General features: G+C 53.4%; 61 protein-coding genes and 1 pseudogene (1 of these 62 running past the window's edge). 45 read left to right on the forward strand and 17 right to left on the reverse strand.

Annotated elements, in window-relative coordinates; all coding sequences use genetic code 11:
* Positions 1-188: 188 nt before the first annotated feature.
* From QOX26_RS11465 to QOX26_RS11490, 6 genes and pseudogenes are all read right to left on the reverse strand, one after another.
* Positions 189-1,036 (reverse strand): annotated as a pseudogene (locus QOX26_RS11465) (IS3 family transposase).
* 93 nt (positions 1,037-1,129) lie between these two features.
* Positions 1,130-2,188: a sensor domain-containing diguanylate cyclase gene (locus QOX26_RS11470; protein ID WP_283675118.1), complete on the reverse strand. Its 1,059-nt coding sequence runs from the start codon at positions 2,186-2,188 to the stop codon at positions 1,130-1,132.
* 84 nt (positions 2,189-2,272) lie between these two features.
* Entirely contained in the window at positions 2,273-5,101 is a 2,829-nt protein-coding gene (locus QOX26_RS11475) for a response regulator (protein WP_283675119.1), read from the reverse strand.
* A gap of 64 nt (positions 5,102-5,165) precedes the next feature.
* The gene (locus QOX26_RS11480; protein ID WP_331488484.1) at positions 5,166-5,507 is read right to left on the reverse strand and encodes a hybrid sensor histidine kinase/response regulator; all 342 of its coding nucleotides are present in this window, start codon (positions 5,505-5,507) and stop codon (positions 5,166-5,168) included.
* A gap of 51 nt (positions 5,508-5,558) precedes the next feature.
* A complete protein-coding gene (locus tag QOX26_RS11485) occupies positions 5,559-5,681 on the reverse strand; it encodes a hypothetical protein (protein WP_283675120.1) in 123 nt (40 codons plus the stop codon).
* 129 nt (positions 5,682-5,810) lie between these two features.
* Complete coding sequence (locus QOX26_RS11490) at positions 5,811-6,629, reverse strand: hypothetical protein (RefSeq protein ID WP_283675121.1); 819 nt, start codon at positions 6,627-6,629, stop codon at positions 5,811-5,813.
* A gap of 42 nt (positions 6,630-6,671) precedes the next feature.
* On the opposite strand from QOX26_RS11490, the gene QOX26_RS11495 reads away from it, so the two are divergent.
* Complete coding sequence (locus QOX26_RS11495) at positions 6,672-6,863, forward strand: hypothetical protein (protein ID WP_283675122.1); 192 nt, start codon at positions 6,672-6,674, stop codon at positions 6,861-6,863.
* A 73-nt stretch (positions 6,864-6,936) separates the two neighbouring features.
* On the opposite strand, the gene QOX26_RS11500 is transcribed toward QOX26_RS11495, so the two are convergent.
* From QOX26_RS11500 to QOX26_RS11510, 3 genes are all read right to left on the reverse strand, one after another.
* Positions 6,937-7,296, reverse strand: a complete 360-nt coding sequence (locus QOX26_RS11500; RefSeq protein ID WP_283675123.1) for a hypothetical protein — start codon at positions 7,294-7,296, stop codon at positions 6,937-6,939.
* Positions 7,297-7,421: 125 nt separating this feature from the next.
* The gene (locus QOX26_RS11505; protein WP_283675124.1) at positions 7,422-7,712 is read right to left on the reverse strand and encodes a hypothetical protein; all 291 of its coding nucleotides are present in this window, start codon (positions 7,710-7,712) and stop codon (positions 7,422-7,424) included.
* A gap of 405 nt (positions 7,713-8,117) precedes the next feature.
* On the reverse strand, positions 8,118-11,510 hold the full coding sequence (locus QOX26_RS11510; protein WP_283675125.1) for an EAL domain-containing protein: 3,393 nt from the start codon (positions 11,508-11,510) through the stop codon (positions 8,118-8,120).
* Between the two features lie 305 nt (positions 11,511-11,815).
* On the opposite strand from QOX26_RS11510, the gene QOX26_RS11515 reads away from it, so the two are divergent.
* Complete coding sequence (locus tag QOX26_RS11515; RefSeq protein ID WP_283675126.1) at positions 11,816-12,166, forward strand: Hpt domain-containing protein; 351 nt, start codon at positions 11,816-11,818, stop codon at positions 12,164-12,166.
* Positions 12,167-12,233: 67 nt separating this feature from the next.
* Here QOX26_RS11515 and QOX26_RS11520 read toward each other — a convergent pair whose 3' ends face one another.
* Genes QOX26_RS11520 through QOX26_RS11530 form a run of 3 tightly spaced genes read right to left on the reverse strand, consistent with a single transcriptional unit; the run spans position 12,234 to position 13,844 of the window.
* Positions 12,234-12,926, reverse strand: coding sequence for an LrgB family protein (locus tag QOX26_RS11520; RefSeq protein ID WP_283675127.1), 693 nt, complete (start codon positions 12,924-12,926; stop codon positions 12,234-12,236).
* Positions 12,919-13,296: a CidA/LrgA family protein gene (locus QOX26_RS11525; RefSeq protein WP_283675128.1), complete on the reverse strand. Its 378-nt coding sequence runs from the start codon at positions 13,294-13,296 to the stop codon at positions 12,919-12,921. The genes QOX26_RS11520 and QOX26_RS11525 overlap by 8 nt, the downstream gene beginning before the upstream one ends.
* Positions 13,293-13,844 carry a DUF4364 family protein gene (locus QOX26_RS11530; protein WP_283675129.1) on the reverse strand — a complete coding sequence of 184 codons (552 nt, stop codon included), beginning with the start codon at positions 13,842-13,844 and terminating at the stop codon, positions 13,293-13,295. The genes QOX26_RS11525 and QOX26_RS11530 overlap by 4 nt, the downstream gene beginning before the upstream one ends.
* Before the next feature lie 173 nt (positions 13,845-14,017).
* Between QOX26_RS11530 and QOX26_RS11535 the strand changes: the two genes are divergently transcribed.
* The 24 genes from QOX26_RS11535 (at position 14,018) to QOX26_RS11650 (ending at position 37,395) form a co-directional block, all read left to right on the forward strand.
* Positions 14,018-14,617, forward strand: coding sequence for a GNAT family N-acetyltransferase (locus tag QOX26_RS11535; protein WP_283675130.1), 600 nt, complete (start codon positions 14,018-14,020; stop codon positions 14,615-14,617).
* Positions 14,618-14,637: 20 nt separating this feature from the next.
* A complete protein-coding gene (locus QOX26_RS11540) occupies positions 14,638-15,348 on the forward strand; it encodes a JAB domain-containing protein (RefSeq protein ID WP_283675131.1) in 711 nt (236 codons plus the stop codon).
* Complete coding sequence (gene uvrB, locus QOX26_RS11545; protein WP_283675132.1) at positions 15,349-17,295, forward strand: excinuclease ABC subunit UvrB; 1,947 nt, start codon at positions 15,349-15,351, stop codon at positions 17,293-17,295. It abuts the gene before it with no gap.
* A gap of 41 nt (positions 17,296-17,336) precedes the next feature.
* Positions 17,337-20,183 (forward strand): excinuclease ABC subunit UvrA, encoded by a 2,847-nt coding sequence (uvrA, locus tag QOX26_RS11550; protein ID WP_283675133.1) that lies wholly within the window; start codon positions 17,337-17,339, stop codon positions 20,181-20,183.
* A 133-nt stretch (positions 20,184-20,316) separates the two neighbouring features.
* The gene (gene recJ, locus QOX26_RS11555) at positions 20,317-22,389 is read left to right on the forward strand and encodes a single-stranded-DNA-specific exonuclease RecJ (protein ID WP_283675134.1); all 2,073 of its coding nucleotides are present in this window, start codon (positions 20,317-20,319) and stop codon (positions 22,387-22,389) included.
* A gap of 21 nt (positions 22,390-22,410) precedes the next feature.
* On the forward strand, positions 22,411-24,585 hold the full coding sequence (locus tag QOX26_RS11560) for a RelA/SpoT family protein (protein WP_283675135.1): 2,175 nt from the start codon (positions 22,411-22,413) through the stop codon (positions 24,583-24,585).
* A 12-nt stretch (positions 24,586-24,597) separates the two neighbouring features.
* Complete coding sequence (dtd, locus tag QOX26_RS11565) at positions 24,598-25,053, forward strand: D-aminoacyl-tRNA deacylase (protein ID WP_283675136.1); 456 nt, start codon at positions 24,598-24,600, stop codon at positions 25,051-25,053.
* A gap of 10 nt (positions 25,054-25,063) precedes the next feature.
* The gene (locus tag QOX26_RS11570) at positions 25,064-25,696 is read left to right on the forward strand and encodes an MBL fold metallo-hydrolase (RefSeq protein WP_283675137.1); all 633 of its coding nucleotides are present in this window, start codon (positions 25,064-25,066) and stop codon (positions 25,694-25,696) included.
* Positions 25,693-27,150, forward strand: coding sequence for a coproporphyrinogen dehydrogenase HemZ (hemZ, locus tag QOX26_RS11575; protein WP_283675138.1), 1,458 nt, complete (start codon positions 25,693-25,695; stop codon positions 27,148-27,150). The genes QOX26_RS11570 and hemZ overlap by 4 nt, the downstream gene beginning before the upstream one ends.
* Before the next feature lie 16 nt (positions 27,151-27,166).
* Entirely contained in the window at positions 27,167-28,090 is a 924-nt protein-coding gene (locus QOX26_RS11580; protein WP_283675139.1) for a uridine kinase family protein, read from the forward strand.
* Between the two features lie 63 nt (positions 28,091-28,153).
* Positions 28,154-28,582, forward strand: a complete 429-nt coding sequence (locus QOX26_RS11585; protein ID WP_283675140.1) for a hypothetical protein — start codon at positions 28,154-28,156, stop codon at positions 28,580-28,582.
* A gap of 66 nt (positions 28,583-28,648) precedes the next feature.
* Positions 28,649-30,268 (forward strand): putative polysaccharide biosynthesis protein, encoded by a 1,620-nt coding sequence (locus tag QOX26_RS11590; RefSeq protein ID WP_283675141.1) that lies wholly within the window; start codon positions 28,649-28,651, stop codon positions 30,266-30,268.
* A gap of 17 nt (positions 30,269-30,285) precedes the next feature.
* Positions 30,286-31,074, forward strand: coding sequence for a nucleoside triphosphate pyrophosphohydrolase (gene mazG / locus QOX26_RS11595; RefSeq protein ID WP_283675142.1), 789 nt, complete (start codon positions 30,286-30,288; stop codon positions 31,072-31,074).
* Between the two features lie 14 nt (positions 31,075-31,088).
* On the forward strand, positions 31,089-31,367 hold the full coding sequence (locus QOX26_RS11600; RefSeq protein WP_283675143.1) for an HU family DNA-binding protein: 279 nt from the start codon (positions 31,089-31,091) through the stop codon (positions 31,365-31,367).
* The gene (locus tag QOX26_RS11605; protein WP_283675144.1) at positions 31,364-31,606 is read left to right on the forward strand and encodes an RNA-binding S4 domain-containing protein; all 243 of its coding nucleotides are present in this window, start codon (positions 31,364-31,366) and stop codon (positions 31,604-31,606) included. Before QOX26_RS11600 ends, QOX26_RS11605 begins: the two co-directional genes overlap by 4 nt.
* A gap of 73 nt (positions 31,607-31,679) precedes the next feature.
* Positions 31,680-31,964 carry a sporulation protein YabP gene (yabP, locus tag QOX26_RS11610; RefSeq protein WP_283675145.1) on the forward strand — a complete coding sequence of 95 codons (285 nt, stop codon included), beginning with the start codon at positions 31,680-31,682 and terminating at the stop codon, positions 31,962-31,964.
* 4 nt (positions 31,965-31,968) lie between these two features.
* Positions 31,969-32,424 (forward strand): spore cortex biosynthesis protein YabQ, encoded by a 456-nt coding sequence (gene yabQ / locus QOX26_RS11615; protein ID WP_283675146.1) that lies wholly within the window; start codon positions 31,969-31,971, stop codon positions 32,422-32,424.
* Between the two features lie 45 nt (positions 32,425-32,469).
* Positions 32,470-32,751 carry an FtsB family cell division protein gene (locus QOX26_RS11620; protein WP_283675147.1) on the forward strand — a complete coding sequence of 94 codons (282 nt, stop codon included), beginning with the start codon at positions 32,470-32,472 and terminating at the stop codon, positions 32,749-32,751.
* A gap of 35 nt (positions 32,752-32,786) precedes the next feature.
* A complete protein-coding gene (locus QOX26_RS11625) occupies positions 32,787-33,236 on the forward strand; it encodes a S1 RNA-binding domain-containing protein (protein WP_283675148.1) in 450 nt (149 codons plus the stop codon).
* A 203-nt stretch (positions 33,237-33,439) separates the two neighbouring features.
* Positions 33,440-34,621 carry an amidohydrolase gene (locus QOX26_RS11630; protein ID WP_331488481.1) on the forward strand — a complete coding sequence of 394 codons (1,182 nt, stop codon included), beginning with the start codon at positions 33,440-33,442 and terminating at the stop codon, positions 34,619-34,621.
* The gene (locus tag QOX26_RS11635; protein ID WP_283675149.1) at positions 34,618-35,460 is read left to right on the forward strand and encodes a fumarate hydratase; all 843 of its coding nucleotides are present in this window, start codon (positions 34,618-34,620) and stop codon (positions 35,458-35,460) included. The genes QOX26_RS11630 and QOX26_RS11635 overlap by 4 nt, the downstream gene beginning before the upstream one ends.
* Before the next feature lie 135 nt (positions 35,461-35,595).
* Positions 35,596-36,123, forward strand: coding sequence for a ribosome hibernation-promoting factor, HPF/YfiA family (gene hpf / locus QOX26_RS11640; protein WP_283675150.1), 528 nt, complete (start codon positions 35,596-35,598; stop codon positions 36,121-36,123).
* Positions 36,124-36,195: 72 nt separating this feature from the next.
* Entirely contained in the window at positions 36,196-37,065 is an 870-nt protein-coding gene (gene rsmA / locus QOX26_RS11645) for a 16S rRNA (adenine(1518)-N(6)/adenine(1519)-N(6))-dimethyltransferase RsmA (protein WP_283675151.1), read from the forward strand.
* Positions 37,066-37,068: 3 nt separating this feature from the next.
* Positions 37,069-37,395, forward strand: coding sequence for a TfoX/Sxy family protein (locus QOX26_RS11650; protein WP_283675152.1), 327 nt, complete (start codon positions 37,069-37,071; stop codon positions 37,393-37,395).
* A 7-nt stretch (positions 37,396-37,402) separates the two neighbouring features.
* Here the strand turns inward: QOX26_RS11650 and QOX26_RS11655 are convergent, their stop codons facing one another.
* The 3 genes from QOX26_RS11655 to QOX26_RS11665 are packed head-to-tail and all read right to left on the reverse strand — an operon-like array spanning position 37,403 to position 38,425.
* Complete coding sequence (locus QOX26_RS11655; RefSeq protein WP_283675153.1) at positions 37,403-37,729, reverse strand: hypothetical protein; 327 nt, start codon at positions 37,727-37,729, stop codon at positions 37,403-37,405.
* Between the two features lie 18 nt (positions 37,730-37,747).
* On the reverse strand, positions 37,748-38,140 hold the full coding sequence (locus tag QOX26_RS11660) for a hypothetical protein (RefSeq protein ID WP_283675154.1): 393 nt from the start codon (positions 38,138-38,140) through the stop codon (positions 37,748-37,750).
* Positions 38,141-38,152: 12 nt separating this feature from the next.
* Positions 38,153-38,425 (reverse strand): hypothetical protein, encoded by a 273-nt coding sequence (locus tag QOX26_RS11665; protein WP_283675155.1) that lies wholly within the window; start codon positions 38,423-38,425, stop codon positions 38,153-38,155.
* Positions 38,426-38,555: 130 nt separating this feature from the next.
* Between QOX26_RS11665 and QOX26_RS11670 the strand changes: the two genes are divergently transcribed.
* Both QOX26_RS11670 and QOX26_RS11675 read left to right on the forward strand, forming a co-directional pair.
* A complete protein-coding gene (locus QOX26_RS11670; protein ID WP_283675156.1) occupies positions 38,556-39,062 on the forward strand; it encodes a metallophosphoesterase in 507 nt (168 codons plus the stop codon).
* A gap of 29 nt (positions 39,063-39,091) precedes the next feature.
* Positions 39,092-39,919, forward strand: coding sequence for a type III pantothenate kinase (locus QOX26_RS11675; protein WP_283675157.1), 828 nt, complete (start codon positions 39,092-39,094; stop codon positions 39,917-39,919).
* Positions 39,920-39,966: 47 nt separating this feature from the next.
* Here the strand turns inward: QOX26_RS11675 and nth are convergent, their stop codons facing one another.
* Positions 39,967-40,605 (reverse strand): endonuclease III, encoded by a 639-nt coding sequence (gene nth, locus QOX26_RS11680; protein ID WP_283675158.1) that lies wholly within the window; start codon positions 40,603-40,605, stop codon positions 39,967-39,969.
* Positions 40,606-40,803: 198 nt separating this feature from the next.
* Between nth and glyA the strand changes: the two genes are divergently transcribed.
* The 17 genes from glyA (at position 40,804) to QOX26_RS11765 (ending at position 57,614) form a co-directional block, all read left to right on the forward strand.
* Complete coding sequence (glyA, locus tag QOX26_RS11685; protein ID WP_283675159.1) at positions 40,804-42,045, forward strand: serine hydroxymethyltransferase; 1,242 nt, start codon at positions 40,804-40,806, stop codon at positions 42,043-42,045.
* 147 nt (positions 42,046-42,192) lie between these two features.
* Positions 42,193-43,524 carry a glucose-6-phosphate isomerase gene (locus QOX26_RS11690; protein WP_283675160.1) on the forward strand — a complete coding sequence of 444 codons (1,332 nt, stop codon included), beginning with the start codon at positions 42,193-42,195 and terminating at the stop codon, positions 43,522-43,524.
* An 80-nt stretch (positions 43,525-43,604) separates the two neighbouring features.
* Entirely contained in the window at positions 43,605-44,057 is a 453-nt protein-coding gene (locus QOX26_RS11695) for a nucleoside 2-deoxyribosyltransferase (RefSeq protein WP_283675161.1), read from the forward strand.
* 38 nt (positions 44,058-44,095) lie between these two features.
* Positions 44,096-44,464 (forward strand): putative ABC transporter permease, encoded by a 369-nt coding sequence (locus QOX26_RS11700; protein ID WP_283675162.1) that lies wholly within the window; start codon positions 44,096-44,098, stop codon positions 44,462-44,464.
* 37 nt (positions 44,465-44,501) lie between these two features.
* Positions 44,502-45,302: a type III pantothenate kinase gene (locus QOX26_RS11705; RefSeq protein WP_283675163.1), complete on the forward strand. Its 801-nt coding sequence runs from the start codon at positions 44,502-44,504 to the stop codon at positions 45,300-45,302.
* Positions 45,303-45,362: 60 nt separating this feature from the next.
* Positions 45,363-46,013 (forward strand): ECF transporter S component, encoded by a 651-nt coding sequence (locus QOX26_RS11710; protein WP_283675164.1) that lies wholly within the window; start codon positions 45,363-45,365, stop codon positions 46,011-46,013.
* A 256-nt stretch (positions 46,014-46,269) separates the two neighbouring features.
* Entirely contained in the window at positions 46,270-47,283 is a 1,014-nt protein-coding gene (gene spoIVB, locus QOX26_RS11715) for a SpoIVB peptidase (RefSeq protein ID WP_283675165.1), read from the forward strand.
* A gap of 151 nt (positions 47,284-47,434) precedes the next feature.
* Complete coding sequence (gene spo0A, locus QOX26_RS11720; protein ID WP_331488483.1) at positions 47,435-48,193, forward strand: sporulation transcription factor Spo0A; 759 nt, start codon at positions 47,435-47,437, stop codon at positions 48,191-48,193.
* Between the two features lie 126 nt (positions 48,194-48,319).
* On the forward strand, positions 48,320-50,953 hold the full coding sequence (gene polA / locus QOX26_RS11725) for a DNA polymerase I (protein ID WP_283675166.1): 2,634 nt from the start codon (positions 48,320-48,322) through the stop codon (positions 50,951-50,953).
* A gap of 11 nt (positions 50,954-50,964) precedes the next feature.
* On the forward strand, positions 50,965-51,396 hold the full coding sequence (locus tag QOX26_RS11730) for a low molecular weight protein arginine phosphatase (RefSeq protein WP_283675167.1): 432 nt from the start codon (positions 50,965-50,967) through the stop codon (positions 51,394-51,396).
* Complete coding sequence (gene rimI / locus QOX26_RS11735; RefSeq protein WP_283675168.1) at positions 51,393-51,827, forward strand: ribosomal protein S18-alanine N-acetyltransferase; 435 nt, start codon at positions 51,393-51,395, stop codon at positions 51,825-51,827. The genes QOX26_RS11730 and rimI overlap by 4 nt, the downstream gene beginning before the upstream one ends.
* Positions 51,809-52,276, forward strand: coding sequence for a GNAT family N-acetyltransferase (locus tag QOX26_RS11740; protein ID WP_283675169.1), 468 nt, complete (start codon positions 51,809-51,811; stop codon positions 52,274-52,276). The genes rimI and QOX26_RS11740 overlap by 19 nt, the downstream gene beginning before the upstream one ends.
* 11 nt (positions 52,277-52,287) lie before the next feature.
* On the forward strand, positions 52,288-52,491 hold the full coding sequence (locus tag QOX26_RS11745; protein ID WP_283675170.1) for a hypothetical protein: 204 nt from the start codon (positions 52,288-52,290) through the stop codon (positions 52,489-52,491).
* A gap of 9 nt (positions 52,492-52,500) precedes the next feature.
* Entirely contained in the window at positions 52,501-53,526 is a 1,026-nt protein-coding gene (gene tsaD / locus QOX26_RS11750; RefSeq protein ID WP_283675171.1) for a tRNA (adenosine(37)-N6)-threonylcarbamoyltransferase complex transferase subunit TsaD, read from the forward strand.
* Between the two features lie 214 nt (positions 53,527-53,740).
* Positions 53,741-55,663, forward strand: coding sequence for an aconitate hydratase (locus QOX26_RS11755; protein WP_283675172.1), 1,923 nt, complete (start codon positions 53,741-53,743; stop codon positions 55,661-55,663).
* 99 nt (positions 55,664-55,762) lie between these two features.
* The gene (locus QOX26_RS11760) at positions 55,763-56,920 is read left to right on the forward strand and encodes an isocitrate/isopropylmalate family dehydrogenase (RefSeq protein ID WP_283675173.1); all 1,158 of its coding nucleotides are present in this window, start codon (positions 55,763-55,765) and stop codon (positions 56,918-56,920) included.
* Between the two features lie 43 nt (positions 56,921-56,963).
* Positions 56,964-57,614 carry a redox-sensing transcriptional repressor Rex gene (locus tag QOX26_RS11765; protein ID WP_283675174.1) on the forward strand — a complete coding sequence of 217 codons (651 nt, stop codon included), beginning with the start codon at positions 56,964-56,966 and terminating at the stop codon, positions 57,612-57,614.
* A gap of 41 nt (positions 57,615-57,655) precedes the next feature.
* On the opposite strand, the gene metA is transcribed toward QOX26_RS11765, so the two are convergent.
* Positions 57,656-57,671, reverse strand: the 3' portion of a protein-coding gene (metA, locus tag QOX26_RS11770; protein WP_283675175.1) for a homoserine O-acetyltransferase MetA. The gene runs 899 nt beyond the window's last position; 16 of the gene's 915 nt are visible here — the last part of the coding sequence; its start codon lies off the right edge, out of view; its stop codon occupies positions 57,656-57,658.

Here is a 57,671-nt window from a genome sequence, read left to right on the forward strand (position 1 = left end):
GCTGGCTTCATTTTACCAACTCCTCGGAGGTTGTGCAGTCTTGGCGAAAAACTGTGCACTTTATGTGTCGAAAAACTGTGCAGTTCTATTGGCTGAAAAGTGTGTACTTTATCTTACCATTTACAAGGAGGATGTTTGAGTGATAAATTTAGGAAAGTGTGGAATGTCAACACTATTTCGTACAGTTTTTATAAGGTCTGTAGTCGGTACTCCACAGGCGATCTATAATCCAAGGCGCCATGCATGCGCAGGTGGTTAAACCAATGCACATAGTCTGCCAATTCTACTCTTAATTGCTCCAGGCTGTCGAAATTGCGACCTCTGACGAACTCCGTTTTGAACATCTTGAAACTTGCTTCGGCCACTGCATTGTCGTACAGACAGCCCTTCATGCCCAGCGAACGCTTGATGTGAAACACGCCCAGCATTTCGTTAATGATCTGATTTTTAAACTCGCTGCCGCGATCGGTGTGGAACATTTGGATTTTGCTTAAATTGCCCTCGACCGTCGCAAATGCGTCTGCGCGAGATTTGGAGTCCTTGTTTCTCAAGCTCTTTCTTGATTTTGCGACTGCCATAGACATCTCGATTGGCATGAAAAGCAGTGTAAATCTTTGTTTCGAGTGCTGTTTCATCGGGTTGGACGAGACCTCATAATAGTAGCTGCTTCTGCTGATTTTGAGGCACTTACACATTGCTGATATAGAGTATTTGTGCGCGTTTTGCCGTATCACAATTACTTTCGTCCCAATATCAGCGCCGCTGGCTTTAAAATGTCGTTCTCTATCAGCAGTTGCTGATGCTGCTTGCGCAGACGCAGCAGCTCTTGCTGCTCGGGCGTTCGGTTGTCTGCTTCCTTGGTCGAATCGGTTGCGTTGATGCGCTCAATCCATCGGTTCAGTGCGGATGAGGTCAGGTCATACTCTCGGGCAATTTCTACGCGCGGTTTTCCGCTATTGTATAGCTGCACCATTTGTCGTTTGAACTCTTGTGTGAATTCTCGTCTTTCTCGCTTTTTGTCATGTCCATTCTCCATTTCAGTTCTGTCCTTTCATTTTACATGACCTTAGCAAAACTGTTCAACTAAATGTAGCCATTCCGTGCATCAAACCCCTGCGAAACAATGAAATTATGAGGCACATTCGGAATCCTTCATCGACTCCTTGTCCTGACACATGCGGCGGTCTGCAATATCCAGCAGGGCATGAATCGAGCAGTCGGGGTAAGCGTCGGAGCAGGCGTGTCCGAAGGCAAAGCTGACTTGCAGACGCTGGTTTGATGAGTCGCCGCATTCGGTGTGATTTGCGGCTTGAAGCTTTTCGGTGAACACGGAAATCCGCTCCGTTGTTGCATTGGGCATAATTGCAATAAACTCGTCCCCGCCGAGTCTGCCGATGAACGTATCGACAGGGGCACTGTGACGCAAAAGATCGGCGAACTTTGTGATGAGCAAATCACCGGCGGTATGCCCCAGGCTGTCGTTTACTTCCTTCAAATTATTAAGGTCAAACATGAAGCAGCATACGGTATGATGCCGCATGCACAGTCCTTCGTGATGCAGCTGCTCCTCGCAATAACGCTTGTTGGGCAGACCGGTATTGGGGTCGACATAAGCAATCTGCTTGAGCCGGAATCGAGAAATCATTTGGAAAACAAGAATGATAAGATTGGTGGAAGTGCATCCGACAATCATCAGCTCAATCAGGTTCAGGCGCTCCGCAACACCGTCCGAATACTGTTCGGCGGCGCTGACGGTGTGATCCGCCGTAACAAAATAGGCTTCACTGAGCTGATAAAGCCGGCCTGTTGAGGCAGGGTTTGAGCGTGCGGCATAAATGCTGCTTTTGAGCGTAATCCACTCTAATTCCAACTTGTTTAGTGCGTCCTGATAGACTTCATCCTGGAGTTTGATAAGGTTGAGGGATCGATCGCCCGTCTGTAGTCCGTTAATAATCTGATCGAGCTTGTCGATTTCTGCATCTTGGGCATTTCCGCGCAGTTCGTTTTTAATCAGTTGCTGTGTTGCACCCCGAACGATGCCTGCATAATTCACCACGCGTGCCGTGCCCTGTATGGCGTTAACGTTATGAATCATCAGACCCATAAAGACAATAGAAAGCAAAGTGAATAGGATCATGATGAGGATGGTATAAGAGTATTTGTTTTGATTCCGGTGTAATTCTTTCACGATGAATTTCCTTCCGTGCTCCACCGGCAGAGAGATGTTGCCAAAACCATTCCGGTATGTGGCATCCGACTGGCAGGGGGAGCGTTATTTGGGTTGAATATGCTGTGTCAATGTTTCGTACAGCTTTTGCGGTTCGATGGGCTTTGATAGGTGCGCGTTCATACCTGCGGCCAGTGAAGCCGACACATCCTCTGCATAGGCGTTGGCTGTCATGGCGATGATGGGGACGGTTTTGGCATCGGGACGGTCCAGCTGACGAATGAGTGCCGTTGCGGCCAAACCATCCAGCCTTGGCATTTGGATGTCCATCAGGATAGCCTGATAGGCAAACGGCGCGGATGCCGCAAAAAGTTCGACACCCTGCTGGCCGTCCTCCGCCATGGTGACGGAGCAATCCTTCTTTTGCAGCAGGCGGCTGATGATTTCTCTGTTCATTTGATGATCTTCACAAACCAGAATGTGAACGCCCCGCAAAACCGCTTTTGGTGCGGGCAGACCTGCCTCGGCAGACGGAACGGGCAATGCGGCTCGCTCAAATTCGCCGGACAGCGTGAAGGTCGTGCCGCTCTCCGGCTCGCTTTTCACTGTGATGGTGCAGTTCATCAAATCAGCCATTTGCTTCACAATGGCGAGTCCCAGACCCGTACCGGGTGTTGCGGCATCTTGCGAACGGTTCTCTTGTGCAAACGGCTCAAACAGGTGCGTTTGGAACTCGGCGCTCATACCAATGCCATCATCACGGATGGTCGTCGTCAGTGCGATTTTATGAGCATCTAAGGGTGTCGTTTGAATATCCACAGCAATATGACCACCTGCGGGGGTGAATTTCACGGCATTGGCAAGCAGGTTAAAGAAGATTTGATTCACACGCAGCCGATCCAGCATCACCGCAAAGGAGCAATCGGTGTCATAGCTGCAAGTGAAGTTTAAATTCTTCTGCTCGCACAGCGGCTGCACAACGGATGCTAAATAGGACTGAAATTCCACCAGAGAATATGGTTCATAATGCAGTTCAATCTTGCCGCTTTCCACCTTGGACAAGTCCAGCACATCATTGACAAGACCGAGTAAAAAGCTGCTCGTCTGTTCAATTTTATCCAGGCAGTGCATAGTTTCCGGCGGATTATCGTTTTCGCGAGCGAATTGCGTCATATGGATGATGATATTCATCGGCGTGCGGATATCGTGGCTGATTTGGGCTAAAAAGTTTCCGGTTGCATGGTTGGCCTTTTTGAGCAAACGATTTTTTTGAACCAGCAGCAGCGTTAGAAGCAGCAGCAGAATGATGACGCCCAGAATGGTGATGACCTGCGGCCAATGCGCTGCCATAAATTCCTGCAGCGTCTGGGGATGCGATTCAGCGGTCAACGCGGTCAGCAGATATTCGCTCAGCGCGGACTGATCGAGGTCGCGCATACATTTGTTGATAATCGTGATGGCGCGCGCATCTGTGCTAGGTTCATAAACAAGAGAAAACGTGCCGTCCCAATCCAGCGCTTGATAAAGCGCGACTTGCGGGCTTGCGGAAGCGGCAAGATAATAAGCTGCTGTCTCGGAAAGCAAAACCGTAAAGTCCGCCATGCCGCAGTTCACAGCATCCAGGCAGGCCGCCGGGGTGTTTGGATAAATGATTTGAGAATTTGGGAACAGTTCCGATACGACTCCATTTTCCGGCATCAGCTTTGAGGGCACTGCGATGGTGGCATCATCGGGAGAACGGTCGGTGGCTATATTTTTGTAAATTTCAAAATGATCCGTGTAAAAAGCGGAGCTGCGGGTGCCCGCGTGCAAAGCGGATGCTGCGTTCGTTTCCAGCGTGGACGGAGCAATCTGATATTCTCCTTTGCCGGCGGCGGCCTCCAGTTCCCGAAAAGAATCATATAGCTTGATATCAAACTGCAGTGCACCGTCGGTTTGGGCCTCAATCTGGCGCAGCGTCTCGACAAGAATTCCCTTGGGTTCACCTTGATGTTCATAGCAAAACGGCGCGCCGGTCTTGAGCCCTGCAACAATAAAATGGGGCGCGGATTGCAGAAATTCGGTCTCATTCTGCGTGAAGGTCAAGATTCGCTCGTTACTTGCTGCAAAGTATTGCTGATACAACCGGCTTTCAAGGGTGGGATCGGCCACTTTGAGTTCTTCAATCGCTGCATCCAGACGTGTCAAATGGGCTGTGCTCTTATCCGGCGCAACAATGTAAATGGGATCCATGCCGAAGACCGCGACCGCGGCCAGATCGTGCGCCAGAGCAAAGGCATCCGAGGTTAAAATAATATCGCCTTTGCCAGCGGCGAGCTCCTCGACGCGCTTTTGGCCATTGGTATGGATGAAATTGATATGTTTGCTGTCCGCCGTTGCGTCATCCACATATCCCAGACCGTTGGAATAGCAGTAGTTTTTGAATCGATTTTCGAGTTCGTGATCCGTGCTGCTGACTAACGCATTTGTGCCGAGCAGCGTCTGCAAATCATCATTGACAAGGGTGGGATGGTCTTTTTCTGCGGCAACGATATATTTTTTTGCACCGATTGTATGGATCGGATAGTTGAAATATTCCTCGTCATACTCCGGAAGATATACGACGCCTGCAATCAGATCATAGTCCATGGCCTCCATGTGCGCAAGCAGCGCTTCATTGCTTTCGGCAATAATATATTCATAGCGCCAATGCGTGTATTTTGAAATTTGAGCAAGATAGTCCACATAATAGCCGGATACCGTTCCATCCTCGCTGACAGAAACATATCCCGCGCTATTCGGGATGGGAATGAGCACACGCAGGGTGTCAACCGACACGCGGGCGCGTCTGTCCAAGGGAACCGATTCTCTGGCACGGACGGGGGCGGTCATGCCCGTAAGTAGGATTGCCAGCAGGACGAAAGACAACACTGGTTTCCATCCGTGTCGCTTCATAAAAGAGCCTCCTTGTTTCTGTAATGCAGTGCCGGGGACTGGGCGATGTGCGTTTTGCGCCCGGTTAGTGTGCGATCAGGCGGTTGAGCGTTTGGTAGAGTACTTTGGGCTCGATCGGCTTTGGAAGATGTGCATTCATGCCGGCTTGTTGCGTGGCACGTACGTTTTCGTCGATGGAAAGGTCGAGTCCCATTCCCTGCATCTGTGTGACGATTTCATCGAATTCCTGCGCAAATGGCTCAAACATGTGTGCTTGAAATGTTTGGCTCATACCGATTCCGTTGTCGCGTACCAGCATAGTACTGGCAATCCGCCCGTCCGCGTGTAAACGCGCGCGAACGGCAAGCTCAATTATTCCGCCCGCGGGGGTAAACTTGACCGAACTGGTCAGCAGGTTGACCAGAATTTATTCCAGCCGAACCTGATCGGTCAAGATGGAATTCGTACAATCAGGAGTTTAAACGCACAGCTGAATCTGCTTCTGCGTGCACTGCGGTGCGACGAGCATGCAGACATGATTGAGGAGCGGGGTCAAGGCACAGGGCATCAGATACTGTCCGGCGGAATGGATATCCCTCACATATTGTCCGATGGCATGGGGGCGGATAATTCATCCTTTGCTAGTTCGCTCAATCCGATAATTACATTTATGGGAGTACGAAGTTGGGGATTGACATGTTACGGATATTTTGTTCAATATCTTCGGGAATCAGATGTGTCCTGGCGTATCGCACCACATGGCTTTGGTAGTCTGCCGAGCGGAGGGGCGGGAGCGGTCTGCGCTTCCGTTTGCATTCATGGTATAGGTGTTGGTGCGGCAGTCGAGCAGTGCAAGATAGCCATAGTCCATGCGCACGACGGCCGAAATCATTTGCTGCGCTGTTTTTTGCGGGGTAATATCATAGCTGCAGATGAAACAAATGATATCCTCCGTGTCGGGGGAGTCAAACAGCTTGCACTGTGTTTGCACCCAGATAGAAGCGTGCGAAGCGATTTGCCTTGGATATTCTATGATTAACGTAAGATTGCCATCGTGATACTGATGAATCAGCGCTTCGCGGCTGAACGGATGCACAGCCAGCTGAAAGTCGGGAGCGGGCAGCACGCTGCTTTGAAGGCGGGCAAAGAAATCGTCGCAGGAAATGTCTTCTGCGCAGTATACCGCGCAGGGCAGTTTGGTAATGTTGGATTCAATCCGATTCGCCGTCAGATTCAGGCGGCCTTTGGCAATCAGGTTTTCGACGTCCATGGCATTGATCTCGATGATTTGCCGGCGATACAGTTCCTCAATCTGCTTTTGTTTCGTAATATCAGTTGATGTCCCAATTGAGCGAATATTCCATCCGTTTTGATTGAAAATCGGAGTGATGGTGATGCGTTCCCGGCTATATGCTTCTTTTCCGAACATCTGAACCAACACATCACCCTGAATCGGTTTGCTGCCGCGGGGAACAGAGGAAAAAAGCTTGCGATAAACGGAAACGCTGTCCGGATGAACATATTCGCTCGCAATCAGTGCTTCGGGCACGTTCTCTATCGTAGTTGCATACCACTGTGGAGAATGCGCGGTTTGAACCTGATAAAGCTTCTTCTCTCGCACATCGAATTCTCAGGAGTGCATTTTGACGGTCTGCATGGCAAGCTCCAAAATCGCCTGATCCTTTTCCAGCGCCAACTGCGTCTTTCGCTGCAAATCGATATCAAAAAAGCTGCAATAGACGATGATTTGATCATCCGGCGCCCGGACTACCGTGCCGATTAACCGAAACCATACATACTGCCGTTGAGCATGCGGCAGGTGAAATCCACGGTGTCGGCACCCTCTCGGATTTGATTCACCGCCTGATAAATGTCGATTCGCTGGGAATGTGGTTGAGTGTTCCGACTAACTTCTCGTTTTGCTTTTGTAGAGCGGATTGATCGGAAAGCTCAAACAGATAAGTCGGCACACCGTTCCAGTCCGCCTGCTGCCTGCGTATCAACAGATGCTTGCCGCAGCTTGTGATGAGGACGATATCCTCCTGCTGACCGGGGACAACCGATTCGGCTTGCGCACGCAGAAGCTCTGCGTCTGCGTGGCAAAACACCGCATCGATGGACAAGCCGAAAATACTGGTCTCCGTATCGATTTCAGCCAGAGTGCGAATGGCTTTGTTGGCATACAAAATTGTGTCGGCAGGAATGGAAACAACCAATTGCGCAATCAGGGATTGCTCCGTAATGAATTTCTGGTTTTGAGTTCCCAGAGAAGGGGCGGTAAAGATTGCATAGTAAACCGGGAATTATCTTCTTCACGGATTTTGGCAGCAGACAGGCGAAGCTATGCAACGGACTGATCCGCATTGCTTTCACCGGTATAGTAGCAGAAATTCGCGTTAATGGGCTGACCGATGCGTGCTCTATTCAGGAATTCGCGCCGGAAGTGAGCAAGATAAGCGGGAGAAATCAGTTTTTCCAGATCCACTGATGAGTCAAAAACCTGCTGTATCTGCTGCGGCAGACGGCTGCCCAAATCCATGAGGCCCTTGTTAAAATACAGGCAGTGCAGATGCGGCGTACATTTGAAAATCCCGACACCGCCGGGCAGGGCATTTACCAGTTTCTTCAGCATGAAGGTTTTTTCGGTCTCCTCGTTGACGTCAAGGATGTCCCGATGGCCCGCGTGACCGTGTCTCTTTCGTCGTAGCAGCGTAGCCCTAACAGGCGGCTCCAACGGTAAGCGCCGTCTGTCATTTGCAGACGCAGCACGCACTCGGATTTTAACTGAGGATTGTTTCGGGTGGCAAAAAAACCGCTACAGCACGGGAATATCCTCCGGGTGCACCGTATCGAGCGAGCGATGCTGCATGCGGCAGACTGAAATGCGGCAGATAAATCCATAAGACTCCCTTCGCCTGGCTGAATGATGCAGATAAGGCCGTGCCTAAGCAAAACTGCACGGATGATTTCGCAGCGCATGGGTACTTTCGGCATGGCAAAGCAAAGGTTTGCTGTTATCCGCTGCACATTTCTGCCCCTACCGCGGCTGCCACAACTCCTGCAGTTCGGTCACATCGGTATAAAGGGCATAGATGAGAACACTGTCATCTGCCTGCGTGCGGGAGGTCGCCTGAATGCGAAGCCAGCGATATTTTTGCGCCGCGGGCAGCCACAGGCGAAAGACACAGCTGATGTCCCGCGCATGAAAGATCGCTTCGTCCATTTGCTGACGCAGCTTGAGCCAGTCGTCCGGATGAACGCGTCCGGAATTCGGCACATTTGCCTCCGCAAAGACAGTAGTTGCATCCAAATCAAGAATGTCGATAAATTGCTGACTGATGTGTACGGTTTCAAGCTTTGCACCGTCCCAACGGTACAGGCAGAGCGCGCCGGGCACCGTGTTGGTCACTTGCTCAAGCTGTTGTGTCATGCGAGCCTGTTGTGTATTGTCCTGCAGATATTGGATTCTGGCTTCGCGGTTGCCCCAGCGAATGAGCTTGCCCTTGATAATATAGCTCGACTCCATGCCGGGGGTATGGTATTCGTGCTCGCAGTAATTACGCGTCAGCTTGCCGATATGGATACAGTGACTGCACGGCTGATTCAAATTCCAAATTGCCTGATAACAGGGCATGCCGAGGCATACCTCTTTTTCCTTGTGGGCAAATAAACAGGCGGCACGGTTGACATAGAGCAACTCATAGGTCTTCACATCACAGATGTATACGGCATCACTGGACTCGTCCAGAATCCAGTCCATGTTTCGATACAGGATTGGTTCCGGCAGCTTAGAGCTTTTGCCGTAGATTTGATACTGGTTTTTGCCCAATCGTTTTGCGATGAGAAGGGCAATGTCTGCATGGTGGTACAGCTCTAAAAAGGAGGTGCCGTACTCCGGCGCAAGACAGATACCGATGGAGCAGCTCAGCGTCAGTTGCTCGGCTTGAAAGGAAAGCTTGGATAAAATTGCATGCATGCGAAAGGAAACCTGATCGGTGTTCAGCGGTTCCGGTACAAACGCCGCAAACTCATCACCGCCCATGCGACAAATTAAATCTTCGGAACGGAAGCAGTCCTTCAGAATTGACGCGACGCGGCGCAGCACGCTGTCCCCGCATTGATGACCAAATTTGTCATTGACTGATTTAAAATCATCCACGTCCAGCATCAGGAACATGCCGTAGTGCTTTCCCGGCGGGCTGAAGTAATGCGTAAGCCGGCTCTCCATTTCGGAGCGATTATACAACTGGGTCAATGGGTCGAGCGTCGCGCGTTGTTCCAGTGTGTTGAGTCTATAAACCATCCGCTTTTCGCGGTCGAGCAGCTGAATGGCATTGTGTGCTGTCACATTCTGAACCCGATGCAGCGCAATATCCATATCGTAGGGAAGTGCAATATAGTCATTTGCGCCCAGGGTAAACGCCGCTTTTTCGCCGCATGTGCCGGTCGCAATCAACGGAATATCACTGTAGAGTACGTTGGCGCGCAGCTTCTCCAACAGTTCCGTTTCTCCTCCACCTTCGCTTGGGATACGCAGCAGGATAATTGCAATTTCATCGAAGTTTTCCTGCAGGCAGCGGTAGGCAGTCTGTTCATCCATAAATTCGATGACGGTGTAGAGCGTATGGAAATATCCTGCAAGGATATGACGGTTTTCGGAATTGGAATCTACTATCAGCATCAGTTTTTCTTTGCCCTGCGTCCTCTCGGTCAGCGGCGCATCATCGGGACCTGTTTGCAGCAGCTGCAGCGGAGCGGCCAATGAGGCGGTCACGAAAAGCGCGGTAAACTCCTTCGACGGCATGGGTTTTGCGTAATAGTAACCCTGCACATAGGTGCAATCCAAGTTGCGCAGCAGATTGATTTGCTCCTGCGTTTCTACGCCCTCCGCCACCACCAGGAGATTCATCCACTTGGCAAGACTGATAACAAAGCTCAGAATGTTGCGGCGGCTGTTTTTGTCGCTTTCCCGCTGAATCAAGGTCATATCCAGCTTGAGAATGTCAATCGGCAGTTCGGACAACATGTTGAGGGAAGAATAGCCGCTTCCGAAGTCATCCATTTCAATCGAGAAACCCTGCCGCTTCAGTTGTTCCACAACCGCAATCAGCTGCTCTGGATTTTCGGTATACGCTGTCTCTGTGATTTCCAGATGCAGGTGGTAAGGCTTGAGTCCGTGCTGCGTGACCATATGCGTTAAAAGCTCCGGAAGATTTGCCTGATAAATATCCCGCCGCGATACGTTGACGGAAATGGGTACATATTTGTTGAAGTCACGTATCCAGCCAGCAATCAGCGCGCAGGTCTGATTCCAAACATACTGATCCAGTTCGGTGATAAATCCGTTTTGCTCAAAAAGTGGAATGAATTCACTTGGACTGATAAAGCCGAGCGTGGGGTGAATCCAGCGAACCAGTGCTTCCGCGCCTGCAATCAGTTCGCTTTCAAGGTCATATTTGGGTTGCAGATAGACTTCAAACTGCCCTTGCATCAGCGCGGCTTTCATATCATCTACAAGCTGTTGCTCCCGCAGCAGTTTTTGGCGAATCGTATCATCGTAATAAGAGCACAGGCTGTTATAATGGCCCTTCCCGCTCTCTGCAGCCAAGATGGCGCGGTCGCACATGAGTGATATGGGTGTTTCGGAGTCATCAACCGGATAAACGCCGAATTTGAGCGAGATTTTCTTATCGAGCGGATAGGCAGCCAATGCCTGTTCTGCATCTGAAACCAAGGCGTGCAGGCTACCGTCGTCAATCGTCTTTGGCACCAAGGCGACGAAGTGATCCGCATTGTGGCGTGCACAGATGCCTCCGCAGCTTTGTGTGTGCGCATCCAGGTATTGGCCGACAACCTGAAGCAGCTGATCGCCGGCCGCACTGCCAAAGCTGTCATTAATTAGCTTGAAGCGTTCGATATCTGTTGCAATGAGCAGATAAGAACGATCGGAATGCTGTCCCATCAGATCGGCTGCATGGCGGCAGAAGGCATTTTTGTTGTAGAGTCCGGTCAGTGAATCGCGTTCAATCCGGTCGATGCAGACATTAGACTCATACAGTTCAATCAGATTGTTTAGCCGTCTGAGCAGTACCGTGGCATTGTACGGTTTTGTAATGAAATCACGCGCGCCCAGAAGAAGTGCACTGGCCTCACAGTCCTCTTTATCTGCCTGAGAAACGACGATGACCGGAATTGCGGCCAGTTCGGGTTCCTTTGCCAACTCGCGCAGCACGCCGTAGCCATCCAAAACAGGCATGACCAAATCCAGCAGGATGGCGGAAATAGACCCGCCCTGTGTACGCAGGAGGTTGAGCGCCTCGGCGCCGTTTTCTGCCTCTACGATGCTGTAGCTTGCTGACAAAATCTTGCGCAATATTTTTCGATTGATTTCTTGGTCATCTATGATTAAAATCTTCTTTTTAATCATCATTACAGTTCACCTCGGATTGTTAAAGGCGCGGCCGACGAGATACGCCGTATGTTTTGCAAGACATATACATAGGAATATTTTACTGCAAAATACGGGAATTTACAACAATTTATCGTTTTAGTTGACAAAACGCTTCTTTTCGGGATCAATAGCACGGAAAGCGACTTTGATGAAAACGAGAGGGTTGAATCCCGCCTGATTTTCAAGTAAACTATAATAAATGACAAATGACTCAAAATGACAAAAAAGGCCTTGCCAAACTACAAGGCGGCCTATCGTAATGCACATAGGGGAGGCCTGCATCAATGGAAAAGTTGAGTGAGGAGCTAAGAGAATACGGCGCGGATATAGAAGACGCTATGGCACGCTTCTTAAACGATGAAACACTCTATGCAGAGTGCATCCGCTTGCTGTTGGAGGACAGTGCGTTTCCTAAGCTGGAAACAGCGATGGAGCGCAAGCTGTATGAAGAGGCGTTCAATCAGGCGCATACGCTGAAGGGCGTTTTGGGAAACCTGGGACTCACCCCGTTGTATCAATCTGCTTGTAGTCTGGTGGACGCGCTGCGCGCGCAGGCGTACCCCCTGGCGCAGGAGCGATATCAGGCCTTTCAAGCGGAAAACAGCAGAATGCGCAGTGCGATTGCGGCTGAATGAGGCGAGAAATTGAGGTAGAATGAGACAAAGGCAAACCCGGCATGCATTGCATGCCGGGTTTTTGATATTATGCGAAGAAAACTGCGCCAATCGAGACAAACACTGCGGTAAGCAGGCCGGCGATGCCAATCGCAAGGCCGCTCATCGCACCCTCTGTTTCGCCGAGCTCGATGGCGCGGGAGGTGCCGACTGCATGTGCAGCCGTGCCGATGGAAAGGCCCATTTGCACAGGGTTGCGCACACCGATACATTTGAGAAAGGTCGGGAGCACAATCGCACCGATGATGCCGGTGATAACGATTGCAATTGCGGTGACGGGAGCCAGCCCGCCGAGCATTTCGCTGAGCGCAACGCCGATGGGAGTCGTAACAGATTTGGGGACGAGCGAGCGGGTGGTCACGTCCGACAGGCCGAACAGCCTTGAAAAACCGAGCACGCTTAGAATTGAGACCAGAGAACCAATCGAAGCGCCGGCCAAAATCGGAATCAGATTGTGCCGGAGCACGTCAAGCTTACGGTAAATCGGCACGGCCAGTGCGACGGTTGCGGGGGTCAGGAAAAAGGAAATCAGCGCACCTGCCTGATTGTAGGTATCGAGCGAGGTATGGGAAAAAACCATCACTGCGCCAACCAGAATCGCCGCAATCAGCAGGGGATTGAGTACGGGGGAATTCATCCTGCGCTGGATCCGCTGCCCGAGCACGTAAGCGCCGATGGAGAGCGCCATCCAGAAGGCAGCATTGGAGAAGAGGTCAGTCATGGTCGAACGCCTCCTCGCTTTGACGATGCTGGAACTTCAGCACAATATGAACGGTCAGTGCGGTCGCCGCAGCCGTGCAAAGCGTGGTCAGCACGCAAACGGCAAGAATGGCGAGCACCTCGCTCTTGATGTCTGCAAAGATGTCGAGCACACCAAGACAGGCGGGCAGGAACAGGAACGCCATGTTTTGCAGCAGAAAATCAGCCGTATCGGCTACATGGGTCGTTTTGATTACACCCGAGATTAGGCAGGCAAGAAGCAAAATCATGCCCAGAACATTGCCCGGCAGCCGCCGCTGCAGTAGAATGGAGAGCGCTTCGCCCGCGACACAGCATGCGAGCAGCACGCCCAGTTGCTTGAGGTATTTCAATTGGATTCTTCCTTTTCAGCTTCGTAGTTTGCTGTCAGCGCGGAGAGCAGGATTTGATAAATCTTCTCTGCGTTGGCCTTAAAGGTGCGTTCAAGCATGGAAGCCTGCGAGCGGTTGACAACATTCATTTCGATTGCAAACACCTGATCCATATCCATGCGGACGAGAAGGTCGTTCTGAGCATGCTCAGCAACGCTTGTCCGAATTGCAGCATCGCGGCGAATCTGCCGAACCACGCGGATGGCCGAACGCTGCGCGGCATCGCGCACAGGGTAGGGGATTTGCTTTTCAAACAAATGAACCGTTTCGCGGCCCTTTTCAGTAATGCGGTATACCGGCTCACCGTCCGCATTTTCTGTCTCAATGTGTCCGGTCGGAACCATCTCATAGAATGCTTCGCTCAGTTCAAAGTAGCCGAATCCGTCATCGCACCAGGTAGTCAAATCGACTATAGTAGAAAAGTCTACCGGAAAAGGCAGCTGATCCATCGCAAACAGCACAAGAAACTTAATGTCTTCCTTTGAGTGGATAAAGCCGTAGCGCACCATATCTTCGCCCCCTTTTTTCAAGTTTATTTTACTCAGTATACCGCAAAGTTGCACAAATTACAAGTCGAACACATGTACGATTTTTGTCTTGGAAAAGGCGGATTGTCTATTGAAGATTCCTAAAGTGCGCGGTATAATAAGTTGTTGGATTTTATCGAAAAAGAGGAAAAGAAATGCCTGAAATCATGCTGCGTGCAGCCACAGAGGCCGATGCGCCCGCCATGCTTGCACTGTATGCGCCTTACGTGACTGAAACGACCGTTTCATCGGAATACGAAGCGCCGTCTCTGGAGGAATTCTCCGGACGCATCCGCACATTCGGAAAAACGCTGCCATGGTTCATCTGCCTGATTGACGGCGAGGTTGCGGGCTATGGCTATGCTGCTCCTCACCGCACGCGCGCGGCCTATCAGTGGTCGGTCGAGACTTCAATCTACGTTGCGCAGGACTGGCACCGTCACGGGGTCGCAAGCGCACTGTATGCAGCGTTGTTTGAAGTGCTTGCAATGCAGGGATACTATAATATCTTTGTCGGTATCACATCTCCGAATGAGCGTTCGATGAAGTTTCACGGTGCGATGGGATTTCGCATTTCGGGTTCCTATCAGGATAGTATGTACAAATTCGGCCAATGGCGCGATGTGCTCTGGATGGCAAAGTCACTGCGTGCGCATGATGGCGAGCCGCAGCCGACCGTGCCGTTTCCGGAAATCAAGGACAGTCCGCTGGTAGAACGTGCGCTGCGGCAAGCCAAGCAGCGTATTCATTTATAATAAAAGGAGGGGCAGCAGCCGTGGCAGAACAGCCGATTCACGCCGATCACCGCAAACGAATGCTCAAAAAGTTTCAGGAGAACGGTCTCGGTGCGTTCAGCGACCATGAGGTGCTCGAGATGCTGCTCTATTTTGCAATTCCGCGGATTGACACCAACGAGATTGCGCATGGACTGAAAAACCATTTTGGCTCGCTGCATGCCGTGTTGGAAGCGTCGGCATCCGAATTGATGCAGGTCAAGGGTATCGGAGAGCGCAGCGCGGTACTCATCCAGTTTACCTTCGCGCTGTTCCGGCGCTATCAGCTGGATGCGGCGCGCGATCAGCAGCAGACCCTGCGGCTGACTAGTTATGACAGCATCGGCGAATACTTTATTCCGTGCTTTGCCGGGGCGACGACAGAACGGCTGATTGCGGCCTATCTTGATAACAAGGGTCGTGTGCTGCGATGCGAGACACTGGGGGAGGGAGCACCCGGTCAGGTGCGGTTGGACACCCGGCGCCTGCTTGCCAACGCGCTGACCTGCAGCGCCGCGGGAGTTGCACTGGCACACAATCATCCGCGCGGGGATACCGTGCCTTCTCGGGAGGATATTGCGCTGACCGACCGGGTGGACGCGATGCTTGCCAACATCGGTCTGCGGCTGATTGATCATGTGATTGTCGCGGAGGATAAATTCAGTTCTATCAACAAGCTGCGCAATCCGTTTGGCAGAAAGGGGATGCTTTAATTGCCCGACTTTCAGATCGTGAGCGATTATCAGATGGCGGGCGACCAGCCGGAAGCGGTCGCAAAGCTTAGTATGGGCATCGAAAACGGACTGACTGAGCAGACGCTGCTCGGCGTAACCGGCTCGGGCAAGACCTTCACCATGGCGAATATTATTGCGCAAACCCAGCGGCCGACGCTGGTGCTGGCGCACAATAAAACACTGGCAGCGCAGCTTTGCACCGAGCTGCGGGAGTTTTTCCCGAACAATGCGGTCGAGTATTTTGTAAGCTATTATGACTATTATCAGCCGGAAGCCTACATTGCATCGACCGATACCTATATTGAAAAGGATTCAGCAATTAATGACGAAATCGACCGACTGCGCCACTCGGCAACCTCGGCGCTGTCCGAACGGCGGGATGTTATCATCGTTTCGTCGGTTTCCTGCATCTATTCGCTCGGCGACCCGATTGACTACAAAAGCCTGGTTATTTCGCTGCGCCCGGGCATGGAGCTTGAACGCGATCAGCTGATTCACCGACTGATCGACATCCAGTATGAGCGAAACGACATCGCGTTTGAGCGTAACCGCTTTCGGGTGCGCGGGGACACGGTTGAGATCTGGCCGGTTTATTCGGATGAGGACGTGGTGCGGGTCGAGTTTTTCGGAGATGAGATTGACCGCATCAGCCGCATTAATCCGCTGACCGGCGCAGTGGTGTCCGAACTGGGGCACACGGCGATTTTCCCGGCGAGCCACTATGTCACGCCGAAGGATAAGCTGCAGGTCGCGATTGAGTCGCTCGAGCGGGAATTGGATGCGCGAGTGAAATATTTTGAGGAAAACGGCAAGCTGGTGGAAGCGCAGCGCATTGCGCAGCGTACGCGATATGACATTGAAATGCTGCAGGAAATCGGTTTTTGCAGCGGAATTGAGAACTATTCGCGCGTGCTGTCCGGCCGCGAGCCGGGAAGTGCGCCCTACACGCTGATTGACTATTTTCCGAAGGACTTTTTGCTGATTGTAGATGAGAGCCACGTGACACTGCCGCAGGTACGCGCCATGTTCCACGGCGACCGCGCACGCAAGGAGAGTTTGGTGGAAAACGGCTTTCGTTTGCCTTCGGCCTATGACAACCGCCCGCTGAATTTTGAGGAGTTTAACGGCCGTCTCAACCAAATCCTGTACGTGTCAGCGACCCCGAGTGCATACGAACTTTCACGTTCGGGACAGGTGGTCGAACAGGTGATTCGCCCGACTGGACTGCTCGACCCGATTGTGGAGGTGCGTCCGGTTGAGGGACAAATCGACGACCTGATTGGAGAAATCAACGCGCGCACGCCGAAGGGGGAGCGCGTACTGGTCACGACGCTGACCAAGAAAATGGCGGAGGATTTGACCGCTTATCTGGAAACCGCGGGTATTCGGGTGCGTTATATGCACCATGACGTTAAGACCATTGAACGTATGGAACTGGTGCGCGACCTGCGTTTGGGTGTGTATGATGTGCTGGTCGGTATTAACCTGCTGCGAGAGGGACTCGACCTGCCAGAAGTATCGCTCGTCGCCATTTTGGATGCGGACAAGGAGGGCTTTTTGCGCTCTGAAACCGCGCTCGTTCAGACCATTGGACGCGCTGCGAGAAACGAGAAGGGGCTTGTAATTTTGTATGCGGATTCCATCACGCCGTCGATGAGGCGCGCGATGGACGAAACCGAACGCCGCCGCGCCATTCAGGATGCGTTTAATCAGGAGCATGGCATCATCCCGCGCTCAGTGCAGAAAAAGGTCAGCGAAGTTTTGGAAATCTCGTCGGTGCCGAGCAGCAACAAACGTCGCAGTAAGGCTGAGAAGAAGGACGAAATTGCGCGTCTGACCCGTCAGATGAAGGAAACCGCCAAAATGCTTGAGTTTGAAATTGCCGCGCAGCTGCGCGATCAAATCAAGGCACTGGAAGACAACTAAGAGCCGCGGCTCTTGAGATAGAGTATGAAAGAAAGGAACTTATGCACGAATTTATTCATGTCAAGGGTGCCAGAGAGCACAACTTGAAAAATATTGATATCAAGCTCCCGCGTGACAAGCTGGTCGTGCTGACCGGATTGTCCGGCTCGGGCAAATCGTCGCTCGCGTTTGATACGATTTACGCCGAAGGCCAGCGCCGTTATGTCGAGTCGCTGTCCTCCTATGCCCGGCAGTTTCTGGGGCAGATGGAAAAGCCGGATGTAGACTATATCGACGGACTTTCCCCCGCCATTTCCATCGACCAGAAAACGACCTCCAAGAACCCGCGTTCCACGGTCGGTACGGTCACGGAGATTTATGATTATCTGCGCCTTTTGTGGGCGCGCATCGGTACGCCGCACTGCCCGAAATGCGGCAAGAAAATTCATCAGCAGACCATTGACCAAATCATAGACCGACTGATGGAATTGCCGGAAAAAACGCGTATACAGATTCTTGCCCCTGTCATTCGAGGGAAAAAGGGTGAGCACGTTAAAGTGCTGGAGGACGCGCGTAAGGCGGGTTATGTTCGTGTGCGGGTTGACGGTGAAACCTATGAGCTGGCTGAGGAAATCAAGCTGCAAAAGACGCTCAAACACAACATCGAAATTGTGGTTGACCGCATTTCTGTCAAGGCCGACGTGCGCGGCCGTCTGACTGATTCGGTGGAAACGACATCCGCGCTTTCGGGCGGATTGGTCATTGCCGATGTGATTGGCGGCGAGCCGATGCTCTTTTCACAGAACTATGCGTGCGACGACTGCGGCATTTCGATTGAAGAGCTTACGCCACGCATGTTTTCGTTCAACAATCCCTACGGTGCGTGCCCGACCTGCACCGGACTGGGCATCCAGATGAAGGTCGATCCCGACCGCGTGCTGCCCAACCGCAAGCTGTCAATCAAGGACGGCGCAATCCGGGCATCCGGCTGGTCGAGCGCCGAGCCGGGTACAATTGCTTATATGTACTACACGGCACTTGGCAAGCGCCACAAGTTCACACTGGATACGCCGATCGAAAAAATGAGCGAAAAAGCGGTGCAGGAGCTGCTGTACGGTACGGGCAAGGAATCGCTTGAGCTGTCGGTCAGCCGCGTGTCCGGCGGCGTGATGAAGCAGCCGTTTGAAGGATTGATTCGCAATTTGGAGCGGCGCTACAAGGAAACGACCAGCGACTATGTGCGTACTGAAATCGAGGACTGCATGAGCGAGGTTCCGTGTCCGGACTGCCACGGCCGCCGCCTCAAGCCGGAAGTGCTCGCGGTGACCATCGGCGGACTGAATATCGCGGAGTTCGCGGAAAAATCGGTCGTCAAGGCGGTCGAGTTTATGCATACCTTGCAGTTGACTGAAATGCAGCATAAAATTGGTGACCGCGTGATTAAGGAAATTCTGGATCGTCTTGGATTTTTGCAGTCGGTTGGTTTGGAATATCTGACGCTCAGCCGCTCCTCCGGCACGCTGTCGGGCGGCGAGAGTCAGCGCATCCGACTTGCAACGCAAATCGGCTCGTCTCTGATGGGCGTGCTGTATATTTTGGACGAGCCGTCCATCGGACTGCATCAGCGCGATAATGATAAGCTACTCGCAACGCTCAAGCGCCTGCGCGATTTGGGCAACACACTGATTGTTGTGGAGCACGATGAGGATACGATGTATGCAGCCGACTACATTGTGGATATCGGTCCGGGTGCAGGGCGCAATGGCGGCGAGGTCGTGTTTGAAGGCACGATAGATCAGCTGCTGCGTGATGAGCGTTCGATTACCGGTGCGTATCTCAGCGGTCGAAAGGCCATTCCGGTGCCCGAAGTGCGCCGCAAGGGAAATGGAAAAGCGCTGACGGTCAAGGGCTGTGCGGTAAACAACCTCAAGCATACCGATTTTACCATTCCGCTTGGCACACTGACCTGCGTGACCGGTGTTTCGGGTTCGGGTAAATCCTCATTTGTCAACGAAATTCTCTATAAGAAACTGGCGGCTGAACTCAATGGTGCAAAGACGCGCGCGGGTGCGCATGTATCTATGGAGGGCGTCGACCAGCTTGACAAGGTCATCAATATCAACCAGTCTCCGATTGGCCGCACGCCGCGTTCCAACCCTGCAACGTATACCGGCGTGTTTAACGACATCCGCGATTTGTTTGCGCAGACAACGGACGCCAAGGCACGCGGCTATGGGCCGGGACGTTTTTCCTTTAACGTCAAGGGTGGTCGCTGTGAGGCTTGTGCGGGCGACGGCCTGCTTAAAATCGAGATGCACTTTCTGCCAGATATTTACGTGCCCTGTGACATCTGCAAGGGACGACGCTACAACAAGGAAACATTAGAAGTGCGCTATAAGGGCAAAAATATTTACGAAGTGCTCGATATGACGGTCGATGAGGCCTGTGAGTTCTTCGCAAACGTCCCCAAAATCGCGCGCCGCATCGAAACCATGCGCGAGGTCGGGTTGGGTTATGTCAAGCTGGGGCAGTCGTCCACCACGCTGTCGGGCGGCGAAGCGCAGCGCGCTAAGCTCGCGACTGAGCTGTCCAAGCGCCCGACCGGTAAAACCATTTATATCCTCGATGAGCCGACAACAGGCCTGCACGTGGCCGATGTGCACCGCTTGGTAAGCGTTTTGCAGCAGTTGGTCGACGCGGGCAACACCGTGGTCGTAATCGAGCATAATTTGGACGTCATCAAGACGGCAGATCATATCCTCGACCTCGGGCCCGAGGGCGGCGACGGCGGCGGACGTCTGGTTATTTCCGGCACGCCGGAACAGGTAGCCGCATGCGAAGGTTCCTATACCGGACAGTATTTGAAGGGTGTGCTTGCAAAGAGGCCGCCTGTAAATTTGGTAGAATAATCAACATTTTTTGGTAGAAAGCGGGCGTTCCTGTGCGGGATGCCTGCTTTCTCCAATTTGCATAAAAGTTGTTGTGGATTTGGGCAAGTTTTGGTATAATAGTTGTAATTGAAAATAAAATGAGGAAGCATACATGAAAACAAAACGATGGGTGATCGCCGCGCCTGACGAAGCGCACGTGCGATTGCTGGCTCAAGACTGCGGCTTTGCACCGCTGACGGCAGCCGTGCTTGCCGCCCGCGGAATCGAAACGCGTGAGCAGGCCGAAGCATATTTAAGCTGCGATCCGGCTGGGCTGCATGACCCCATGCTGCTGGCCGATATGGATAAGGCGGTTGATGCGATTCGAAGCGCGATTGCGCGGAAAGAACGCATCGTCGTCTATGGCGATTACGATGTGGACGGTGTCACTGCGACCTGCACCTTGGTACATTATCTGCGCTCGATCGGGGCGGACTGCGCATACTATATCCCAAACCGGCTGAGCGAAGGCTACGGACTGTCAAACGCCGCAATGCAGCAACTTTATAACGAAGGGACACGCCTGCTTGTTACAGTGGATTCCGGCATCACGGCGGACGACGAAATCGCAGCCGCCCATGCGCTTGGGATGACCGTGGTTGTGACCGACCACCACGAATGCCATGAAATTCTGCCTGCGGCTGACGCGGTGGTGGATTACAAGCGGCGGGACTGCCGGTATCCGTTCCGTCATCTCGCCGGGGTGGGCGTGGCATTTAAACTGATATGCGCCCTTTCTGGCGATGCGGCTGCAGTGCTCGACCACTATGCCGACTTGGTTGCACTTGGCACGGTGGCTGATGTCATGCCGATTATCGGTGAAAACCGCATCATTGTCGCGGAAGGACTGCGCCGCATGGCGGATACGAAAAACCTCGGTCTGGAAATGCTGCTGCGCGAAGCGGGGATGAAGGGGAAACGGCTCACCAGCTCTACTATCAGCTTTGTGCTCGCACCGCGCATCAACGCCGCAGGACGCATGGGACAGGCGGAGCTTGCCGCCGAGCTGTTTCTGACGAGCGACCCTGTCCGCGCACAGGAGCTTGCATCGCTTCTTTGCGAACAGAACAAACAGCGGCAAAATGAAGAAAACCAGATTTTGGAGCAGGCACTTGTCCGACTGCGTACCGAGTACAACCCACTAGAGGATAAAATCATTGTCTTGGCGGGCGAGGGCTGGCATCATGGCGTCATCGGCATTGTTTGCTCGCGCCTGTGCGACCGATACGGCTGCCCGGTCGTGCTCATCGCGCTGGATGATGGAATCGGCAAGGGCTCGGGTCGTTCGGTAAAGGGCTTTAACCTGTTTGAGGCGCTTTCTTCCTGTGAGGATTTGCTCGACAAATATGGTGGACACGAGCTTGCCGCAGGATTAACGATTGATGAAACGAACGTATCCGATTTGCGTGAGCGTCTGCGCACCTTTGCAGATGAGCATGTGACGATGTCTGATTTGGTGCCGCAGCTGCATATTGTCTGCCCGATTCAGCCGGAGTGGATAAACGAGCAGAATATCATGGGACTGTCAGTGCTCGAGCCGTTCGGTATGCAGAACAGCCAACCGATTTTTTGCATGAATGATATGGTGGTTGAAGAGATTACGCCGATTTCAAGCGACCGTCATGTTCGGCTGACATTATCGAAGGACGGTGCGCGGTTTCAGGCGATGTTGTTTGGAACCGGTATGGGCGGACTCGGTTTTGTGCAGGGCAATATGGTCGATATTGCGTTTTATCTGGAAATCAATGAATTTCGCGGCCGCCGCACGGTGCAGCTGACCCTCAAGGATGTGCGCCTGAGCGAGTGCGAAAATATGGCCGATCAGAAGCTGCTGAATTTATATAACACCTATATGGCGGATGGCCCGCTGACCGCAAGGGAAGCGCGTGTGCTGCTGCCTGAACGCGCCGATTTGGTCGCGGTCTGGCGGCATGTTATCTGCCGCGCGGAGGCGGGGCGGCTGTCTGTGCCCTCAAATGCGCTTTCCAGACGCATCGCGTGGGAGAGCCGACGTGATATTAACATCGGACGGCTATTTGTCTGTCTCGACGTATTTTCCGAGTCTAGCCTGATCAGCTACCATTTTAGAGAGGGCATGCTCAATATTATTCTCAAGCCTTACGAGGGTAAGGCTGACATATCCAAATCGGTTGTGCTGGCTACGCTGCAGAGCATGGCGGGGTGACTGAGAATGGGGGAGACAACTATGCAAGATAAATTGGATTTTTTGATCGAACGCGTCAAAAAACAGAACCCGCAGGCTAATATTAAGAAAATTCGCGCAGCATATGAATGCGCTGCCCATGCACATGAGGGACAGAAACGGAAAAATGGCGAGCCGTATATCATCCACCCGGTTTCAGTGGCTGAAATCATTGTGGAAATGGGGCTCGATACCGATTCCATCTGCGCCGGATTGCTGCATGACTGCATCGAGGACACCGCCTTTGGTTATAAGGAAATCGAAAACAAGTTTGGCACCGCGGTTGCCGAACTGGTTGACGGCGTGACCCGACTGGGCATGCTGCGCTATTCCAAGGAACAGGAACAGTTTGAGGATTTGCGCAAGATGTTTCTGGCCATGGCCAAGGATATCCGCGTCATTTTGATCAAACTGGCCGACCGTCTGCACAACGCGCGCACCTTCCAGTACCTGCCCGAGCGCAAGCAGCGCGACAAGGCGCTCGAAACCATGGAAATCTATGCGCCGATTGCCCATCGCTTGGGCATGAGCCGTATTAAATGGGAGCTGGAAGATTTATCGCTCAAGTGTCTGGATCCCATCGGCTACAACGAGATTGTGGAAGGACTCAAGGCGCAGAGCGAGCAGCATGAGGAGTTCCTCAAGGGCATTACCGAGCGCATCAGCGGAAAACTTGCTGAGGCGCATATCGAAAACCATATTTCAGCGCGTGTGAAGCATATTTATTCGATTTATCGTAAAATGTATGCACAGCACAAAACCATCAACGAGATTTATGATATCTGTGCGGTACGTGTTATTGTTGATACGGTAGCGGACTGCTATAACGTGCTCGGCTATGTGCACGACCTATATAAGCCGATTCCCGGACGTTTTAAGGACTATATCTCCACACCCAAGCCCAACGGCTATCAGTCGCTGCACACGACGGTCATCGGCCGCGCGGGCATTCCGTTCGAAATCCAGATTCGCACGGCGGAAATGCACAAAATGGCGGAATACGGTGTTGCGGCGCACTGGAAGTACAAGCAGGGGCTAGACCGCAAGGGCAATGAGCAGGCGTTTGCCTGGATTCGCCAGATGCTTGAAGCGCAGCAGGATACCGAAGCCGAGGATTTCATCAAAAATATTAAGGTCGATCTCTTTGCGGACGAGGTGTTTGTGTTTACGCCCAAGGGTGACGTGGTCAATATGCCGGCGGGTGCAACTCCGATTGACCTTGCCTATGCCATTCACTCAGCGGTGGGCAACCGCATGACGGGCTGTAAGATTAACGGCCGCATTGCGCCCATTGACAGTCAACTGAAAAACGGCGATATCGTCGAGATTCTGACCTCGAAGGAAGCGCGCGGGCCGAGTCGTGACTGGGTGAAAATCGTCAAGACGACCGAGGCACGCAACAAAATCAAGCAGTGGTTTAAGAAGGAGTGCCGTGAGGAGAATATCACCAACGGCCGTGAGGATCTTGACCGTGAGCTGCGCGCCAACCTGCTGTACAACGGATTTTATGAGAATGGGGAAGTGTTCAAAAACACACTCGATAAATTCTCCTTCAACACGGTGGACGAGCTGTACGCCGCAATCGGATATGGCGGCATTACGCTGACCAAGGTCATTAACAAGGTCAAGGATGATGTAAACCGCATCCGCCGTGCAAACGAGCAGGTCGAGCGTCAGAATCAGCCGCAGCCGGAACGCCGCACCAGCAAGAGCACCACGGGCGTTGTGGTTGAGGGCATCGACAACTGTCTGGTCAAGTTTGCACGCTGCTGCACACCGATTCCGGGCGATGAGATTGTCGGGTTTGTCACCAGGGGCTACGGCGTGTCGATTCACAGACGCGACTGCTCCAACGTTCACATCGACGAGGATCCGGATCGCTGGCTGTCCGCATGGTGGGATGAAGACATGGCAATGGATGACCGCACGGCGCGCTTTAGCACGGGCCTGCAGATCTCAACCCGCAGCCGCATTGGCGTGCTGAGCGATGTGACCGTTACACTGGCCGCCTGCAAAATCAATGTGCATGAAATTTCGGCGCGTGACCTCAATGACGGCTTCGGCGTCATTAACGCCATGGTCGACGTGGCGGGCGTACACCAGCTGGACAACCTGATCAGCCGCCTGCGGCAGATTAAGGGTGTGCTGGATGTGACGCGTACAGTGGATACCAATTAAGGAGAGCAAAGCATGAGAGCACTGATTCAGCGCGTATCCCGCGCATCGGTCACCATCGCGGGCGAAACGCGCGGTGAAATCGGGCGGGGATTTCTCGTCCTGCTCGGCGTGACCGAGGGGGACACGCTGGAGGATGCGCAGTATCTGGCGGATAAAACGGTCAAGCTGCGCGTCTTTACAGATGAAAATGATAAAATGAATAAGGCGCTTGCCGATGTTGGCGGCGGGATTTTGGTCGTGTCGCAGTTTACGCTGTACGGTGATTGCCGCAAGGGAAATCGGCCGAGCTTTATCGCCGCCGCGCGTCCGGAGACTGCCATTCCGCTCTATGAAGCCTTTATCGCCCGCTGCCGGCAAAGCGGCCTTGCGGTTGAAACAGGAGAATTCGGCGCGGATATGCAGGTGGATCTGCTCAATGACGGGCCGGTGACTTTGTGGATGGATTCGGCGGAAATGCGCCAAAAGTAAGGAGAATACTATGAAAATTATGCAGCTTTGTGTTGGCATGGTCGGCACCAATTGCTATATTGTTTACGACGAAGCGAGTCGTGAAGCCGCGGTCATCGACCCGGGCGACAACGCGGCATCTATTCTCAAGGCGATTCACGACGAAAACCTTGCGGTCAAGTATGTGCTGCTGACCCACTGTCACTTTGACCATATTCTTGCCGCGCACGAGGTGCTGACGGCGACAGGGGCGCAGTATGTGGTGCCCGAGGGTGACGTTTGGCTGCTCGAGAAGAGCGCAATGGGAGAATTTCGTCCCTTTGCGAGCAGTTATGTGCGAGACGAGCCGGACATCCGCGCGGTCGAGGGCACCCAGGTGCAGTTCGGCGGTATGACGGCGGTTTATATGAATACCCCTGGCCATACCCCCGGCTCATCGGTCATCCGCATCGGTGACGCATTGTTCACGGGTGACACGTTGTTCCGGCACGAGTGCGGCCGCTGCGATCTGGAGGGCGGTGACTTTCCGACCATGCTGCACTCGCTCAAGCGTCTGCACGATCTGGAGGGTGATTTTCAGGTGCTGCCCGGCCATGAAGGCTTGACCACACTGGAAGAGGAACGACAAATGAATCCTTATATGCGGCAGGCGACCGGACGATGAACTATACACTGGAAGGACATGACCTCAAGCATGCGGTCGAGGAGATGCTGTTTCATCTGCTGCCGACTGCGACGCTTGAGCGGGACGGACAGACGGACGGTGACTTTTGCCGCAGTATTCTGTCCGAGGAGAACGGCGTGGCAACGGCACGTGCGCTTGTTTGCATAGACGGCGTTTCGCGGGAGGCAGAGCGTACGGCGGCAGTCGAGGGACTGTCGCCGATCGACCGCAAGCGCGCAGTTACCGAAATCATCAAAATGACCGTATATGATGCGGTTGTACCGGCGCTGCCGCAGCCGCCCGTTTGGGGCAGCCTGACCGGTGTGCGTCCGGCAAAGCTCGTGCGGGGATTGATCGAACGCGGCATGAGCCGCGGCGAAGCGGCATCCCATCTGCGCGAGCGCTTTTTTGTTTCGCCGGAGCGCACCGCACTGACTATTCGCGCGGCAGCGACGGCAATGGAGCTGGATCGTGAAATCGGTGAAAGCGATGTCTCGCTTTATGTCGGCATTCCGTTTTGCCCGTCGCGGTGCTATTACTGTTCGTTCGTTTCGGCAACGACGGCGCAGTCCGGACACCTAATCGAGCCCTACCTCGACACCCTGTGCCGCGAGATTGAAGAGACGGCCTCGCTGCTGCGCGAAACGGGTAAGCGGGTGCAGAGTATTTATATCGGCGGCGGCACACCGACTACGCTCGATGAAGTGCAACTTGCACGTTTGCTGGATGTTTTGCAGACTGGTTTCAAGTTTTCCAATCTGCGCGAATATACTGTGGAAGCCGGACGGCCGGATACCATCACGGCAGAAAAGCTTCGGGTGATGAAAGCCGCGGGTGTAAACCGCGTCAGCATCAATCCGCAGTCGATGGATGATGCGGTGCTTGCAAAGATTGGCCGCCGGCACGGTGCGCAGGATGTGCTGCGCGCGTTTGCGCAGGCGCGGCAGGCGGGCTTTGACGAAATCAATATGGATGTCATTGCCGGACTGACCGGTGACACACCGCACAGCTTCGGCACAACGATTGACACGCTGATCGGTCTTGACCCGGAGAATATCACGGTGCATACGCTCGCGATCAAACGCGGCGCCGACTTGACTGACAAAGCAGCCGCGGCGGCGGAGCGGCAAAAGGTGTCCGGCATGCTTGATTATGCAGGTCACGCGCTTCAGACTGCCGGATATGGGCCATACTATCTATATCGGCAGAAGTTTACCGCAGGCGGGTTTGAAAATGTCGGTTGGTGCAAGCCGGGGACGGAGTGCTTCTACAACGTGGTCATGATGGAGGAACTGGGCACAATTTTGTCACTCGGTGCGGGCGGCGTGTCCAAACGCGTTGATCGGGATACCGGATGGATTGCCCGCGTGAATAATCCCAAGTATCCGCTCGAGTATATCGGTGCGGCCGACCGGCTGACGGCGGGCAAACGCAAGCTTCTGCTGCCCGAATGAGAAAGGAGGCCAGCTTATGGCTGAATTCACATTAAAGTATATCAATCACCATGCGCTCCGCGACCCGGCGGCTTTCATCGGGGAGAGTGAGCAGCATTATCGCAATCAAGTGGCTGCGGTTGCGGATGAGGTTGCTGAAAACAGCGTTCAGAAGCCCATCGTGCTGCTGAACGGTCCTTCGTCCAGCGGTAAAACAACCACGAACGACCGCTTATGCAAAGCGCTCGAACAGCGGGGCATTCATGCGGAGACCATCTCGATGGACGACTATTACCGCACGGTCGGCACGTATGAGATTCCGGCGGACGGAGAAAACGGCGTGCCGGATTTGGAATCGCCCGAATGCATGAATCTCCCGCTGCTGAGCGAGCATTTATCACAGCTCGTCGCAGGGGAGGAAATTAAGGTACCGCGGTTTGACTTTGAAACGCGTACCTTTATTCCCAACACGCGTGCGCTGCGCCTTGATCCGGATGAAGTTGTGCTGATTGAAGGCATTCATGCGTTCAACCCGGTGATCATGGGCGATTTGGCGCACGCGGCCACCGGTGTTTTTTTATCCGTGGCGAGCAGCGTCATCCCGCAGGAGGGGGCACGGCTCGAGCCGTATATGCTCCGGTTCCTGCGCCGTGCGATGCGTGACAGCCTGTTCCGCAACTCTCCGGTAGAGGACACACTGCGCCAGTGGAAATCAGTGCGCCGCGGCGAAAGTCTGTATATTTCGCCCTATTACGGACGTGCAAACCTGACAGTTGACACCTTTTTGCCGTACGAAATATGTGTTTTAGCTGAAAAATTAAGAAATTCACTAAAAAGCAAGGAAATGGAACTGGAAAATGCGGATTTGGGGCCGGTTTACTCGATTCTTCCTGATATTGAACCGATAGAGTATAAGAATATCATTCCTGCAGATTCGGTTTTACACGAATTTATCGGTTGAAACCCCTTGTAAAATGCGATATTTCTTGCTTTTTGGAAGGTGCTGGTTTATAATAATGCCGATATGGCGGAGAACCGCCTGCTGAAAGGAGCGGGAACGATGGACGCAAAGGTACAGACGTTTTTGAATAAGATGAAGGTCGTTGCCAACAGGACCAGTCAGGCGGCCGGACGCGCAGCGGATGTTGCGGGCAAAAAAGCGACCGAAATTGCGCAGGCGACTAAAATCAATCTGCAGATTTTTGATCTGAACACAGAATGCGAAATTCTTTATAAAGAAATCGGAAAAATGGTGTACGATGTGCACCAGGGCTTTGAAGTGCCGAGTGAAGATATGGATGCTCGGATGGAAACGCTGGACGAAAAGCAGGCCAAAATCGCCGCCCTGCGTGACGAATTGGCGGGAATGAAGTCGATTGTTATCTGCTCTGCCTGCGGTAAACAGTGCAGCAAGGAGGATTCCTTCTGCCCGGGATGCGGCAGTGCGCTTTGAGTGTGAATATTTCCGCGCGCCCGACCATACGGTGAGACAAAACAATAAACGAAGGGCGGGCATATTTTGCAGCGAAAAAAACAGAATTTTATAGAAGGTGCGTTTATCCTGCTGCTGGCCAACCTGCTGGTCAAGGTAATTGGCGCCCTGTTTCAGGTGCCGCTCAAAAACCTGATCGGTGCAGATTTTCCGGCCTTTGGTCTGTTCAGTATTGCATACCGCATTTATATCGCAATGCTGGTCATTTCTACGGTGGGACTGCCGGCTTCGCTCTCTAAAATGGTGGCGGAGGCTACCGCACTTGGCAGAGAACATGAGGTACGCCGCATTGTTCGCGTTGCAGCCGCTATTTTTGTGCCGCTTGGTGCAGTCAGCTCTCTAGTTCTCTTTTTCGGTGCGGGGCCAATCTCGGAAATGATGCACAACGCCGACGTGCGCCTGTCGCTGATGGCGATTGCACCGTCGGTACTGATGGTTTCCATTCTCTCGGTTTATCGCGGCTATTATCAGGGACGATCCAACATGGTGCCCACCGCAGTGTCGCAGGTAATCGAAGCGATCGGCAAGCTGTTTGTCGGCCTCGGCTGCGCATATTTCGCAATGGGGCATGGCATGAGCGCACCTGTCGTTGCGGCAATGACCGTGCTTGGCGTTACCATGGGTGAGGTTGTTGCAGCACTTTATATGATTGTGCAGGGAATGCTGAACACCCGCCGCGCGCACAAGGTGGTCGCCCTGAGCGACGCGGTGCGGCCTACGGGCGCACTGTGTAAGACCCTGCTGTCACTGACGATTCCGATTACGATCAGCTCAGCGGTCATGAGTGTCACCGACCTGATCGATGCAACGGTCATCGTATTCCGCTTGCAGGATGCGTTCGGCATGACGCAGGACGCGGCCAACACGGTTTACGGTGTTTATACCGGCATGGCGGTGAATTTCTTTAACTTGCCGCAAACGCTGATTACCGCGTTGTCCGTCAGCGTGCTGCCGACGATTGCGGCAGCGAATATCAGCCAGAATTTTACCAAGGTATCCCGTACAATGGCAACAACATTCCGCATGACCATGCTGATTACGCTGCCGGCGGGCGCGGGGTTCCTGATTCTGAGTCAGCCGATTCTGCGACTGCTGTATTCGTCGGATACCGTGCTCGGCGGACAGCTGTTGGCGATTCTGGGCGTGGCAGTGCCGTTTGTAGCAATTGTGGCGATTACCAATGCCATGCTGCAGGCGCTCGGCCGAGCGGATTTGCCGCTGATTTCCATGTTTCTCGGTGCGCTTGTTAAGTTGTTTGCCGACTATTACCTGCTCGGTCACCCGAGCATTCAAATCGCAGGTGCGCCCATCAGCACCGTGCTGTGCTACGCGCTGATTGCGGCGATTAATCTGTTCCACATCGGCAGGCTGACACATGCGCTGCCGCCGTTGGGCAAAACTCTGGTGCGTCCGCTCGCGGCGACGATTGGCATGAGCGCGGCGACACTCATCACGTTCCGCGTGTTGACCAATCTGCTTGGCGCCGCACCCGCTTCTGCTGCGGATAAACTGATTACCGTGTTCAGTATTGCGGTTGCAGGTGTGGTCTATGTCCTGCTGCTGCTGGGGCTGCGTGCGGTCGATCGGGAGGATGTCACACTGCTTCCGCAGGGTGAAAAAATTGCAAATCTGCTTCGGTTGAAGTAAAATAGGAAGTCTGATTCATGGTAGAATTTAAACAAAAAGAACAATATAACTTTGACGATTTGCTCCGCATTATGGAGTTGCTGCGCGCTCCGGGCGGCTGCCCGTGGGATCGTGAGCAGAATCATCACAGCATCCGCCGAAATTTCATTGAAGAGACATATGAGGTCTGCGAGGCCATTGACGATGAGGATACGGAGCATCTCAAAGAAGAACTGGGTGACGTGCTGCTGCAGGTCGTGTTCCATACTGAGATTGAGCGGGAACAGGGCAGCTTTGATATTGACGACGTGTGCGACGGAATCTGCAAAAAGCTGATTTTCCGGCATCCGCATATTTTTTCCGATACGCAGGCGGACACTGCAGCCGAGGTGCTGCGTAATTGGGAGCAGCTCAAGCAGGTAGAGAAGAACCAGCAGACGGCAACCGACACGCTGCAAAGCGTGGCGCGCAGCCTACCTGGTCTCATCCGTGCGGAAAAGCTGCAGAAAAAGGCAGCTAAGGTCGGCTTCGACTGGGATGAAGTTTCCGGTGCGATGGAAAAGGTGGATGAAGAACTGGATGAACTGCGCCGTGCGATGCATGGCGACGGCGACCCGGAAGAGGAATTCGGCGATTTGCTGTTCGCGGCGGTCAATGTGTCGCGTTTCTTAAAAATTGACCCTGAACATGCGATGGAAAAGGCCTGCAACAAGTTTACCGCGCGCTTTGCCGCGATGGAACAGCGGGCGGAACAAGAGGGCAAGGCGCTGTCCGATCTGTCTTTGACAGAGCTGGATGAGCTTTGGAATACAATAAAAAAGGTATAAACGGAGGTTTCAACATGAAGAAAAGCGAATTTGTGACACTGGTAGCAGAAAAAACCGGCCTGTCTAAGAAAGATACCGAGAAGACAATTGATGCAGTTTTCACCGCTATGGGCGATGTGATGGCTGAGGGAGATAAGCTGCAGATGAGTGGCTTTGGCACGTTTGAGACAAAGACGCGCGCTGCTCGCACCGGCCACAATCCGCGTACGGGTGATGCGATTGAAATCGCTGCAGCGAACATTCCTGTATTCAAGCCCAGCAAGACGCTGAAGGATAAAGTGGACGCTAAGTGAGACTGGATAAATATCTCAAGGTTTCCCGGCTGATTAAGCGCCGCACCGTCGCCAATGACGCGTGTGACGCGGCACGTATCACGGTCAACGATAAGCCTGCAAAGGCCTCTTATCAAGTCAAGACCGGCGATATCATCGAGATCGCGTTCGGACAGCGAAGCGTGAAGGTGGAGGTGCTCGAAATAGCTGAGCACGCCCTCAAGGCCGATGCGGCCGGTATGTACCGAGAAGTGCAGTAATAAAACATCCCGCTCATTCGTATGCTGAATGGAGCGGGATGTTTTTTTATTTGCAAACGGGAGGTCGTAATACATGGCAGGCGAAGAAATGAAGCGCGATATGCCGCACAGCATAATTATTGAAGGCAGAGAAAAGATGACAGTATCCGGCGTGGTTGATGTCCAGAGCTTTGATGAAGAGCAGATTATGCTTGAAACCGTGCGCGGTATGCTGGTCGTGCGCGGACAGGGACTGCACGTGGAGCGGCTGCAGCTGGAAGCGGGTGAGCTGATTGTGCTGGGCGAGGTGGGCTGTCTGGAGTACGATGACAGCGTTCAGCCGCGAGGCGGCATGTTCGCACGGCTGTTCGGAAGGTGAGGCCATGTTTCTGTCTCAGCAGGCACAGCTGTTGGCGGTGTTGCAAAGTGTACTGCTTGGCGTGGGAATCAGCGTGTTTTATGATGTGATGGGTGCATGGCGGCATTATACCAAGGCGGGACCATGGGTCACCGCGCTGTGCGATGCCCTGTTCTGGGTGGTGCTGCTTGCCGCATTGTTTGAGTTCAGTCTGGCAGTCGCACCCGGCCAGAGCCGCTATTATGTGCTGGCAGGTGTGGTTTTCGGGGGCATCGTATACTTCGGACTGGTCAGCGAACTGGTGCAGGGGCTGCTGCGCACATTGTTCTCATTGATCTCCTGGCTGATCGGATTGGTGCGGCGGGCGGCAACGATGGTTCGGGATTTCCTCCATGTGCATGTGCCATACAAAAAAATATCCGATTTTGTGAAAAAGTTTGCAAAAAAGCCTTCCATTTTTCGCAGAAAGGGTATAAAATAAAAGTCGTATCAGTTGAAACGTGCAGCAGAATCCGAGGTGAGCAAAATGTCTCAAAAGCAGGTGCCTATGGTACTTAAAATTGTGATGTTGGCATTTTTGCTTTATGCCGTCGTCACAATTGTCAATCTTCAGTCGCAGATTGCGGATAAAAAGGAGCAGCTCGGCCAGCTCAGTATGCAGGTTGAAGAGTACTCCGCGGCAAACGAAGCGCTGAAGGAAGACCTGAAAAGCGGCATCACCGATGAGGATATCAGCGAAATCGCGCGTACAGAACTGGGCTATACGGAACCCGGCGAACGTGTCTTTGTCGATACGTCGAGCAGATAACCGGGCAAACCATTAACGGAGGCAAAAATATTTATATGGATTTGGCAGTGGGATCGATCGTGGACGGCAAGGTGACCGGCATCACCAAATTTGGCGCATTCGTTGCACTTCCCGAGGGCAAGTCGGGTATGGTGCATATTTCTGAAGTGGCGTCGTCGTTCGTCAATGACATCAAGGACTTTTTGCAGGAAGGCCAGGAGGTTAAGGTCAAAATCATTGGCATTGACCAGGTGGGCCGCATCAATCTGTCTATCAAAAAGGCACAGGCGCCGCAGGCCCCGCAAGGCGGTGGCAATTTCGCACCCCGTCAGCCGCGTTTTTCCCGTCCGGCGGCTCCGCGCGGACGTGCTCCTCAGCCCCCGAAGGACCCCTCAACCATGAGCTTTGAGGATAAGCTCAAGGCGTTTATGTCGGACAGTGAGACCCGTCAGGCTGATGTTCGCCACAGCACTGACCGAAAAAATGGTTCGCGCCGTCGAAAATAAGCAAAACAAAACCGAGGGTTGCCCTCGGTTTTCCTTTTATCGCCGCAAAAAAAGAGGGCGTCTGACCGCATACGGAAACGGTCAAACGCCAAAAAATAGGATTGTGGGGATAAAGATATGAACGGTGCATGGCAGCATCACTGCTACCATGGTTAATATACCATATATTACAAATAATGTCAACTGCTTTCAAGAGGAATTTTATGGAAAACATCTTAGTCAAAAATGTCACTGTGTTGACGATGGACAAGGCAAACCGTCGCTTTGAAGGCTGGTGCATCCTGCGCGGCGGAAGAATTGGCGCCTTGGGAGAGGGACAGCCGCCGGAGGATGCCGACTGCGATCAGATAATTGACGGCGCAGGCGGATGGTTGCTGCCCGGCCTGATTGACGTGCACTCGCACATTGGCCTGTATGAGGACTCGCTCGGCTTTGAAGGGGCGGACGGCAACGAGGATACCGACCCCATTACACCCCACCTGCGCGCGCTAGACGGCGTCAATCCCATGGATCGTGCATTCCGTGAAGCGGTTGAAGCCGGTGTAACCACAGTGGCGGTCAGCCCAGGCAGCGCGAATCCGATTGGCGGGCAGATTGTTGCCATGAAGACGTGTGGCCGCCGTATTGATGATATGATACTCAAGGAGCCGCTGGCAATCAAATTTGCGTTTGGCGAGAACCCAAAGTCCGTGTATCACGACAAGGATGAGACGCCTGTTACCCGTATGGCAACGGCGGCACTGATTCGGGAGCATCTCTTCAAGGCGCATGAGTACATGGCGCGCAAAGATATCGCGCACGACGATCCGGACGAGGATGATCCGGATTTTGACCTGAAACTGGAGTCGCTGCTGCCGTTGATGCGCGGCGAGATTGCGGCGCATTTTCACGCGCACCGTGCGGACGATATCTTTACCGCACTGCGCATTGCAAAGGAGTTTCAGATTAAACCGGTCATCGTGCACGGTACAGAGGGACATTTGGTTGCTGATTTGTTGGCAGGGGAAGAGGTGCCGGTCATCAGCGGCCCGAGCATGACAGATCGCTCCAAACCGGAGCTGAGCAACCTGACCGACCGAGCGCCTGCGCTGCTGCGTGCTGCAGGGGTTGAAACGGCAATCACGGTTGACCATCCGGAAATACCGATCCGGCTGCTGATGCATGCGGCGATGCTGGCGGCGAAGTCTGGTATGAGTGAGAATGACGCACTGCGGGCCATCACAATCGTACCAGCAGAAATTGCCGGTCTCAACAAACGCGTCGGCAGCCTGGAGGTCGGAAAAGATGCAGATTGCGTGCTGTTTGACGGGCATCCGTTCGACTATAAAAGTAATGTGCAGGCTGTCTTTATAAACGGCAGACAGGAATATAGGAGGGCATTATGAGAACGATTGAACTGAAGGAAGTTACCGCGTTGGTGCGTCAGCTGTGCATGGACGCGAACTACTATCTGCCCGCTGATTTGCGGCAAGCCTTTGTCGATGGCGAGAAAACAGAGCAGTCTCCGCTTGGTCGGGAGATTTTTGGGGAGATGATTGCAAACTGTGATCTGGCGCGGCAAAATGATATGCCGGTTTGTCAGGATACCGGTATGGCGATTGTGTTCGCGGAGATTGGTCAGGATGTCCACCTGGTCGGCGGCGCGTTTGAAGATGCGGTCAACGAGGGCGTACGGCAGGGCTATGTGGATGGCTTCCTGCGTCTGTCGGTCGTAGGCGATCCGCTGCGCCGCGAAAACACCAACGACAACACGCCGGCAATCATTTACACAACGATTGTGCCGGGCGATCGGGTCAAAATTACGGTCGCGCCCAAGGGCTTCGGCAGTGAGAATATGAGCGCGATGAAGATGTTCACACCGGCAGCTTCCAAGGAAAACATTATTAACTTTATCGCGGATGCCTGCATCGGCGCGGGATCGAATCCCTGCCCGCCGATTGTCATCGGCGTCGGCTTGGGCGGCACATCGGACAAGGCGGCGTATCTTGCCAAGCGTGCGCTGCTGCGCCCGGTCGGTGTTCAGAATGCTGACCCGCTGTACGCCGAAATGGAGCAGGCCATTCTGGATAAAGTGAACGCATCCGGCGTCGGCCCGCAGGGACTCGGCGGCACGGTGACGGCGCTGTCCTGTGCGGTGGAGCCGTTTGGTACGCACATTGCCGGCCTGCCTTGTGTGGTCAACATCTCCTGCCATGTTACGCGGCATGCGGAAGGCTCGATTTAACAGTCTTTTGGGGAAGTTGTTGCAAGTTTGTAAATTCAGAGAAAATATATTGGACAATTTAGCCTAAGATGTGGTATACTTATTATAGCAAATTTCCATAGTAACAAGAGCTTCGGCTCGATAGGAGATGATGTTATGAAGTTCACCATCGTCGAGAGAAAAATTAAAATTGATGATGATCTGCGCGATTACGCACTGAGAAAGGTTGAAAAGCTGGATCGCTATTTCCAACAGGATTCCGATACTACGCTGACCTTTAGTGAGCTGCGCGGCAAGCAGACGGTTGAGATTACTGTGCGGCAAACCGGATTGGTTGTGCGCGCGGAGGAAACGACCAGCGATATGTTTGCTTCTGTTGACGGCGCAATCAATAGCATCGAGCGTCAAATCCGCAAGCACAAGACACGTTTGGGCAAGCGCCTTCGTGAGGGTGCGTTCGATAAGCTTGCAGAACAGCAGGCGGCGATTGCTGAAGAGGATTTTGATATTGTTCGCCGCAAGCGCTTTGAGGTCAAACCGATGAGCGTGGATGAGGCGATTCTGCAAATGAATTTGCTCGATCATCAGTTCTATTTCTTCCGCAACGCGGATAACGACAACATTCATGCGGTCGTTTATAAACGCGCGGCAGGCGGCTATGGCCTGATCGAAGGCGAAGAATAAGAATTTGTATAAAACGGACAGGCCGGCAGCGCAAGTGCGTTGCCGGCCTGTCCCTTGCATTAGGGAGGAACTATGGGATTATGTGATATTACGGATATTCGAGCCATTTTAGGACGGCACGGATTCCACTTTTCCAAATCGCTCGGTCAGAATTTTCTGACGGACGCATCGGTGCCTGCGGGCATTGCAGACGCCTGCGGCGTGCGCGAGGTGCGAAATGTGGTCGAAGTCGGCCCGGGCATGGGCTGCCTGACAGCGGAGCTGTGCCAACGTGCGGACAAGGTTGTCGCGGTTGAGATTGACCGCGCGTTGCTGCCGGTTCTGGATGAGACCCTTGCCGATTATGACAATGTTGAGGTCGTGCAGGGCGACGTGCTCGAAACTGATTTAAAGGCACTGGTGGAGCAGAAGTTTGCGGGCGGTCGCGCGGTAGCCTGCGCCAATCTGCCGTATTATATCACCACACCTGCAATCACGGCGTTGATGGAAAGCGGTGCGTTTGAAAAAATTACGGTCATGGTACAGCGCGAGGTTGCACGGCGCATCTGCGCAAAACCCGGCACGTCTGATTACAGTGCGTTCACCATCTTTGTGCAGTATCATGCAAAGACCGAAATTCTGTTTGATGTTCCGGCAGACTGTTTTGTGCCCAAACCGAAGGTCGATTCGGCAGTGCTGCAGCTGACACCACTTGCAGAACCTGCGGTGGAAACGCAGGATGAAAAGCTGTTTTTCGCACTGGTGCGCGCAGCATTCAATATGCGCCGCAAGACGCTCGTCAATGCGCTCGGACCGGTGCTGGGTGATAGCATGAGCAAGGAAGAAATTACGAAGCTGGTTGAATCCATCGGGCTGGATGCACGGATTCGGGGAGAACGATTGTCGCTTGCGGATTTTGCGCGACTTGCCGATGCGGCGGTCGCGCTGCGAAAGGGTGTGTAGCCGGTGGCATCCTCACTGGAATTTGTACAGTTTGTATGCGAGCAATTGTCCGACGCGGGCGAAATCGCTTTTAAGCGGATGTTTGGTGAGTTTGGGCTATATTGCGATCAGAAGTTTTTCGCCACGGTGGAGGATGATCGGCTGTGTGTCAAAATCACCGATGCAGGGTGGGCGCTGATGCCCAATGCAACAGTCATTGAACCGCATGCGGGTGCACGATATTTTTATATTGAGGATTTAGAGGATCGTGACTTCCTGCGGGAGCTGACACTGTGTACCTGCGCCGCGCTGCCTGCCCCTAAACCGCGCAAACCCAAAAAGGGCGTCTGAGCACGGCTCAGACGCCCAGCACGAGCAGCACCCCAATCGTGATGAGCAGTTCCCAGTCGGGATCGTCGCCGTCGGAGAGAATGAACCAGACGATGACGAGCACGAGTACGGTATCCATATCCAGCTTGAGGTTGGATAAACGTCCGCCGAGCGCCTGCGACAGGTTGGAGAATACAGATGCGCTCTGCGGCGGCGTGTGTGGATTGTGATGCGGCGGCTCGGCAGCGCTAGGTCCGGCGGTCTGCGCTGCACCGGGCGGATCGGTATGTAGAGACTGCGTGTCATACAGGGGCTGCGCGTCGGCCGAGGTTTCGGTCAAATAGCGGTTATACAAAGCAGTTCGTCCCCCTTGTTAAAGTGATTTGGTGCCGTCATCTTCGACAGCATCATTTTTGTTTCCGAATTGTCCGAGCGCAGAGCGTGCCATGCGCGCCATGCTGACCAGACGCATCGCGTGGTCAAACTGCGTCGCAACCTGATCGGTTACGAAGGGTTTGACGGCGTTGAGCAACGCGCGTTTTTCTGTACCGACTGCGGTTTGGCCGCTCTGCACGATGTTGCCGATGACAGGCAGCGCACGCTGCATCAGCTCGGAAGACGGGTCATAGTCTCGCGAAGATGATTGGGGTGGGGGAGACGACGGCGCGCCGCCGCCTGCCCCGCCCAATACCTCGGAGGCCATTTTCATCGCGTTCTGCAGTGCGTCCGGATCGCTGAGCAGCGAGGACAGCAGATCGTTATCCATGGCAAAGCCTCCTTATTTCGGAAATAGCATGTTTTTGAGCTGATTTACCAGAGTCGCGCCCTCTTTGCTCTGCATCAGCTTCTGTGCGAGGCGGGCAGCTTCACCCATATCGCCTCGCTGAGCGGCCTGTGCCGCGCGTTCCAAATCCGCGGCATTCTGCTGCGAAATGGCCTGTGCAGCCTTTTTTCCATCAGGCGTGTTGAGTGCGGCCTTCAGTTTGTTGACCGTCTGATCCCCTCCGCTTTTGGAGGCAAGCTCGTTCATCAGTTGATTCAAATCCGGCATATGTCAATCCCTCCCAAAGTTCGTTTGGTGCATTATATGCCGATGTTGTATAAAAATGTGAAACCATGGGTTTACAATGTGTGGTTCACGGTGTAGAATACCACTATATCCGTCCTTGGAGGGAATCAATTTGAAAATATTGGTCTTTGCCGACTCGCATGGGCGCAGTGCAGGAATGTTTTACGCAATCGAAAACGAAAAGCCTGATGCGGTCATCCATCTGGGGGATTATACCGGTGATGCGGATGAGCTTGAGCGTGCGTATTGTGCGATTCCGGTCTACCGCGTGCGCGGCAACAACGACTATGACCCGGATATTCCGCTGCATGCGGTGATTACGCCGGCGAATGTACCGATTTATATCACACACGGGCACAAGGAACGTGTTTCCATGTTGGCTTGGGGCATTCTGCCGCAAAAAGCGGCGGAGGAGGGCTGTGTGCTCGCGCTCTATGGGCATACGCATCGCACACTGCTTGAAAAGGCGGGCGGCGTGTGGGTGATGAATCCGGGCAGCATCAGCCTGCCGCGTGGCGGCCCGGCAAGCTATGGCCGGCTAACGCTGGAAGGCGGTCGGATTGACCGACTTGAAATCCTCGACGAGGACGGACATTTGCTGCACGAGCAGCGGTTTTAACAATAGGATATATAAGGGGAACAGAAAACATGCTTCTGGCAATTGACGTGGGTAATACCAACATGGTGTTCGGTCTGTACGACGGACCCGAGCTGTGCGGCACCTTCCGCATTTCAACCAATGCGGAGCGCACTTCGGATGAACTCGGTATGCAGATTGTGCAGTATTATCATTTTCTCGGCATTGATCCGGCGCGCACGTGCGCGGTCATTATTGCATCGGTCGTGCCGACCGTCATGTATACGCTGATTAACGCGATTCGCAAGTACCTGTGTGTGCAGCCGCTGATTGCAGGGCGAGATGTCGATATCGGTATCGAAAACTGTTATACCAACCCGGGCGAGGTTGGCATGGATCGTCTGGTCAACACGGTTTCGGCGATTGAACGGTATGGAAAACCGCTGATTATTGTGGATATCGGCACGGCGACTACCTTTGACGTGGTGGATGAAAACGGCGCTTATCAGGGCGGTGCAATCTTCCCGGGCATCAAGGTTGCGATGGAGGCACTGTTTCTAAAGGCGTCCAAGCTACCGCGCGTTGATCTTGAAATGCCGGAGCACGCGATTGGCAAGACCACGGTGGAAAGCATGCAGTCCGGTGCGGTACGCGGCTACGTCGGTGCGCTGACCGGTATTATTACCGATATCAAGCAGGAATTGGGTGGCAACCCGTGCGTCATTGCCACAGGCGGCATGGGGCGAATGATGGCACGCTACTGCGACCTGATCGATGACGTTGATCCCGACCTGACCCTCGAAGGGCTGCGTGCAATCTATGTTGCCAATCGCGAGCTGTTTGAAAAGCAGCACCTGAGCTGTGAGGAGCGCATCATCGATGCGACAGAAGAAGGCTGAACAGACATAAAAACGCCGGAAGGGAGAAACCCTTCCGGCGTTTATTTTTACTTGCTCATGGGATAGGACGGACACACCGTTGCGAGCGGACAATTCTGACACTTGGGATTGCGTGCGGTACAGCACTCGCGCCCGTGCAGCACCAAGCGATGGCAGAAGTCCGAGGATTCTTTGGGATCGAGCAGCTTGCGCAGCGCCATTTCAACCTTGAGCGGATCTTTTTCGTTTTTAACAAAGCCAAGACGATTGGAAAGCCGGATACAGTGCGTATCGGTGACGACGGCAGGTTGTCCGTAAATATCACCCAGCACAAGGTTCGCTGTTTTGCGGCCGATGCCGGGGAGCTTTAACAAATCATCGATCTTGTCAGGCACTCTGCCGCCAAAGTCGGCCAGCAGCATCGCGGCGCAGGCTTTCAGGTCGCGCGCTTTGGTGTGATACAGGCCGCAGGTCTTGATGCCATCCTCAATGGCCTCAATCGGCGCCTCCGCATAGCTTTCCAAGGTCGGAAAAGTCTTGAACAAATCCTCTGTCACCAGATTGACCCGGACATCGGTGCACTGGGCAGAGAGGCGGGTGGCAAACAGCAGCTCGTAGTCGGTTGTATAATGCAGCGCACAGACGGCGTCCGGATAAGCTTCCTTGAGCAGCTCGGTCACGGTCGCTGCGCGTTCCTTCTTGGTCATTTTATCATCTCCAGTATGAGTACACTTTATCACTATCATAGCACAGCGGGCAAAAAAATCAAGAGAGGCTGTCAGTTTTAACAGAAAAAAGCGTGAAAGCAAAGTTAAATCCATAGCTTTGACAGTAGGAAAATACGCTTCAATATGCTTTAATTAATATAGAGAACTACACATTTACGTGTTGATGGAGGTTGCAAAATGGTTCGCGAAGCAATGGAATTTGTAAAGGCATATGATCCCGAACTTGGCAAGATGATGCAGGCGGAGTACGACCGTCAGTCCCGCAACATCGAGCTGATTGCGTCGGAAAACATCGTCAGCGAAGCGGTGATGGCTGCGATGGGTTCGGTTCTGACCAACAAGTACGCAGAAGGTTACCCGGGTAAGCGCTACTACGGCGGCTGCGAGTGTGTTGACGAAGTCGAGACGCTTGCCATCAAACGCGTTTGTGAGATTTTTGGTGCCAAGTATGCCAATGTACAGCCTCACTCCGGCGCACAGGCCAATATGGCGGTTTATCAGGCGCTGTGTCAGCCCGGTGATACCGTGCTCGGCATGAGCCTGGACAACGGCGGCCATTTGACCCACGGCTCACCGGTCAATCAGTCCGGCCTGCTGTACAATATCGTCCCCTACGGCGTGGACGACAACGGCTATATTGATTATGAACAGCTGCGTGCGCTGGCGCAGAAGGAAAAGCCCAAGATGATTATTGCGGGGGCTTCTGCCTATCCGCGTGCAATTGATTTTTCCAAGTTTGCCGAAATCGCGCACGAAGTGGGCGCGTATCTGTTTGTTGATATGGCGCATATTGCAGGTCTGGTTGCGGCCGGTCTGCACATGAACCCGATGCCGTATGCGGACGTAGTCACCACCACCACGCACAAGACGCTGCGCGGACCCCGCGGTGGTGTTATCTTGTCCAACAACGAAGAGCTGGGCAAAAAGTTTAATAAGGCAATTTTCCCCGGCACGCAGGGCGGCCCGTTGATGCACGTTATCGCGGCGAAGGCTGTCTGCTTCGGTGAAGCACTCAAGCCGGAGTTCAAGGCGTATCAGCAGCGCGTCATCACCAATGCACGGGTACTGGCAGGCGAACTGATGAAGCAGGGCTTTGATCTGGTTTCGGGCGGCACGGACAACCACCTGATGCTGGTTGACCTGCGCAAAACCGGCGTGACCGGTAAGGAAATGCAGCATCGTCTGGATGAGGTGTATATCACTGCCAACAAGAATGCAATTCCGAACGATCCGGAGAGCCCGTTTGTCACCTCCGGCCAGCGTATCGGCACCCCGGCGGTCACCGCGCGCGGCTTTGGCGAGCCTGAAATGCTTCGCATTGCTGAGTTCATTTGGCAGACTGCGACCGATTTCGACAACAAGGCTGACGAGATTCGTCATAATGTAACCGAAATCTGTTCAAATTTCCCGCTTTATTAATGACAAAATTTTACCGCTCTTTTTGACGAAAAAGAGCGGTAATTTTTTATAGTAATAATATGGAAAGGTTATTGGAAGTCTTCACAAAATATGCTATAATATTTATAACGCCACTGGCGAAAATGTTGAAAAAGGGCGGAGATTACAATGGCAGTCAATCTGAAAATGACAGGTTTGTCCGGGTTTGTTCATGAGGACGAGCTGGTAAATATGAAGCCTATGCTCCAGACCGCGCAGCAGATGCTGTATGATGGCTCGGGCGCCGGCAACGACTTCCTCGGGTGGGTAGAGCTTCCCAATCGGTATGATCGGAGCGAATTTGATCGCATTAAGCAGGCCGCGAAAAAGATTCAGTCCACGTGCGATGTGCTGGTGGTAATCGGCATCGGTGGCTCATATCTCGGCGCGCGTGCGGCGATTGAGTTTGTCAACGGCCAGATGTATAACGGCGTACGCCCTGCGGGTATCCCGGAGGTGTATTTCGTCGGCAACAACATCTCCTCGTCTTATCTCAATGATGTCATTCAAATTATCGGTGAGCGGGACTTCGGCGTCAACGTGATTTCCAAATCCGGTACGACGACCGAACCCGCAATCGCATTTCGCATTTTCAAAAAACTGCTCGAGCAGAAATATGGTAAGGCCGGCGCAAAGGAGCGTATTTTCGCCACGACCGACAAGGAGCGCGGCGCGCTCAAAAAGCTCGCGGATGATGAGGGGTATGAGACCTTCGTCGTGCCGGATGACGTAGGCGGCCGTTTTTCCGTGCTGACCGCGGTCGGACTGCTGCCGATGGCGGCGGCCGGTGTGGATGTTGATGCCGCAATGCAGGGCGCAGCCGATGCGTACAAGGCATTTGCGGACGGCATCGACCATGACTGTGCACGGTATGCGGCTTTGCGCAATATCCTCGGTCGGGGGGGCAAGGAACTAGAGATTCTTGTTAACTATGATCCGTCCCTGGTGATGCTGGGCGAGTGGTTCAAGCAGCTGTTTGATGAGTCGGAGGGTAAGGATCATAAGGGCATTTTTGCAATGTCCGCAAACTTTTCGACCGATTTGCACTCGATTGGTCAGTTCATTCAGGACGGTACCCGCAACCTGTTTGAGACGGTGGTCTGGGTCAAGGAGCCGCGTTCCGAGAGTATCATCGAGGAGACGGAAGTGGATATGGACGGTCTGAATTACCTAGCGGGAAAAAGTGTTCAGTTTGTCAATTCCAAAGCGTATCAGGGCACCCTGATGGCGCATATGGACGGTGGTACGCCGAATATTATCTTGGAAATCGACAGGGCGGATGCATGGCACTTTGGCTACCTGGTCTATTTCTTTGAAAAGGCCTGCGGCATTTCGGGCTATCTGCTGGGGGTAAACCCCTTTAATCAGCCGGGGGTCGAGGCGTACAAGAAGAATATGTTTGCGTTGCTCGGAAAACCCGGTTATGAGGAGCGCCGCAAAGAATTGGAAGCAAGACTATAAAAAGCTGCTGCAAGGGCGGGGGTATACCCCCGCCCTTTTTTTGAAAAAAGAAAAATGAAACAGTGCATGAAGGAGTTTCTATGAAGAGAATTTATCTTGCGGGATTTGAGGTGTTTGCCCCCGATGCGGTGCAGCGCGGCGCAAAAATGAAAATGATGTGTGCGGAGCGCGGTTTCGTCGGCCTATATCCGTTTGACAATGAGGCGGATACTGCGGCGGATATTTTTACCGGAAATTGCAAATTAATTGATCAGGCCGATATTGTGATTGCAAATCTCAATCCGTTTCGCGGCGATGAGCCGGACAGCGGCACGTGTTTTGAGGTTGGGTATGCCTTCGCAAAGGGTAAAACCGTTTACGGATATGTATCGGACGGGAGAACCATGCAGGAAAGGCTTGGAACAATAGACAAGAATGGCTTTGCAATTGAAAATTTTGGGCACCCAATCAATCTGATGCTCGCCTGCGCCGCGACTATCGTCGAGGGAGACTTTGCCGCAGCGCTTTCCAGATGTGCGGCCGAACAGGCATAAATCAAAAGGAAATAGACAAAATAAGTTTCGGTGATTGAATGAAAAAACAAACAGCGGGACTTTTTGCATTGGGAGCGGCCGGATACGCCGCAATTGAAATTTTATGGCGAGGCTATACCCACTGGACGATGGCGCTGACCGGTGGCACAGTTTTGGTTGCACTGGATCGGCTGCGCCGACAGGTGCGCGAGGAAAAACCAGTGGCGCGCTGTGCCGCAGGGGCGATACTCATAACGACAGCTGAATTTGTGGTCGGGTGTACAGTAAATCGTCATTACGAGTTGGCTGTCTGGGACTACTCGGATGAGCGCTTTAATGTCAAAGGACAAATCTGTGCCAAGTATGCGCTGCTATGGCTTTTGCTATGCGCACCCGTCATGCTGCCGAAACAGCAAAATAACTCTTGAAAACAGGGCTCATATCCCGTATAATGTCCTTGGCAATATGCCGGAAAAGAGGGTTCAAACCATGCTGATTGCAGTGAATGCAGGGAATAGCCACGTTGCTTTGGGCGGTTATGAGGAAGACGAGCAGGTATTCGCCGCTTCCATCGCGACCGATCCCAAGCAGACGGGAGATTTCTACGCAGTTGCGCTGCAGCAGATTTTTGCACTGCATGGTGTAAACACCAATCAGATTCATGGCGCAATCATCAGCTCGGTCGTACCGACGATGACACCGGTGCTTGAGGGGGCGCTGAAGCTGCTGGGCGTGCAGCATGTTCTTGCTGTGTCGAGCGGACTCAAAACCGGACTCAACATTCGGTCCGAACAGCCGCGGCAAATCGGTTCGGATCGCGTAGCATGCGCAGTGGCGGCACGTGCAAAGGGCAAGCTGCCCTGCGTGGTCGTCAGCTTCGGTACGGCGACCACCTTCACGGTGCTGGATCAATCCGGCGCACTGATCGGTTCAGCGATTACAGCGGGCGTACGGCTGTCTCTGGCAGCTCTGCATGAGCAGGCGGCACAGCTGCCCGAGGTCGCAATCGATGCGGTTGACAACGGCGTTCTGGCGCGCAACACGGTGGATGCGATTGGGGTCGGCGTTGTAGTTGGCGCGGCTGTCATGGTGGACGGGATGATTGAGCGGTTTGCCGAAGCGCTGGGAGAACGGCCGAATGTCGTTGTCACCGGCGGGGCAGCTCCGCTTGTTACGCCACATCTGCGCACGCCGCACGCGTATGACGAGAGTCTGGTGCTTGACGGCCTGCATCTGATCTGGAAGAAGAACCGCGCTGAACGGTAAATTGCCAAAAAACAGCCCTGTACCCGACGAAAGGGCGGGACGGGAGCAGGAGGAATTTACATGCAAACATCCAAAAAGAAAGACATCCGTTATCTGACGCAGCTGGCGCTGCTCATCGGTATCGTCATCGTGCTGGCAAATACGCCGCTAGGCATGATACAACTGCCGATTATCAAAGCAACTACCATTCATATTCCGGTCATTCTGGGCGCGATTTTATTAGGCCCTGCAGCTGGTGCGATTCTGGGCGCGACCTTCGGCATTTGCAGCTTGGTATCGAATACCATTGCGCCGACGCTGCTGTCCTTTGCTTTCTCGCCCTTCATGTCGACAACCGGCTTGTCCGGCGCGGTAAAGGCACTTTGGATTTCTGTGGGTTGCCGCGTGCTGATTGGCGTGGCCGCGGGATGGCTGTGGATTGCGCTGAAAAAGCTGAAGTGGAACGATTTGGCGGCGCTGCCGTTGGTCGGCTTTGTGGGATCAATGGTCAATACCGTATGCGTAATGGGCAGCATCTACGTCCTGTTCGCCCAACAGTATGCGCAGGCGAAAGACGTTGCGCTGACCGCGGTATTCGGCCTTGTCATGGGCACGGTTACAGCGTCCGGCATTCCGGAGGCAATCGCAGCGGCGGTGCTCGTTGCAGTGATTGGCAAGGCGCTGCTGGCAGTGCTGCGCAAGAACGGCCGAATGGTGATAGAAACGGTCTAACATAAAAAGCAAAAAAGAGACTGCGGCAGCGCAGTCTCTTTTTTATCACTACAAATCAATGTAAAAGCAGGTAACATATAAAAAAACGGTGAAATTCTTCGCATGTCTGCGAAGAAAAGCACCGTTTTCGGTCGGATGGGTAAAATTCACGGGTGAAAGGACTGCGAACTCCGCCAGAAAAACCAAGGGAATAGCAAAGGTTCACAGGCGTGTGCCGCCGCAAATGAGACAAAGTAAGTGCGGAGGTGATAACGGCGTGAAACAACGAATGCAAAAGCGTATCGCAATTTCTCTGTTTCTGGTTCTTAGCATGCTCTTCACAGCACAGGCCACCGACATCACATCACTCATTCCGATCGGTCATACGGTCGGTATCAAAATGACATCCGAAGGCGTCCTCGTCGTGCGGCTCAATGAGGTCACGACGTCAAACGGTTCGGCATGTCCCGCTCGTGACGCAGGCGTAGAAGAAGGCGACATGATCGTTAAAGTAAACGGTCAGGAGGTCGACTCCAATGATTCCCTGCAAAAGCAAATCGCGCTTTCAGCCGGCAACCCTGTGACACTGTCTGTTGTGCGAAACGGCAGTGAGCAAACCATTACGGCCACCCCTTGCGCCGACGAGAACGGCGTATTTCGCATTGGCGTGCTGGCGCGAGACAGTATGGCCGGTATTGGCACGCTGACCTATGTAGACCCGGAGACGGGCGCGTATGGCTCATTGGGTCATGGTATCTGCGAAAGTGAGACAGGCGTCCTGCTGCCGTTGAAGGAAGGCGGACTGCTGTATTCCACAGTGGGCTCCGTTCAGAAGGGTAAGGTCGGCGAACCCGGTGCGCTGCAGGGTGAATTTGATGTCGAGCGCTCCGTTGGTACGGTAACGGAAAACACGCAAAGCGGTATTTTCGGTACGTTGTCCGATTCCTCAATGTATGCATCACTGGAGTCAGTCCCTGTTGCATCAAGTGATGAAATTAAGCTGGGCAGCGCAGAAATTATGGCAAATATTGAAGGTGACAGCGTTAAAAAATACGCAGTGGAAGTCGTCAAGCTATATCCGGAGGATGATGAGTACGGCCGCGGCATGATGCTCCGCGTAACCGATGAAACTCTGATTGCAAAAACCGGTGGTATTGTACAGGGTATGAGTGGTAGTCCTGTGCTGCAAAATGGCAAAATCATCGGTGCGGTTACGCACGTTTTAGTCAACGATCCGACCTGCGGTTATGCAATTGATATCCAGAAAATGCTCGACGAAATGGAAAATTAAGTATAAACTGTCGAAGAATGTCGAATCCTACCGTCCGAAACTTCAACTCTTTTCCGACAAAGTACTTGCATTTACTGTAAGTATATGGTAAATTTAAGGAGCAAATAAATAGAGAGCAAAAATTACGTCGGTTAAGAGAGGTTTTGACATCATGGAACAGAAAGTAAAGATTTTGCTCGCAGACAGCGACAGCGAATTCTGTGCGAGCGTGGCAGAAGCAATTTCTGAGACTGAGGATTTGGAACTGGTTGGAATTGCAGAAGACGGAGCAAAGGCATTGACTGCTGTCAATGAACTGAAACCAGATCTTTTGCTCATTGATTTGGTGCTGCCGATGATTGACGGGCTGATGGTGGTCAGCAAGTTACAGCAGCAGAAGGCAAGTGTCCCGACTTTTGTTCTTTCGGCTTTCGCAAGTCCTCAAGCCGGTGCAGAATGCACAGCGTTGGGCGTGGCTGCGTTCCTGCGCAAGCCAATTGAGCTTTCCTCCCTGTGTGATCGCATTCGGATGTGGAATCAGGGCAAGAAGCAGGCAGAGTCCAAGGGAGAATCTCTGGCGTTGGAAGTTCGGGTAACCGACGTGATTCATCAGGTTGGCGTTCCGGCGCACATCAAGGGATATCAGTACCTGCGTGAAGCGATTATGATGGCTGTGGAAGATATGGAGGCCGTCGGCGCGATTACGAAGATTCTATATCCATCTATCGCAAAGAAGTTTAAAACAACCTCATCTCGAGTGGAACGCGCCATTCGCCATGCAATTGAAGTGGCATGGGACCGCGGCGATCTGGAAACTCTGCAATCGTATTTTGGGTATACGGTTTCAGGTGTCAAGGGTAAGCCGACAAACAGCGAATTTATCTCGATGATTGCCGACCGCCTGCGTCTCCAGATGCGCTTCGGCTCCTGAGTTTTTACAGCATATGCAGTCGATTGGACGGGGCTCACGCCCCGTCCTTATTTTGTCTGGAAATTACCTCGGTAATAGGATATAATATAATTTATGAAAATTATGTAGAATTATGAGGATGCTTCGATGAAGATTATGGTGATTGACGGCAACAGCATATTGAACCGTGCGTTTTATGGGGTGCGGCAGCTGTCTAACCACGAAGGCCTGCCGACCAATGCGATTTACGGCTTTCTGGCGACGTTTTTCAAGCTGCAGGACGATGAAAAGCCTGACCGCACGATTGTATGCTTTGATGTGCGGGAAAAGACCTTTCGCCATCTGAAGTTTGACACGTATAAAGCGACACGCAAGGGAATGCCCGATGAACTGGCCGCGCAGCTGCCGGTTGTAAAGGAAGTGCTCGATGCGATGGGCATTGTGCGCTGCGAACAGGCAGGCTACGAGGCGGATGACCTGATTGGCACCATCAGCCGTAAAGCGGACGAAAACGGGGATGCTTGTGTCGTCGTTACCGGTGATCGGGACAGCCTGCAGCTGATTGGCGGCGGCACGACCGTGCGGCTCGTTTCCAGCAAAATGGGGCAGACGATATATGATGTGTTTGACACCGAAAAATTCCGTGAGAAATATGGCTTTGATCCGCTGCGGCTCATCGATCTTAAGGCTCTGATGGGGGATTCGTCCGACAATATTCCGGGCGTTCCGGGTATTGGCGAAAAGACCGCAATGACCCTGCTGCATGAGTTCGGCACGCTGGACGGCGTATATGAAAACCTTGAGGATGAGAAGATTAAAAAGGGCGCGCGGGAAAAGCTGCGTGCGGGGGAGCAATCGGCGCGGGACAGCTACTGGCTTGCAACCATTGACCGCAGTGTGCCGATGGAGCTTGATGTTGCCAATCTGCCGGATGAATTTATTGATGAAGAATCGCTGTATCAGCTGCTGACACGTTTGGAGTTTAAGAATTTCATCAAAAAGCTGGGTCTGTCGGCAGAAGCCGCCGCACCCGTGCTGCCGGAAGTACGCGCAGAGGAAATCACGACTGCTGCTGCGGCCTTTGCGCTGCTCGATCAATTGACGAATGAAGAGCGATGCTTTGGCATCGTCGCGGAAACGCTGGGAGCGGTTTGCCTGCTCAGCGGGGAAACCGCGGCGGTACTGGTGGAGGACAGCTTTGCGACAGAGGATTGGGAGACAATTCTTACGCGGTTGTTTGACGGCTCGATTTCTTTGGTATTGCACGATGCGAAACCGATTATGGTCGCTCTGATTGAGTACGGGATTGAAAAGCGCATGGTGGAATTTGACACTTGCCTTGCCGCTTATCTGCTCGATCCCACACAGTCGGGTTACGATTTGCACCGCGTGGCACTTGCCTATCTCAACACCGAACTGCCTGCGCTGAATTTGGCAAGTGATGATGCGTTTTCACCGCTTGGCGGACGCGACAAGACGGTCGCAGCATTGGCTGCACATGCGAATGCAGTGCGCGGTATCTATGAAGAATCTGCGGCAAAACTGGAAGAACTCGACATGCATCAGCTGTATTTTGAAATTGAACTGCCGCTGATGCACGTGCTGGCGGAAATGGAAGCGCGTGGCTGTGCTGTTGCACCAAATCAGCTGCGTGCTTTCGGAGAGCAGCTCGACACGCGCATTACCGAATTGGTCGCGCTGATTTATGAGGATGCGGGCGGGGAGTTCAACATCAACTCTCCCAAGCAGCTCGGAGAACTGCTTTTTGAAAAGCTTGGTCTGCCGGCGCAGAAGAAAACAAAAACAGGATATTCCACCAATGTTGACGTACTCGAAAAACTGACGGATGCACACCCGATTATTCCGCGCATTCTGGAGTACCGCACGTTGACAAAACTTAAGAGCACCTATGTGGACGGACTTTTGAAGGTCATTAGTCCGCGGGATGGACGCATTCACTCTCATTTTCAGCAGACAGTGACTGCGACCGGACGGTTATCCTCGACCGACCCGAACCTGCAGAATATCCCGGTGCGTACCGAACTCGGCCGAGAACTGCGCCGGATGTTTGTAGCCTGTGACGAGGAGCATATCCTGGTCGATGCGGACTATTCGCAGATTGAACTGCGCGTACTGGCTCACATCTCTCGGGATGCGGCAATGATTGAAGCATTCCGACAGGGGCAGGATATTCATGCGGCAACCGCAGCAAAGGTTTATCATGTGCCGATTGAGGATGTAACGGCGCAGATGCGTTCTTCGTGCAAGGCGGTCAATTTTGGCATCGTCTATGGCATTTCCGATTTTTCCCTGGCACAAGACATCGGTGTGACGCGCAAGCAGGCAGGGGAGTTTATCCGCTCCTATCTTGCAACCTATCCGGGGGTTGCTAATTATATGGATACCATCAAGGCGAGCGCCAAGGAAAAGGGCTATGTGGAAACGCTGTTCGGCCGTCGTCGTGCATTGCCGGAACTGCAGAGCAAAAACTTCAATATTCGCTCGTTTGGTGAACGCGTGGCGATGAACACGCCAATTCAAGGTACGGCTGCGGACATCATAAAAATCGCTATGGTGCGTGTGCATGACCGTTTGGAACGCGAAAACCTGCAAAGTCGCATGATTTTGCAGGTGCATGACGAACTGATTCTGGAAGCCCCCATTAGTGAGCAGGAATATGCAATGCAACTGCTGCGGGAAGAGATGGAAGCCGCATTCCAAATGGACGCGCCGCTGCTTGCCGAAGCTAAGGCCGGACACAGCTGGTATGACGCGAAATAAGGTGAAAAGCAATGGATGAAATTTTATTTTTATGTACGGGAAATACCTGCCGCAGCCCGATGGCTGAGGGACTATTCCGCGCACACGGCGGGGAGGAAAAGACAGGCCTGCAAGCGGCCTCAGCCGGACTGTTTACGCAGGATGGCTTGCCCGCTTCTCCGAACGCGCTCGTTGCGGCGGCTGAGCTGGGAGCAGACTTGTCCGCACACCGGTCGAGCATGCTCACAGCTGAGCATGCTCGTGCCGCGCACTATCTGGTCTGCATGACCGGTGCACACTACGACCGTGTGTGCGAGCTCTTTCCGGACTGTGAAAGCAAGCTGTTTACCCTGCTGCCGTCAGATATTCCCGATCCCTTCGGCGGAGATCTGGAAACCTATCGCCGCGCCGCGTTGCAGATTGATCAAGGGGTGCAGTCAGTGATTGAAAGGCTGAGCAAATGACCATTGTGGACATGGCAGAGCGGCATCTCGCGGCGCTCGCTGAAATTGAAAAGGCCTGTTTTCATGCACCGTGGAGCGAAAATGCACTGCGTGAGGAACTGGGAAAGGGCCTTTTCCTTGTTGCCGAGCGGGACGCAACAGCGGTCGGCTATGTAGGCTGCCAGACGGTGCTTGATGAAGGCTATATTACCAATGTTGCTGTGACGCCTGAAGCGCGGCGGCAGGGCGTAGGTCGTGCGCTGCTGCATGAACTGGCCGAGCGGGTAAAAGCGGAAAAACTCGCATTTGTGACGCTTGAAGTGCGGCGCTCCAACGCAGCGGCGATTGCGCTTTATGAAAGTATGAACTATGAACCGGTCGGCACAAGAAAGAACTTTTACGAAAATCCGACGGAAGACGCGGTGTTAATGACATGGAAGTTAAATTTGTAAACGAGAATGACAAAACGCTGGTGCAGCTTTCCGGCGAACTGGATCAATTTTATTTTGACCGTTTCGGTAAGGACTATCTCGAATACCAGCCGCATAATCAACTGACTGGACTCGCAGGTGCGGCGGTTGCATACGAAAACGGAGAACCCTGCGGGTGCTGCTGTTGGCGTGCATTAGACGCGGTGACGGCGGAAATCAAGCGGGTTTTTGTACGACCCGAAGCGCGGCGAAACGGAGCGGCACGCAGTTTGCTTGAGGCCATTGAAGCACACGCCGCCGCAAGCGGTTGCCATCGCGCGGTGCTGGAAACGGCAAAGGACACGCCGGACGCAGTTGCGTTTTATCATAGAATCGGATATACGGTACTGCCGGAGGGCTTTGGTCCGTATATGGGTGATGCAAACTGCATCTGCTTTGAAAAAACGATTTCTGACGGAACGATGCGATAGGTGTAAAGAAAATGACGGGTATATGGATTATTGTCACCATCTTATCCTGCTTTGGGATATCGTTCTCACTGGCGGACATGATGCGTGCCGTGCATGACGGCAAAGACACTGATCCGGCTGCACGCAAGCTGGCGGTTTGCATCATTCTGCTGGCGGCATGTTTGCTTGGGGCGGTTCTGATGCTAGTGTTTGCAAGTGGACCGGATATGGATTGAGGTAAAACAATGAGGATATTGAGCATTGAGTCCTCCTGCGACGAGACGGCGGCGGCTGTTATTGAGGACGGAAGAAAAATTTTATCGAGCGTGGTCGATACACAGATTGAGACACATGCGCTGTACGGCGGCGTCGTGCCGGAGATTGCGTCCCGTCGGCACATGGAGGCGGTTGTTCGCGTGACCGAGCGGGCGCTCGCGGATGCCGGAATGGAGAAACAGGAGGTTGACGCGGTTGCCGCGACCTGTGCACCCGGCCTGATTGGGGCATTGTTGGTTGGCGCGAATTTTGGCAAGGCACTGGCAATGTCGCTTGGCAAGCCGTTTGTGCCGGTACATCATATCCGTGGTCATATTGCGGCGGCCTATCTTGCCTGCCCCGATTTGAAGCCGCCGTTTTTGACGCTGATTGCGTCGGGCGGACACAGCCAAATCGTCCTGGTGCGTGATTATACCGAGTTTGAAATTCTCGGCGGCACGCGCGATGATGCGGCAGGGGAGGCGTTTGACAAGGTGGCGCGCGTGCTGGGTGTCGGCTATCCCGGCGGCCCGAAGATTGACAAGCTGGCGCAGACGGGCGACGCGGCCAAATACAAGCTGCCTGATTCACATATCAAGGATGCGCCGCTTGATTTTTCCTTTTCGGGACTCAAAACAGCGGTCATCAATCTCGCGCACAACGCCGAGCAAAAGGGTGAAGCGATTGACAGAGAGGCTCTTGCGGCTTGTTTTTGTCATGCGGTCGTCAAAACGTTGGTGCCGCGGCTTGCGCTTGCGATAGAGCAAACCGGCGCGAAGCAGGTCGTCTGCGCGGGCGGCGTGGCGGCAAATTCGTTCCTTCGTGCGGCGCTGGAAGACCTTGCGGAGCGTGTGGGCGTAGCGCTCTATCTGCCGCCGCTTTCACTGTGCGGAGATAATGCCGCGATGATCGGCAGTCAGGCATATTTTGAATTTCTTGCAGGAAACACCGGCTCTGCCTTGCAAAATGCTTTTGCAACTGCTGAGATCGGCGAGAATATTTGTGAAAAGAGATAGGCAAAAAGGTCTTTCCAAACTTACGATTATGCGGTAAAATAGAAGTGGTTTCTTGTCTTAAAGAAGCCGCTTCTGTTTGTTTTTAAGGGCACGGCGTAAAACATTGGGTTTTGTGCCGTGGAGAAGGCTGTGGAAGCCGCAACTTTTCCCGTTTGCAATGAGCGGGAACGGCGCGTTCATGCGCCGTAGGTTTTTGAAGGAGTGTTTGCAGCACATGGGTATGACAATTGCGCAAAAAATTCTGTCCGCACATCTGGTGGACGGTGAAATGGTCGTGGGTCAGGAAATTGGCCTCAAAATCGATCAGACGCTGACGCAGGATGCAACGGGCACCATGGCCTATCTTCAGTTTGAGGCTATGGGTGTCGATCAGGTTAAGACCGAGCGTTCGGTTGCCTACATCGACCACAATACCCTGCAGTCCGGCTTCGAAAACGCGGACGACCACAAATATATCGGTTCGGTCGCGAAGAAGCACGGCATTTATTATTCCAAGGCCGGCAACGGCATCTGCCATCAGGTACATCTGGAGCGCTTCGGTGCGCCGGGCAAAACACTGATCGGCTCGGATTCCCACACCCCGACGGGCGGCGGCATCGGTATGCTGGCGTTCGGTGCGGGCGGACTCGACGTTGCGGTCGCGATGGGCGGCGGCGCGTATTACATCCCGACCCCGAAGATGGTTCGCGTCAACCTTGTGGGCAAACTCAGCCCTTGGGTTGCGGCCAAGGACGTGATTCTCGACGTACTGCGTCAGATGACCGTTAAGGGCGGCGTAGGCAAGATTGTCGAATACGCGGGTGAGGGTGTTCGGACGCTTTCTGTACCCGAGCGTGCGACGATTACCAACATGGGCGCGGAACTGGGTGCAACCACCTCGATTTTCCCGTCCGACGAAGTTACCAAGGCATTCCTTGAAGCACAGGGTCGCGGCGATGTTTGGGTAGAGCTGTCATCCGACGCAGACGCGCAGTACGATGAGGAATACACGGTAGATTTGACGGCGCTTGCACCGCTGGCCGCGATGCCGCACATGCCTGATAACGTCAAGGCAGTCGATGAAATCGGTGAAATCAAGGTGAATCAGTGCTGCATCGGTTCGTGCACCAACTCGTCCTATTACGATATGATGAAGGTTGCCGCGATTCTCAAGGGCAAGACTGTACATCCTGACGTTTCGCTGACCATCTCTCCCGGCTCCAAGCAGGTGTTTGATATGCTCGCCAAGAACGGTGCATTGTCCGACATCATTGCTGCCGGCGCGCGCATTCTGGAATGCGCCTGCGGCCCCTGCATCGGCATGGGTCAGTCGCCGGAGTCCGGCGGCGTTAGCCTGCGTACCTTCAACCGCAACTTTGAAGGTCGCTCCGGCACGCAGGATGCACAGATTTATCTGGTTTCGCCCGAAGTGGCTGCGGCTTCTGCGCTGACAGGCGTGCTGACCGATCCCCGCACCTTGGGCGATGCGCCGGAAATTGTGATGCCTGAGCACTTCGACATCAACGACAACCTGATTGTCAAGCCTGCTGCCGACCCGTCCGCGGTTGACGTGGTGCGCGGCCCGAACATCAAGCCCTTCCCGCTGGGTCAGGCGCTTGAAGCGGCATACACCGGTAAGGTTGTACTCAAGACGGAGGACAATATCACCACCGACCACATTCTGCCGGCCGGCGCAAAGCTGCTGCCGTACCGTTCGAATGTGCCGTATTATTCGAATTACTGCTTCATCAACGTTGATCCTGCGTTCCCGGCGCGCTGCAAGGAGCAGAACGGCGGTGTCATCGTCGGCGGTGCAAACTACGGCCAGGGCTCTTCGCGTGAGCATGCGGCGCTTGTTCCGCTGTACCTCGGCGTGAAGGCGGTGCTGTGCAAGTCCTTCGCACGTATCCATAAGGCCAATCTGGTCAACTCCGGTATCATTCCGCTGACCTTTGCTGATCCTGCGGATTATGATGCAGTGAATCTGCTGGATGAGATTTCTCTTCCCAATGTGCTGGAGGAAATTAAGAACGGCTCGCAGGTCACCGTTAAGTGCGGCGGCAAGACGTTTATGGCGGACTGCGACGTTTCGACCCGTCAGCGCGGCGCGCTGATTGCGGGCGGTACGCTCAATTTCGCCAAGCAGCAGGCCAAGTAAACAATACGGTCAGAGAGGACAATTTGTGCCCTCTCTGACTGTTTTCTTGACAGATGATGAAAAAGTTGTTAAAATAATATCAAATCAGGAGGGTGACATATGTCTATCGATCAGTCCATCATGGAAAAGTTCGAAAAAATCATTGAGAGCCAGCAGAAGCGCATCGCCGATATGAAGGCGCAGGGTGACTTTGTTGACTATCAGAAGCTGGATAAGATTATCATCGGCGTGTGCGGCGGCGACGGCATCGGTCCGATGATTACCGGCATGGCGCAGCACGCACTGGAAGTACTGCTGGCTGAAAAGGTCAAGGAGGGCAAGGTTGAGTTCCGCGTAATCGATGGCCTGACCATCGAGCGCCGCGCCGAACTGGGCTGCGCGATTCCGCCCGATACGCTGGAAGAGCTCAAAAAGTGCCATGTAATCCTCAAGGGACCGACCACGACCCCACGCAAGGGCGATCCGTGGCCGAACGTGGAGTCTGCAAACGTTGCAATGCGCAAGGCACTTGATTTGTTTGCGAACGTTCGTCCTGTCAAGGTGCCGGAACTGGGCATCGACTGGACCTTCTACCGTGAGAACACCGAGGGCGGCTATGCTGTCGGTTCGCAGGGCGTGCAGGTGGCGGACGATCTGTTCATTGACTTCACGGTAGCGACCGCGCAGGGCTGTGAGCGTATTGCGCGTCTGGCATTCGATTATGCTGCCAAGACCGGCAAGAACCGCGTATCCTGCGTTACCAAGGCAAATATCATCAAGACAACTGACGGCAAGTTCCTCGATACCTGCCAGAAGGTTGCCGCGGAGTACCCGGATGTTGTATTTGACGACTGGTACATTGATATCATGACGGCAAAGCTGCTCGACGAGAAACGTCGCCGTGACTTTAAGGTCGTGGTATTGCCCAACCTTTACGGCGACATCATCACCGATGAGGCGGCCGAGATTCAGGGCGGCGTCGGCACCGCAGGTTCTGCCAATATCGGCAAGCGCTATGCAATGTTTGAAGCCATTCACGGTTCTGCGCCTCGTATGGTGCAGGAAGGCCGCGACAAGTTCGCAGATCCGTCTTCGGTACTGCGTGCTTCTGTCATGCTGCTCGAGCACATCGGCGAGATTGAGCTGGCAAGCAAACTGGATCGCGCGCTTGATATCTGCATGTTTGAAAAGAAGAAGTATGTGCTTACCGGCCGCGATACAGGCGCGACCGCGCAGGAGTTTACCGACTACGTGCTGGAGACCATTGCAGCGCTGTAAGGAAACAAGCCTGAGAAGAGAGAAGAAGAGAGGGAAAATGCCTGTGGAACGCAAGCAATTAGTATCAAAAGCGGTAATCCAGCGCATGCCCCGCTATTATCGGAATATTTGTGAACTGAGAGCCGAGGGCGTGCAGCGGATTTCGTCGCGCGCATTGGCTGAGCGCATGGGACTGACCGCCTCACAGATCCGTCAGGATTTTAACTGCTTTGGTGGATTTGGACAGCAGGGTTATGGCTATAACGTGGATAAACTGCAGGATGAACTGGGTTCTATCCTCGGTTTGCGCGCGGGTCACACGGCTGTTCTGGTCGGCGCGGGCAATTTAGGCCGCGCACTACTCAATAACTTTGATTTTTCGGCGAGTGGATTCCGGCTACTCTGTGCGTTTGACGCAAATGCAGAGCTGGTTGGGCAGAAATTCGGCGGCCATGAGATTTGCAATACAGCCGATCTCTACGATTTTGTTCGACGGGAGAGACCGGATGTAGCGATTTTAACGCTGTCGCGCCGTCATGCGCCCGATATTGCACGTGCATTGGTCGACTGCGGCATCAGAGGGTTGTGGAATTTTACCGGCGAGGATCTCCATCTGGAAGGACTGGGCATACCGGTGGAAAACGTGCACCTGTCCGACAGTATGATGATGCTGTGCCATATGGTGATCCAAGACGAAGAATTGAGCGAAGATTAAATAAAAAAAGAAGCTGTTACACGGAGCAACAGCTTCTTTTTTTATATTTTGTCGATT

Origin of the sequence: Butyricicoccus sp. Marseille-Q5471 (assembly GCF_951230135.1) — a bacterium.
Taxonomy (GTDB): domain Bacteria; phylum Bacillota; class Clostridia; order Oscillospirales; family Butyricicoccaceae; genus Agathobaculum.

Bases quoted from the DNA above. Each gene is read 5' to 3' on its own strand.
- QOX26_RS11475 (WP_283675119.1), bottom strand. From the start codon at position 5,101: ATGAAGCGACACGGATGGAAACCAGTGTTGTCTTTCGTCCTGCTGGCA.
- QOX26_RS11505 (WP_283675124.1), bottom strand. From the start codon at position 7,712: ATGCTGAAGAAACTGGTAAATGCCCTGCCCGGCGGTGTCGGGATTTTC.
- QOX26_RS11510 (WP_283675125.1), bottom strand. From the start codon at position 11,510: ATGATGATTAAAAAGAAGATTTTAATCATAGATGACCAAGAAATCAAT.
- QOX26_RS11515 (WP_283675126.1), top strand. From the start codon at position 11,816: ATGGAAAAGTTGAGTGAGGAGCTAAGAGAATACGGCGCGGATATAGAA.
- QOX26_RS11520 (WP_283675127.1), bottom strand. From the start codon at position 12,926: ATGACTGACCTCTTCTCCAATGCTGCCTTCTGGATGGCGCTCTCCATC.
- QOX26_RS11530 (WP_283675129.1), bottom strand. From the start codon at position 13,844: ATGGTGCGCTACGGCTTTATCCACTCAAAGGAAGACATTAAGTTTCTT.
- QOX26_RS11535 (WP_283675130.1), top strand. From the start codon at position 14,018: ATGCCTGAAATCATGCTGCGTGCAGCCACAGAGGCCGATGCGCCCGCC.
- uvrA (WP_283675133.1), top strand. From the start codon at position 17,337: ATGCACGAATTTATTCATGTCAAGGGTGCCAGAGAGCACAACTTGAAA.
- recJ (WP_283675134.1), top strand. From the start codon at position 20,317: ATGAAAACAAAACGATGGGTGATCGCCGCGCCTGACGAAGCGCACGTG.
- QOX26_RS11560 (WP_283675135.1), top strand. From the start codon at position 22,411: ATGCAAGATAAATTGGATTTTTTGATCGAACGCGTCAAAAAACAGAAC.
- dtd (WP_283675136.1), top strand. From the start codon at position 24,598: ATGAGAGCACTGATTCAGCGCGTATCCCGCGCATCGGTCACCATCGCG.
- QOX26_RS11570 (WP_283675137.1), top strand. From the start codon at position 25,064: ATGAAAATTATGCAGCTTTGTGTTGGCATGGTCGGCACCAATTGCTAT.
- hemZ (WP_283675138.1), top strand. From the start codon at position 25,693: ATGAACTATACACTGGAAGGACATGACCTCAAGCATGCGGTCGAGGAG.
- QOX26_RS11580 (WP_283675139.1), top strand. From the start codon at position 27,167: ATGGCTGAATTCACATTAAAGTATATCAATCACCATGCGCTCCGCGAC.
- QOX26_RS11585 (WP_283675140.1), top strand. From the start codon at position 28,154: ATGGCGGAGAACCGCCTGCTGAAAGGAGCGGGAACGATGGACGCAAAG.
- mazG (WP_283675142.1), top strand. From the start codon at position 30,286: ATGGTAGAATTTAAACAAAAAGAACAATATAACTTTGACGATTTGCTC.
- QOX26_RS11600 (WP_283675143.1), top strand. From the start codon at position 31,089: ATGAAGAAAAGCGAATTTGTGACACTGGTAGCAGAAAAAACCGGCCTG.
- yabP (WP_283675145.1), top strand. From the start codon at position 31,680: ATGGCAGGCGAAGAAATGAAGCGCGATATGCCGCACAGCATAATTATT.
- yabQ (WP_283675146.1), top strand. From the start codon at position 31,969: ATGTTTCTGTCTCAGCAGGCACAGCTGTTGGCGGTGTTGCAAAGTGTA.
- QOX26_RS11620 (WP_283675147.1), top strand. From the start codon at position 32,470: ATGTCTCAAAAGCAGGTGCCTATGGTACTTAAAATTGTGATGTTGGCA.
- QOX26_RS11625 (WP_283675148.1), top strand. From the start codon at position 32,787: ATGGATTTGGCAGTGGGATCGATCGTGGACGGCAAGGTGACCGGCATC.
- QOX26_RS11630 (WP_331488481.1), top strand. From the start codon at position 33,440: ATGGAAAACATCTTAGTCAAAAATGTCACTGTGTTGACGATGGACAAG.
- QOX26_RS11635 (WP_283675149.1), top strand. From the start codon at position 34,618: ATGAGAACGATTGAACTGAAGGAAGTTACCGCGTTGGTGCGTCAGCTG.
- hpf (WP_283675150.1), top strand. From the start codon at position 35,596: ATGAAGTTCACCATCGTCGAGAGAAAAATTAAAATTGATGATGATCTG.
- rsmA (WP_283675151.1), top strand. From the start codon at position 36,196: ATGGGATTATGTGATATTACGGATATTCGAGCCATTTTAGGACGGCAC.
- QOX26_RS11660 (WP_283675154.1), bottom strand. From the start codon at position 38,140: ATGGATAACGATCTGCTGTCCTCGCTGCTCAGCGATCCGGACGCACTG.
- QOX26_RS11665 (WP_283675155.1), bottom strand. From the start codon at position 38,425: ATGCCGGATTTGAATCAACTGATGAACGAGCTTGCCTCCAAAAGCGGA.
- QOX26_RS11675 (WP_283675157.1), top strand. From the start codon at position 39,092: ATGCTTCTGGCAATTGACGTGGGTAATACCAACATGGTGTTCGGTCTG.
- nth (WP_283675158.1), bottom strand. From the start codon at position 40,605: ATGACCAAGAAGGAACGCGCAGCGACCGTGACCGAGCTGCTCAAGGAA.
- glyA (WP_283675159.1), top strand. From the start codon at position 40,804: ATGGTTCGCGAAGCAATGGAATTTGTAAAGGCATATGATCCCGAACTT.
- QOX26_RS11690 (WP_283675160.1), top strand. From the start codon at position 42,193: ATGGCAGTCAATCTGAAAATGACAGGTTTGTCCGGGTTTGTTCATGAG.
- QOX26_RS11695 (WP_283675161.1), top strand. From the start codon at position 43,605: ATGAAGAGAATTTATCTTGCGGGATTTGAGGTGTTTGCCCCCGATGCG.
- QOX26_RS11700 (WP_283675162.1), top strand. From the start codon at position 44,096: ATGAAAAAACAAACAGCGGGACTTTTTGCATTGGGAGCGGCCGGATAC.
- QOX26_RS11705 (WP_283675163.1), top strand. From the start codon at position 44,502: ATGCCGGAAAAGAGGGTTCAAACCATGCTGATTGCAGTGAATGCAGGG.
- QOX26_RS11710 (WP_283675164.1), top strand. From the start codon at position 45,363: ATGCAAACATCCAAAAAGAAAGACATCCGTTATCTGACGCAGCTGGCG.
- spo0A (WP_331488483.1), top strand. From the start codon at position 47,435: ATGGAACAGAAAGTAAAGATTTTGCTCGCAGACAGCGACAGCGAATTC.
- polA (WP_283675166.1), top strand. From the start codon at position 48,320: ATGAAGATTATGGTGATTGACGGCAACAGCATATTGAACCGTGCGTTT.
- QOX26_RS11730 (WP_283675167.1), top strand. From the start codon at position 50,965: ATGGATGAAATTTTATTTTTATGTACGGGAAATACCTGCCGCAGCCCG.
- rimI (WP_283675168.1), top strand. From the start codon at position 51,393: ATGACCATTGTGGACATGGCAGAGCGGCATCTCGCGGCGCTCGCTGAA.
- QOX26_RS11740 (WP_283675169.1), top strand. From the start codon at position 51,809: ATGGAAGTTAAATTTGTAAACGAGAATGACAAAACGCTGGTGCAGCTT.
- QOX26_RS11745 (WP_283675170.1), top strand. From the start codon at position 52,288: ATGACGGGTATATGGATTATTGTCACCATCTTATCCTGCTTTGGGATA.
- tsaD (WP_283675171.1), top strand. From the start codon at position 52,501: ATGAGGATATTGAGCATTGAGTCCTCCTGCGACGAGACGGCGGCGGCT.
- QOX26_RS11755 (WP_283675172.1), top strand. From the start codon at position 53,741: ATGGGTATGACAATTGCGCAAAAAATTCTGTCCGCACATCTGGTGGAC.
- QOX26_RS11760 (WP_283675173.1), top strand. From the start codon at position 55,763: ATGTCTATCGATCAGTCCATCATGGAAAAGTTCGAAAAAATCATTGAG.